This is a genomic window from Amycolatopsis sp. NPDC004378 (assembly GCF_053602455.1).
In genome coordinates, this window is the sequence record NZ_JBSGDR010000032.1 from 25,598 (window position 1) to 81,042 (window position 55,445).

Sequence of the window (55,445 nt, forward strand, 5' to 3'; positions counted from 1 at the left end):
GTGGGAAGGTGCGTTGCAGGTCGGCGATCTCGCGGGTGCGCGGGAGCACTACCGGCGCGCGGCCGGGCGGACGGCGAGTCTGCCCGAGCGGCGGTATCTGGAGGAGCGGGCGGACCGGTTGGGTTGAGTGGGGCTTGTGGCCGGGGTGGGAAGGTGCGTTGCAGGTCGGCGATCTCGCGGGTGCGCGGGAGCACTACCGGCGCGCGGCCGGGCGGACGGCGAGTCTGCCCGAGCGGCGGTATCTGGAGGAGCGGGCGGACCGGTTGGGCTGACGACTGCGAGCCGGAGGGCGGAAGGCCCTCCGGCTCGTCAGGTGATCGTCCTCAGTGGACGGCGACGTCGTTCTTCGCCTCGGGGGCCGAGGTCAGGCGGAACAGGCGGGTGAACAGTTCGAGGTCGCGCACGTCGCCCTCGATGGAGACCGAGCCGTTCTCCAACGCCTGGGCCGGGGTGACGTGACCGCCGATGACGTCCAGCAGGGCCGAACCCTGGCTGGACCGGATGATCAGGTCGGCGTCCGGGTAGCGGCCTTCGGAGACCTTCAGGTCGCCGTCGTCGACCATCGCGTGGAGGATCATCGTGTTGTGGTAGTGGATCGCGAACGTGATCTGGACGCCGGCCGCCGCTTCCGCCTGGAACGTCGTGTACAGCGACAGGATCGCCGCGTCCAGGGTGAAGATGTCGTCCGGGCCCGGGTGGCTCAGCGACCGCGCGCCCCACAGGCCGAGGTCCAGCAGGATCTGGTCGAGCTCGCTGCCGTACTGGGTGAGCTCGTAGACCAGGCCGGCGTCGAGGTCGGGGCGGATCCGGCGGCGGATCACGCCGGACTCCTCCAGCTCGTTGAGCCGCGCCGAAAGGATGCTCGGCGGAATCTTCGGCAGGCCGGTCCGGAGCTCGTTGTAGCGCTTCGGGCCGAGCACCAGGTCGCGCACGATGAGCAGGGCCCAGCGTTCACCGACGAGCTCCATGGCGCGGGCCAGTCCGCAGTACTGTCCGTAGGTGCGGTTGCGTGCGGTCATTGATCCTCACTTCGTTCCGTGCGGGGTGGGTCGGTGGCGCGGTGGCTCAGAAGTGGTCGCCCTCCGAGATCAGGTCGTGGTGCAGCAGCTGCAGCTCGTCGCACGGCTCGACGCCGAGCTCCTCGCTGAGCCGCTTGCGGAGGGTGCGGTAGACGGCCATCGCGTCGGACCGGCGGCCGCTGCGGCCCAGCGCCCGCATCAGCTGCCCGTGCAACGCCTCGTCGAGCGGGTTGCCCGCGGTCAGCGAGCGCAGTTCCCCGATCAGCTCGCGGTGGTTGCCGCTGGTGATCTCGGCCTCGATGAGCATGTGCAGCGCGTTGCGCCGCTGTTCCAGCAGCTCCACCGTGTACGGGAGCAGAATGGGTCCACAGTGGACGTTGGCCAGCGGCGGCCCGGTCCACAGGTCCAGCGCCGCGCGGAACCGCAGGGCCGCGGCCGCGTGCTGGTCCTGGCGCAGCAGGTCCTGCGCCTCCTGCTGCAGCTGCCCGAACCGGTGGACGTCGACCTGGCTCGGGTCGATCCGGAAGACGTACCCGGGTGCCTTGGTGGTCAGCAGGTCCTCGGCCCCGTCGGCCAGGCTGTTCTGCTCGAAGCACCGGCGCAGGTGGTAGACGTAGGTGTGCAGCGTGGTCCGCACCGTCCGGGGTGGACCGCTCGGCCACAGCTCCTGCGTGATCGAGTCGACGTGCACCATCTTGCCCGGGCGCGTGACGAGCAGGGCCAGCAGTTGCAGGAGCTTCGGAGCGGTCGGGGTGTGGTCGACGCCGTCGCGCAGCACGCCGAGCGTGCCGAGAACCGTGAACTGGACGACACTTTCGGGTGGTCGGACGGGCCGTTGGGACACGTCGACCAGCCCGTCCGATAGCCTCTTCTCGGAGTACATGTCGCGCGCCTCCAGGTGTTCTGCCGCGATGTCTCTAGCTCCCCAGTACGCCTCGCCGAGCCGGGCACGGCCGACCGCGGGCTGTCCATCGTCGAATGTGACAGAGCGGCGCCACCCCAGCCAGTGAGCGGTCCACCAGACTCGAGATGTGTTTTCCCCGCCGGGCCCGTGCGTTCCGCACGTCTCGCTCGGGTGCTGCCCACCCGTCACAGCCGGCGTGGGGCGGGCAAACCGCAGGTCCCGGACGACGTGGCGGCCGGGAATCGGGGAACCGCGGGCCCCGGGGCTCCTCGATCCGGCCTTTCTGCCAGCCGGGCCCGGTGTGCCGCGCACGACGCGGGTGTGCGTTCGTCACCCGGGAACCCTGCCGTCCGCACGGTCGTCGCTCCGGCGGTGCGCCGTGCTCGCCCGGCTCTCGATCGGGGGTCCACCGGCCCGCGAGGGGTGACGTCTTACCTGGCGAACAGGGAACTTGACGTCGGTAGGGAATTCGAGGTTGGACTGATGATCTTGCGATCGGTGGCGTCCGGGGGCGCCGACGGCGAAGACCCGTCCGCGGGTGCAGAGCGGTACAGGCAGGTCCAAGCGCCGGAACAGGCCGTCCAGCCCGCCGTCCTGCGCGCGATCGAAATGATCCTGGAGCGGTACTTCGAGCCGATCACGTTGTCGGCCCTGGCTTCCGAGGTGTTCGTGAGCCCGTTCCACTTCTCACGCATCTTCGCCAAGGCGACCGGTGTGACGCCGGGGCGCTTCCTCACCGCGGTGCGGCTGTTCGAGGCGAAGCGGTTGCTGCTGACCACTTCGCTGACCGTTTCGGACATCGTCTGCAGCGTCGGCTACAGCAGCGTCGGCACGTTCACGAGCCGGTTCGCCCGCGCGGTCGGGATGACCCCGACCGAGTACCGCGAACCGGAGGTGGGCGAGCTGCTCGTGGCGCACTCGGCGTACTTCCAGCGGCTGCCCGCGCTGCGGTCGCTGCGGGAGGCGGGCAGCACGTGCGCGTCCCTGCAAGGGGGCAACGAACGGCTGGGGGTGCGGCTGCGGTTCCCGAACGGCGCCGCGCCGGCCACCGTGCTCGTCGGCGTGTTCGCCGACGCCGTACCGCAGAGCGGCCCGGTGGCCTTCGGCGGGCTGGCCGACTCCGAGGCGGGCGCGCTGACGATCCACGGGGTGCCCGAGGGCACCTGGACGGTGATCGCGGTCGCCGACCACGGTGCGGGACGGCCGCCCGCGGGCGGGCCGGCCTTCACCATCGGCACGGCGACGACGACGGTCACCCCGTTCGAGCCGGCGGAGGTGTCGATCCGGCTGCGGCCGCCGGCGCTGACCGACCCGCCGATCGCGATCACCCTGGCGTCGCGGCAGACGCCGGGCAGCCAGCAGATGCTCGCCGCCTCGCGCGCGCACCTGCGCGCCGTGGCCTGAACCCGCGTCCCGAGAAGAGGAAACGAGCAATGGCGACATTCTTCGGCGTCCTGCGCAAGCGCGCGCTGGCGCCCTCCCTGGCTTCGGTGGGGTTCGAGGAGCGTGGCTTCCCGGTCACCCCCACCGCGGCGACGGCCCGGCTGGAGGCGGTGCCGCAGGCCGTGGTGTGCGGGTTCGAGTGGGCGATCGAGGGCGCTTCGCTGTGGGAGCTGGAACGGCGGCTCGCGCTCGTCGAACCGGAGCAGCGCGGGTTCGCGTACGAAGGCGCGACGATGGGGTACACGATCCTCGACGCGATGCCGGGCGGCGGCCGCGACCGCACGAAGGCACTGCTGGAGGGCCCGGGGGAGCCGCACATCTTCCTCACCTACATCGGGATCGGGTTCGCGATGGCCCGGCTGCCGCGTCCACTGTGGAAGAACATCCTGCCGTCGCTGGAGGGGGTGCACCACCACCCGGTCATGAGCTGGCTGGCGGTGGACGGCTTCGGGTTCGACCGGGCGTACTTCGACACCGGCAAGTGGGTCGGCGAACAGGCCGAGCCGGCACCGTACCCCTGGGCGGGGCGCCCGGACTACTTCTCGCGTGCCTTCGACCAAGGCGTCGGCCGCGCGCTGTGGTTCATCAACGGCGGCGTGCCCGAGGCCGCCGCGGCCGCGGCGGACGCCTTCGCCGAAAGCCGCCGCCCCGACCTCTGGAGCGGGATCGGGCTGGCGGCCACCTTCGCCGGCGGCGCGGACCGGGCCGGGCTGGAGACGCTGCGCCGGCTCGCCGGGCCGCACCACGCGGAACTGGCGCTGGGCGTGGTGTTCGCGATCAAGGCGCGCACCTACTCGACGTACGTGCCGGAGCACAGCCGCCTCGCCGCGGAGGTGCTCGCGGACCTCACGGTCGAGGCCGCCGAGACGATCGCCGACCGCACTGAGGTGCCCTTCGTCGACGAGGGGCCGCAACCGCCGTACGAGCTGTGGCGGGAGCGGATCCGGGCGGAGTTCCGCGCGGGCTCCCGAGAGCGCGCCGCCTGACGCCGCCGCTCGCGGGCAACCGTGGAGTAGACCGCTGACCAGCGGATAAGTGACCGTGGAGCGGAACGAGCTTTACCACATTTCCTTCTACCCGTAAGGGGGAGAGTGCGTTGGGCAATGGTTGGCGCACGCTCAGGCGTCGCATCCTGACACCGGACGTTTCGGAGACCTCGCTGGAGAAGCGGGGCTTCCACCGCAAGAGCCCAGCCGCTCAAGAACGACTCGAGACGATCGGGGAAAAGTTCCTCCTCGGGTACGCGCACGCGGTCGAAGCGCGGTCGGTGGAGCAGGCCGAGGAATGGCTCGAGCAGATTCCGACGCAGTTCCGCGGCTTTGCCTACGAAGGCGCGGGAATGGGGTACGGCGTCCTCGACGGGCTGCCGTTCGGCAAGAGCACGAACATCGCCGATTTCCTGGCCGGCCCCGGCGAGAAGCACGACTACATCATCTACGTCGGGGTCGGCTGGGCGATGTGCCGGCTGCCGCGGTTCGCCTGGCCGAAGGCGTCGGCGTTCGACCCGCTGCTGCGCTGGCTCGTGCTCGACGGCTACGGCTTCCACCAGGCGTACTTCAAGACCGCCAAGTACATCGGGCAGCAGTACCAGGAGCCGGGCTTCTCCTGGCCGGACCGGCGCTACGACGGGTACGCGCTGCGGGCCATCGACCAGGGCATCGGCCGCGCGCTGTGGTTCATCTGCGGCACCGACGTCTCCCTGGTGACCAAGACGATCGAGGAGTTCCCCGAGTCGCGCCACGGCGACCTGTACGCGGGGGTCGGGCTGGCCTCGACCTACGCGTGCGGCGTCACCGCCGACGAGCTGGCGGAACTGGTCGACCGGGCCGGGATCCACCACGGGCAGCTGGCGCAGGGGAGCGCCTTCGCCGCGGAGTGCCGGGTGCGCTCGGGCCTGATGATCCCGGAAACCGAGATGGCGGCCCAGGCGATCTGCGGCCTGTCCGCCGAGCGGGCCGCCGCGATCACGCAGGAGGTCCGCCCGGCCGTCGTCGTCGACGGCGACGACGTCCCGGCCTTCGAAACCTGGCGGCAGCGGATCGCCGAAGAAGTGCTGACCCACGGAGGTAAGAAGAAATGACCGCGACCTTCGGCTGGCTGCGCAAGCAGCTGGCGGGCATCGTGGCGCTGGTGCTGATCCTCGGCCTGTTCCTGGTCGCCCGGCTGCCCAGCGTCTCCGCCGCCGAACAGGACCAGATGGCGAACCAGTTCCACTTCACCCCGATGACGATCGCGCTGCCCGCGGCGAAGAAGTCGCAGTCGATCCGGACGGTGAACAAGGAGTACGAGCACATCGCCGCCTGGATCTCCTCGGTCGGCGCCGCGATCGCGATCAACGACATCAGCGGCAGCGGCAAGGCCAACGACATCTGCCTGGTAGACCCGCGCAGCGACCAGGTCGTCATCACGCCGGCGCCGGACTCGGGCCCGCGCTACGCGCCCTTCGCGCTCGACCCCGCGCCGACGCTGCCGACGTGGGACTACATGGCCCCGATGGGCTGCGTCCCCGGCGACTACAACGAAGACGGCCGCACCGACGTCCTCGTCTACTACTGGGGCCGGACTCCGGTGCTGTTCCTGCAGAAGGCGAACGCCACCAAGTTCGACGCGTCGGCGTTCCAGCCGACCGAGCTGGTGCCGGGCAACAACCGCGGCCCGGACGGCAAGTACACCGGTCCACTGTGGAACACCGACTCCGCCACGATCGGCGACTTCGACGGTGACGGGCACGTCGACATCTTCATCGGGAACTACTTCCCGGACAGCCGGGTGCTGGACCCGAACGCCGACGGCGGCATCACACTGAACCAGTCGATGTCGCACGCGACGAACTCGGGCGGCAAGTACATCTACCGCTGGACCGGCGCCACGTCCGGGGCGAACCCGACCGCGAAGTACGTCGACGCCTCCCAAGGCATCCCGGAGAGCGCGCGCCAGGGCTGGACACTGGCCTCCAGCGCGACCGACATCGACGGCGACAACCTGCCGGAGCTCTACATCGCCAACGACTTCGGGCACGACCACCTGCTGTACAACAAGTCCACGCCGGGCCACATCGAGCTCGCCGAGGTCACCGGGGTCCGCGGGATCGCCGACCCGAAGTCGAAGGTGCTCGGCCACGACTCCTTCAAGGGGATGGGCGTCGACTTCGGCGACCTGAACCACGACGGCCTGTACGACCTGTTCGTCAGCAACATCACGACCTCGTGGGGCATCGAGGAGTCGAACTTCCAGTTCATGAACACCTCGCGCAGCATCCAGGACCTGCGTAGCCAGCTGCAGAACGGCGTCGCCCCGTTCCACGACGAGAGCGGCCAGACCGGCACGGCGTGGTCCGGCTGGGGCTGGGACGTCAAGATCCAGGACTTCAACAACAGCGGGGAGAACCAGATCGCCCAGGCGACCGGGTTCGTCAAGGGCCAGGTCAACCGCTGGCCGAACCTGCAGGAGCTGGCCACGGCGAACGACGGCCTGCTGTCCAACCCGTTCTGGTGGCCCAACGCCCGCGCCGGTGACGACATCGGTGGCGACCAGACGTTCCACTTCTTCGTGAAGAGCCCGGACGGCCGCTACACCGACCTCGGCCCGCGGCTGGGCCTGGCGGTGCCGGTGCCGACCCGCGGCATCGGGGTCGGCGACACCAACGGCGACGGCCTGCCCGAGTTCGCGGTGGCGCGGCAGTGGGAAGCGCCGATCTTCTACCACAACGACAGCCCGAACCCGGGCAAGTACCTGCAGCTGAAGCTGACCACGGACGCCCCCGTCGCGCCCGGCCCGCTGCCCGCGGCCGGCAACCCGGCGATCGGTGCCCAGGTCACCGTCACGACCTCGGACGGCAAGAAGTACCTCGGCCGGGTCGACGGCAGCAGCGGCGAGGCCGGCCGGCGCAGCTTCGACGTCCAGATCGGCCTCGGGCACGACGTCACCGGACCGCTCGACGTGCACCTGCAGTGGCGCGACCGGACCGGGCAGCTGCGCACGCAGGACCTGAAGCTGCAACCCGGCTGCCACGCGTACCAGCTCGGCACCACGGCGATGGAAGAGATGTGACGGCATGAGCACCCCGACGCTGACCAAGGTGGACACCGCGCCACCGAAACGGACGAACAAGGTCGTCACCGCGCTCAAGCGGTTCGCGATGTCGATCACGATCTTCAACATCCTCGGCTACACGATCCTCGGCTTCGAGCAGCCGTACCTGTACCCGTTCGTCGCGCTGGCGACCGCGTACACCACGGAGATCCTGCTCGAGATCATCAACGCCAAGGTGACCAAGCGGGAAGTCCGGTTCAAGGGCAACGGCTTCAAGGGGCTCATGGAGTTCCTGCTGCCGGCGCACATCACCGGTCTCGCGCTGAACATGCTGACCTACGTCAACGACCAGATCCTCGTGATGGTCTTCGGGGTCGTCGTGGCCGTCGGCGCGAAGTGGGTGCTGCAGGCGCCGGTGTACGGCCGGATGCGGCACTACATGAACCCGTCGAACTTCGGCATCACGATCATCCTGCTGGTGTTCCCGTGGGCCAGCATCGCCCCGCCGTACCACTTCAGCGAGCAGATCGCGACCTGGGGCGGCTGGCTGATCGTCGCGATCATCCTGGTCTCGGGCACCGTGCTCAACGCGCTGCTGACCAACCGGATGTTCTTGATCGCGGGCTGGCTGAGCTTCTTCGTCATCCAGGCCTTCGTCCGCGGCTGGCTGTTCGGCACGTCGATCCCCGGCGCGCTGGCGATGGGCACCGGGATCGCGTTCGTGCTCTACACCAACTACATGGTGACCGACCCGGGCACGTCGCCGTCGAAGAAGGGCTCGCAGTTCGCCTTCGGCGCGGGCGTGGCGCTCGCGTACGGCTTCTTCACCGCCGTGCACGTCTCCTACGGCCTGTTCCTGGCCACCGCGACCGTGTGCCTGATCCGCGGGATGTTCCTGTGGGGCCTGCACTTCTCGAACAAGGCGCGGATCCGGTTCGAGGCCGACCAGGCCGCGCAGAAGGCGAAGCTCGAGCTCGCGCCGCCCGCTCCCGAAGCGGACGACGAGAAGCCGGGAGCCGTCGCGGCATGACCGGTCCTTCGGACGACGCCCGGGCGGCGCGCACCGCGCCGCCCGGGCCGCCGCGCCGGGCGACGTTCCGGTTGCTGAAGCAGCTCTTCACCGACCGGCTCGCGCTCATGGGCGACAACGCCGACACCTACGGCGACGTCGTCCGCATCGCCATCGGCCCCAAGGCGATGTACCTGGTGAACCACCCCGACCTGGCCAAGCACGTCCTCGCGGACAACGCGGCCAACTACCACAAGGGCATCGGCCTGCAGGAGGCGCGCCGCGCCCTCGGCGACGGCCTGCTCACCAGCGACGGCGAGATCTGGAAGAAACAGCGCCGGACCATCCAGCCGGTGTTCCAGCCCAAGCGGATCTCACGGCAGGCCGCCGTCGTGGCGTCCGAAGTGGACGGACTGATCCGGCGGCTGGCCGCGCACGACGGCCCGGTCGAGATCCTGCACGAAATGACCGGCCTGACGCTGGGCGTGCTCGGCAAGACGCTGCTGGACGCCGAGCTCGGCGGCTACGAGACGCTGGGCCACTCGTTCGAGGCCGTGCAGGACCAGGCCATGTTCGAGGCGGTCACGCTGAGCATGGTCCCGCAGTGGGTGCCGCTGAAGAAGCAGGTGCAGTTCCGGACCGCGCGCGACGACCTGCGCCGGATCGCCGACGAGCTCGTCGAGCAGCGGCTGGCGAACCCGGTGGAGAACGGCGAAGACGTGCTGTCGCGGTTGATCGCGTCCGGGTCCGAGCAGGGTGCGACGCGCGAGCGCATGCGCGACGAGCTGATCACCCTGCTGCTGGCCGGGCACGAAACGACGGCGAGCACGCTCGGCTGGGCGTTCCACCTGATCGACGAGCACCCCGAGGTCGCCGAGCGGCTGCACGCCGAGGCCGTCGAGGTGCTCGGCGACCGGCTGCCCGAGCACGAAGACCTGCGCCGCCTGACCTACACCGTGGCGGTGGTCGAAGAGGTCATGCGGCTCTACCCGCCCGTGTGGCTGCTGCCGCGGATCGCCCAGGCCGACGACGAGATCGGCGGGTACCACGTGCCGGCCGGGTCGGACGTCGTCGTGGTGCCCTACACGCTGCACCGGCACCCGGAGTTCTGGGCCGACGCCGAGCGCTTCGACCCGGGCCGGTTCACCGCGGACGAGCGGCCGCCGCGCTACGCCTACATCCCGTTCGGCGCCGGGCCGAGGTTCTGCATCGGCAACAGCCTCGGGGTGATGGAGGCCGTGTTCGTGCTCGCGATGGCCGCGCGGGACCTGGAGCTGCGCAAGGTGCCGGGCAAGGTCGTCGAACCCGAGGCGATGCTCTCGCTGCGGGTGCGCGGCGGGCTGCCGATGACCGTGCACCCGCGGGCCGCCGAGACCCGCCGGGCCGCTTGATCCACACTGATGAGGAGGTAGGCCGGTGCAACCCGAGGCCACCGAAGAAGAACGCGTCAAGAACATGACTCTCGAGGCCTACGCCGACACGATCGTGCCGGGGGAGAAGCGGTTCCCGGAGGACCGGGCGATCGCCGGGGCCGCGCCCGGTCCCGGCTCGGTCGTCGCGGGCGCGCTCGAGCTGCTCAACTTCGACGCGACCGGCGTCACGGCCGGCCTGCCCTACCTCGCGCAGTCGCTCAACGACCACGCGAAGTCCTACGCGGGCGAGGTGGATCTGGAGCTCGACCACGACGTCCCGCCGTTCGTCGCGCTGCCCTACGAACACCGCCGCGAGCTGGTGCGGCGGCTGACCACGCCGGGGCACCCGGAGAAGGACGGCTGGGTCAGCCTGGCCCTGTTCTGCAACATGGCCTACGACAGCGCCGCGCACAAGCACACCGCCGAAGCCATCCGCGAAGGGCACCCCGGCCTGCTGGCGCTGGGCTACCGGCCCCCGGACGCGGACGGGTTCTGGCGGTTCCCGAAGTACGGCTACGGCCGCAAGCTGGCCGAACTCCACCCCGACACCACGCCCTCCGGGAGCCCCGCATGAGCGCCATCGACAAGACCGACGTCGTCATCGTCGGCAGCGGCTTCGGCGGCTCCATCCCCGCGTACCACCTCGCCGCCGGCGGGGCCAAGGTCACGGTGCTGGAGCGCGGCCCGTGGCTGGCCGCGGCCGACTTCGAGCACGACTACCTGCTCGGCTCGTCCTACACCCGGGCGTTCGACTTCGTCGTCGGCGACGGGATGAGCGTGCTCGGCGGCAACTGCGTCGGCGGCGGCAGCGTGGTGTACTTCGCCGCGATGCCGCGGGCGCCGAAGTTCGTCTTCGAGCGGCACGGCAGCATCGGGCGCCGGATGTGGCCTTCGGTCATCACGCGCGACTCGCTCGAGCCGTGGTACGACCGGGTCGACGAGTCGATCCCGGTGTCCAAACAGGACTGGAACGACGTCTCCTACGCCGGCGGGCTGTGGGCCGCGGCCTGCAACCACTCGGGCCGCACGGCCAACCCGGCACCGGTCGCGGTCGACAACGACACCTGCGTCAACTGCAACTTCATGATGGCCGGCTGCAAGTTCGACGCCAAGCGGTCGATGCTGACCAACTACCTGCCCGCGGCGCTCTCGCACGGCGCGGAAATCCGGCCGCTGCACGAGGTCCAGCGCCTCGAGCGCACCGAGGACGACGGCTACCGCGTCCACTACGACCTGATCGACGAAGAGGACTACCGGGTCCACACCGGCAGTGGCGTGATCGAGGCGAAGATCGTCATCATCGCCGCCGGCGCGGGTGCGACCCCGGTGATCCTGCAGCGTTCGGAGGCCGCGCTCGGCGCGATGCCGCACGGCGTCGGCCGGTACTTCTCCGGCAACGGCGAGCGGCTCAACACCGCGATCATCGACGAGGACCGCGTGCGCGAGGTGCTCGGACTGTCCCGTGAGGACGGTCCGGTGTACTCGGCCAACCACATCGGCAAGGGCCCGACCGTGGCGAACTGGGACAAGCTCGACGGGTCGCTGCCGGAGTACGAGCGGTACTCGCTGGAGCAGCTGTACTTCCCGCCGGGCCTGGGCACCATCCTCGCCCAGGTGCCCGGCGGCGAGGAGCCGCGCTGGTACGGGGCGCAGAAGAAGGAGATCCTCAACCAGTGGGCCAACTGGCTGACGATCTTCCTGATGACCGAGGACGACAACGAAGGCGTCTTCGGCACCCCGCCGCCCACCGGCAACGCCTACCGGATCTCGCAGCAGATGCTCGGCCGCGGCCCGCTGCGCTACGACCCGACGCCGAACACCCGGCGCGGGTGGGCGCTCGCGGACGCCGACTGCAAGGAGATCATCGAGAAAGACGGCATCGGCAAGGTCGCGCCGTGGACCAACGACGTCGTCGGGGCCTACACCGTGCACCCGCTGGCGTCCTGCCGGATCGGGGACGACCCGGCGACGTCCGCCCTGCACCCGAACCACGAGCTGCGCAACCACCCCGGCATCTTCGTCACCGACAGCGCGTCGGTGCCGGGCGCGCTCACGGTGAACCCGGCGATGACCATCGCCGCGCTCGCCGAGCGTTCGGTGCCGAGCATCGTCCGGGCCGCGCAGGCGCGGGGGGTCGACGTCAAGTACGGCGCACCGGCCCCCGACGGGTCGATCACCGGCCGGCGCGCGGTGTCCAAACTGGACCTCGTCGCCGGCAACTGATGCACGGGTACACCGAACTCGCGCTCCTGGGGATCTGGGAGCGCGAGTTCGCCGGTTCTCGAGGAGGAACGATGGCGCCGGGACTGGTGCGGTTCGCGTTGCGGCGGACCGTGAAGGACGTCAAGCACGTCGAGGCCGTGGGGCCGCGGCGGGCGCGGGGCCTGGTGCGGGAGGTGTACCGGCAGGTCGAACGGGACTTCGGGATGCTGGCGCCGCCGATCGCGCTGCACTCGCCGTCGCCGCCGGTGCTGGCGGCCGCGTGGCTCCTGCTGCGCGAGTCACTGGTCGCGGCGGGCGTCTCGGGCCGCGCGGACCGGGAGGTGGTCGCGGCCGCGGTTTCCGCCGGCAACGCCTGCCCGTACTGCGTCGAGGTGCACGCGATGGCGGTGGGCTCCCTGGGCGACCCGGGCACGGCGGCCGCGCTGGAAGCGGGCACCCCGGACGAGATCACCGACCCCGGCGCCCGCGAGCTCGCGGAGTGGGCGCGGGGCGCGGGCCCGCTGCCGCCGGGTGTCCCGGCCGGGGCGGCCGCCGAGTTCGCCGCCGTGGCCACGGCCTTCCACTACCTCAACCGGATGGTCGCGGTGTTCCTCGGCGATTCGCCGCTGCCCGACCGGGTGCCGGCGTCCGCGCGCGGGAAGGCGAAGGCGGTGCTCGGCCGCTTCCTGCGGCCGGGCCAGGCCCCGCCGGCCGGGCGGGCGCTGGCGTTCCTGCCCGCCACCGGCGCCGACGGCCCGGACTGGGCCGAGCCGGGCAGCACGCTCGCCGACGCCTTCTCGCGGGCCCGCGTGGCCGTCGAAGACGCCGGGGCGCGGGTGCTGCCGCCGCGGGTGCGTGACCTCGTGCGGCGCGAGCTGAAGGCGTGGGACGGCCGCCCGCCCGGCCTCGGCCGGTCGTGGGCCGACGGCCCGGTCGCCGAGCTGCCGCCCGCGGAGCGCCCGGCCGCCCGGCTGGCCCTGCTGGTGGCCAAGGCCGCGTACCAGGTCGACGACCTCGTCGTCACCGCCGTCCGCGGCGACCGCGCCGACGACCGGGGGCTGATCGAGCTCGTCTCGTGGGCCGCTCACGCCGCCGCCGAGGAGCTCGGCAGCCGCCTTTCCCTGCGCCCACGAGGAGAAGACGCGTCACGCGGGCGCGGGTGATGATTCGAAGAGGAGCTGATCGACCGGCCGGATTCCCTCGATCTCTCCCCGGCGGCCGCCGCACCGTGGCCCACCCACCCCCGCCACGAGCACGGCGGCCGCCGAAACCGACGTCCCCAGAACGAGCAGGGAAAGGACAACCGGTGACTGACACGACGGCCGTGATCGCCGACCTGACGACCGAGGCCGAGAGCGTGGACGCGCTCGTCGCCGGCCTTTCCGAAACCGAATGGGACACCCCGACGCCGGCGCCCGGCTGGACCGTGCGCCACCAGGTCGGGCACCTCGCCTTCATCTTCCGCATCGCGGGCCTCGCCGCGGCGCAGCCCGAGGCCTTCGTCGCCATGACGAAGGCGATCGGCGGCGACCTCGACGCCGCCGTCAACGGCGCGCTCCAGGAGTACCTGGGCGGTCCGGCGGAGGTCCTGCTGAGCCGCTGGCGCGCCGAGCGCGACCAGGGCATCAAGGCGCTCGCCGCGGTCCCCGGCACCGATGTCGTGCCGTGGCTGGTCAACCCGCTGCCGCCGTACGTGCTGGCCTGCGCGGGCATGATGGAGGTCTTCGCGCACGGCCAGGACATCGCCGACGCCCTCGGCGTCCGGCCGGTGCGCACCGACCGCCTCGCCCACCTCGTCGGGTTCGCCGTGCGCGTGCGCGACTTCGGGTACCAGGCGCGCGGGCTGACGCCGCCCGAAGAGGATTTCCGATTCGAGATCACGACGCCGTCCGGGCGGCAGCTGAGCTTCGGGCCCGAGGACTCGCCGGAGCGGATCACCGGCGGTGCCGAGGACTTCTGCCTGCTGGTCACCCGGCGGCGCCACCCCGACGACCTCGGCGTGCGCGCCGAGGGCGGGCTGGCCCGGCAGTGGCTGGAGGTGGCCCAGGCGTACCGGGGCCCGGCCGGTGACGGCCGCCGCCCGGGTCAGTTCCCGGCCTGATCCGTCCACTGTGGATGGCCGGGGAAAGTGCGGCGGATTTGTTCGCCGTTGCGCTTCCCGCGGCCGGGGCAGGGAGAAAGAAGAAGCCGGGAGTGCGGAAGCCCATGCTGAGCGGGCTGGGGTGACCACGGGAGAGATCCCGGCGGGAACGACGAACGACCTCGGCGGCGGGTGCGGACCCGTGCGCCGGACAGAACCGGGAACCGTCGCCCTCGCGACGGACGGGCTCGAGAGCTATTTGGGAGTGCGGTGGCATGAGCGGTGAGCGGATAGCGATCGTCGGGATCGGACTGCGGTATCCGGACGCCCGTTCGCTGGACGAGCTCTGGGAGAACGTGCTGGCCGGCCGCCGCGCGTTCCGACGGCTGCCCGACGAACGGATGAACCGGGCGGACTACTATTCCCCGGACCCGGCGGCACCGGACCGGTTCTACGCGCAGAAGGCCGCGGTGCTCCGCGACTTCGAGTTCGACCGGGTCGCGTACAAGGTCGCCGGCAGCACCTTCCGGGCCACGGACACCACGCACTGGCTGGCGCTGGACGTCGCCGCCCAGGCGCTGGCCGACGCCGGGTTCCCCGAGGGCGACGGCGCGCCGAGGGAGGCCACCGGCGTCGTCATCGGCAACAGCCTCACCGGCGAGTTCTCGCGGGCGAACATCATGCGGCTGCGCTGGCCGTACGTCCGCCGGACCGTCGCCGCGGCGCTCGGCGAGCGCGGCTGGGGCGACGAGGAGACGGCGTCCTTCCTGCGGGAGCTCGAGGTCCAGTACAAGGAGCCGTTCCCGGAGATCAACGAGGACACCCTCGCCGGCGGCCTGGCGAACACCATCGCCGGGCGCGTCTGCAACCACTTCGACTTCGCCGGCGGCGGCTTCACGGTCGACGGAGCCTGCTCGTCCTCGCTGCTTTCCGTGGTGAGCGCCGCGAACTCGCTGGCGCAGGGCGACCTCGACGTCGCCATCGCCGGCGGCGTCGACCTCTCGATCGACCCCTTCGAGGTGATCGGCTTCGCCAAGACCGGCGCCCTCGCCAAGCGCGAGATGAAGGTCTACGACGCCGACTCCAACGGCTTCTGGCCGGGCGAAGGCTCGGGCATGCTCGTCCTGATGCGCGAAAGCGACGCGATCGAGCAGGGCAAGCGCATCTACGCCTCGATCGGCGGCTGGGGCGTGTCCTCGGACGGCAAGGGCGGCATCACCCGGCCGGAGGCGGCCGGGCACCGGCTGGCCCTCAAGCGCGCCTACGACCGCGCCGGCTACGGCGTCGAGACCGTGTCCTACTTCGAGGGCCACGGCACCGGCACCGCGCTCGGCGACGCCACCGAGATCGAGGCCCTGTCCACCGCCCGCCACGACGCCGACCCGCTGGCCGCGCCGGCCGCGCTGTCGACCATCAAGGGCAACATCGGGCACACCAAGGCCGCGGCGGGCGTCGCCGGGTTGATCAAGGCGACGCTCGCCGTGTACCACCAGGTGATCCCGCCCGCGACCGGCCACTTCGAGCCGCACGAGAAGCTCACCGGTGACTCCGCGCGGATGTACGTGCCGCGCGAGGCGCAGCTGTGGCCGGCCGACGCCCCGGTCCGCGCCGGTGTCTCGGCGATGGGCTTCGGCGGGATCAACTCGCACGTCACGGTCACCGAGGCGCCCAACGCCGCGCGCAAGACCGAACTCGACGAGCGGACGCGGGCGCTGGTCTCCGGCCGCCAGGACGCCGAGCTGCTGCTGCTCGACGCCGACGACGTCGAGGGGCTGCGGGCCCGGATCACCGGCCTGCTGGAGTTCGTGCCGAAGCTGTCGATGGCCGAGCTCACCGACCTCGCCGGGCAACTGGCGGGCGAGCTCGCCCACCGGCCCGCGCGCGCCGCGGTCGTCGCGACCGGCCCGGAGGAGGCGGAGCGCAAGCTGACCCGCCTGCTCGAGCTGCTGGGCACCGACGGGTCCGTGTTCGCCGCCACCGACGGCATCTTCGCCGGCCACCGCGTCACCGAACCGCGCATCGGCTTCCTGTTCCCGGGCCAGGGTTCGGGGCGCGCGGCCGACGGCGTGCTGCGCCGCCGGTTCACCGGCGCCGACGACGTCTTCCGCGCCGCGGGCCTGCCCACCGGCGCCGACCACGTCGCCACCGAGGTCGCCCAGCCGCGGATCGTCGCCGGCTCGCTGGCCGCGCTGCGGGTGCTCCGCTCGCTCGGCATCGAGGCGCAGACGGCCGCCGGGCACAGCCTCGGCGAGCTGACCGCCCTGCACTGGGGCGGTGCCCTGGACGAGCGCGCGGTGCTGCAGCTGGCCAAGGTCCGCGGCAAGGTGATGGCCGCGACCACCGCGGACGAAGGCGCCATGGCGGGCATCGCCGCGTCGCCGAGCCGCGCGGAGGAGCTCGGCCTGGGCTCCGACGTCGTCATCGCGGGCTACAACGCCCCCGAGCAGACGGTGATCTCCGGCCCGGCCGCGGCCGTGGACCGGGTGATCGCCCGCGCCCACGCCGCCGGCGTCACCGCGACCCGGCTCAAGGTGTCGCACGCGTTCCACTCGCCGCTGGTCGAGCCGGCCGCGACGGCGATGACCGCGCCCCTGGCGGAGATCCCGTTCGCCCGCCTGGAGCACGCCGTCGTCTCCACGGTCACCGGTGACGTCCTGCACGCGGCGGAGAACCTGCCCGAGCTGCTGCGCGACCAGATCGTGCTCCCGGTGCGCTTCCGCGAGGCGGCCGCCAAGGTGGCCGAGCGCAGCGACCTGGTGATCGAGGTCGGCCCCGGCCGGGTGCTCTCGGGCCTGTTCGAGGAGATCGCCCCCCGCACGCCGGTGCTGGCCGTCGACACCGACAGCACGACGCTGAGCGCGGTGCTCCGGGTGGCGGGCGCGGCGTTCGCGGCCGGTGCCCAGCTGACGACCGGCCCGCTGTTCGAGGGCCGCGCGGTGCGCGGCCTGCCCGAGGACGGCGTATTCAACTTCCTCGCCAGCCCCTGCGAGGCGGCGCCGGAGATCGACAGCGAGCTCGCCGCGGAACTGGCGGCCGAGAAGGAGCAGGCGGCGTCGGAAGCCACGGTCGAGGTCGCCGGCGGCGCCAACGCGACGCTCGACCTGCTGCGCAAGCTCGCCGCCGAGCGCGTCGAGCTGCCGCTGGAGACCGTCACCGCGGACACCCACCCGCTCGACGACCTGCACCTGTCGTCCATCACGGTCGGCCAGCTGGTCAACGACGTCACCCGGGCACTGGGCCGGCCCGCACTGGAGGGCATGCCGAACTTCGCGACGGTCTGCCTCGGTGAGCTCGCCGAGATGATCGACGAGCTGGCCCAGACCGCGAAGCCGGCCGACACCGGCGGCGGCGAGGTCCCGGGGGCCGGCCCGTGGGTCCGGCCGTTCGCGGTCGAGTACGTGCCGGCCCCGCGGCCGGCGGCCGACCTGACGCCGGGCCTCGGCCAGGCGCGCTGGGAGGTCTTCTCGACGCCCGGTCACCCGCTGGCCGCGCCGCTGCGCGCGGCGCTGGCCCGCGCGGGTGCCGGCGACGGCGTGCTGCTCTGCCTGCCCGCCGACTGCGACGCGAGCCACGCCGGGCTGTTCCTCGAGGCCGGCCGCGCCGTCATGGCCGCGCCCAACGGCACGCGCTTCGTCGTCGTGCAGCACGGTCTCGGCGCCTCCGGGCTCGCGAAGACCCTGCGGCTCGAGGACCCGTCGGCCCGCACCACGATCGTCGACCTGGCCGACCCGGCCCCGGCCGACCCGGCCGCGGTCACCGAAGCGGTCAAGATCGTCGTCGCCGAGGTCGCCGGGACCACGGACTTCGCCGAAGTCCGCTACGGCGCCGACGGCGGCCGGACGGTGCCGCGCCTGGTCGCGGTCGCCCCGGCGCCCACCGGCCCGATCCCCGAGTCCCTCGACACGGGCGACGTCCTGCTCGTCACCGGTGGCGGCAAGGGCATCACCGCGGAAAGCGCGCTGGCGCTGGCCAAGGACTCCGGCGCGAAGCTCGCCCTGCTCGGCCGGAGCGACCCGGCCGACGACAGCGAGCTGGCCGAGAACCTCGGCCGGATGAAGGCCGCGGGCATCGACTACCGCTACGAGCGCGCCGACGTCACCTCGGGCACGCAGGTGGGCGACGCGATCGCCCGGATGCAGGCCGAGCTCGGCCCGGTCACCGCGGTGCTGCACGGCGCGGGGCGCAACGAGCCCGCCGCGTTGTTCAGCCTCACCGAGGACACCTTCCGCAAGACGCTCGCCCCGAAGATCGGCGGCCTCAACGCGGTGCTGGACGCGGTCGACAAGAGCAAGATCAAGCTGCTGGTCACCTTCGGCAGCATCATCGGCCGGGCCGGCCTGCGCGGCGAGGCGCACTACGCCACGGCCAACGACTGGATGACCGAGCTGACCCTGCGCTTCGGCCGCGAGTACCCGCAGGCACGGGCGGTCGCGCTGGAGTGGTCGGTCTGGTCCGGCACCGGCATGGGCGAGAAGCTCGGCGTGGTCAGCGCCCTCAAGCGCGACGGCATCACGCCGATCCCGACCGAGGACGGCATCGCCATCCTCAAGCAGGCGCTGGCCGACCCGGCGGTGCCGCCGGTGCTGGTCGTCTGCGGGCGCACCGGCGGGCTGGCCACGCTGCCGATCCAGCGCAAGGAGCTGCCGCTGACCCGGTTCGTCGACCGCGCGGTCGTGCACTACCCGGGGGTCGAGCTGATCACCGAGGCGGACCTGTCCGCCGGCTCGGACCCGTACCTGGCCGACCACCTGCTCGACGGGCAGCTGCTGTTCCCGGCGGTGCTCGGGATGGAGGCGATGACCCAGGTCGCCGCCGCCACCCTCGACCGGACCGGCGCGCCGGTGCTCTCGGACGTCGAGTTCCTGCGCCCGATCATCGTCTCGCCGGGCGGGTCCACCACGATCCGGCTGGCCGCCGTCGCCCGCGACGCCGACACCGTCGACGTGGTGCTGCGCAGCGACGAAACCGGGTTCAGCGCCGACCACTTCAAGGCCAGCCTGAGCTTCGCGCGGCCGGCCGAGATCGGCCCGAAGCAGGTCCGCGACACGGACGTGCCGTCGGTGCCGGTGGAACCGCTGTCCGAGCTCTACGGCACGGTTCTGTTCCAGGGCAAGCGTTTCCAGCGGGTCGTGGGCTACCGGCGGGCGAGCGCCCGGCACGCGGTGGCCGAGATCGCGACCACGGCCGACCACGACTGGTTCGCCCCGTTCCTGCCGCAGCAGCGGCTGCTGGCCGACCCCGGCACGCGGGACGCGATGATGCACGCGATCCAGTGCTGCGTGCCCGACGCGACGCTGCTGCCGCAGGGCATCGAGAAGCTGCACCTGGCCGAGCCCGGCGCCCAGCACCCGGAGTACGTGCTGCTGGACGCGAAGGAACGGCTCCAGGACGGCGACAGCTACGTCTACGACCTCGACGTCCGCAACCCGGACGGCGAGCTGGTGGAGCGCTGGGAAGGCCTGATGCTGCGGGCGGTCCGCAAGACCGACGGGGCCGGGCCGTGGGTGCCCTCGATGCTCAGCTCCTACCTGGAGCGGGCGTGCGAGCGGATGCTCGGCGGCACGCGGTCGGTGGTGCTGGAGCCCGACCCCGCCGGGGCCGAGGCGGGCGGCATCGCCGAACGCCGCGCGCAGACCGTGCTGGCCGCGAGCCGGGCGTTCGACAAGCCGGTCGAGATCCGCTACCGCCCGGACGGCAAGCCGGAGGTCGACGGCGGCGGCGCGATCACGGCGTCGCACAGCTCCCGGCTGACCCTCGTCGTGGCCGGCACCGGACAGGTGACCTGCGACGTCGAGACGGTGCTCGAGCGGACCGAGGAGGACTGGGCCGGGCTGCTCGGCGAGGAGCTGCTCTCGGTCGGCCGGTTGCTGGCCGCCGACGCGGGCGAGCCGGTCGCCGTGGCCAACACCCGGGTGTGGAGCGCCCTGGAATGCGTCCGCAAGACGGGCGCCATGACCGAGTCCCTGACCGTGCGCCGCGTCGAGGCCGACGGCTGGGCCCTGCTGGCCTGCGGGCCGGCGCGGATCGCGACCTGGGCCACGACCGTCAACGACCGGACCGAGCCGGTGGTCTTCGCGGTGCTGCAGGCAGAGGAGAACTGAGCATGTCCGACTACTACGAGATCCGCCACACGGTCGGTTTCGAAGAGACGAACCTGGTGGGCAACGTCTACTACGTGAACTACGTGCGCTGGCAGGGCCGGTGCCGCGAGATGTTCCTGAAGGAGAAGGCCCCGGCGGTGCTCGAGGAGGTCCGCGACGACCTCAAGCTCTTCACCCTCAAGGTGGAGTGCGAGTTCTTCGCCGAGATCACCGCGTTCGACGAGCTGTCCATCCGGCTGCGGCTGGAGGAGCTCACCTCGACGCAGGTCCAGTTCGCCTTCGACTACGTGCACCTGCACCCGGACGGCGAGCGGCTGGTCGCCCGCGGCCGGCAGCGGATCGCCTGCATGCGCGGCCCGAACACGGCCACCGTGCCGTCGCGGGTGCCGGAGCAGCTGCGCGAAGCGCTGGCGCCGTACACGACCACCTCGGTGAACGGCAGGGGAGCGTGACGTGGCCGACGCCGGGGAAACCACCGAACGGGCGGTCCTGAAGCGCCTGCCCACCGCGTCGGGGCGGCGGCACCTGTCCACCCAGACCGGGCTGCGCGAGGTGATGGCGCAGTTCGCGACCGGGGTCACGGTGCTCACCGCGGCCGGCGAGCAGGGCCACGGCATGACGGCCAACGCGTTCTCGTCGGTCTCGCTCGAGCCGCCGATGGTGCTGTGCTGCGTGTCCCGGGCCGCCCGGATGCACGCCGCCATCACCAGCGCCGGGTCGTACGCCGTGAACATCCTCGCGGCCGACCAGCAGGACCTGTCGAAGTACTTCGCCGACTGGCGCCGGCCCGCCGGGATGGCCCAGTTCGACTCCGTGGGCTGGGCCCCGGGCGCGAAGACCGGGGCGCCGCTGCTGACCGGCGCGCTGGCGTGGCTCGAGTGCGAGCTCGCCGAGGCCTACGAAGGCGGTGACCACACGATCTTCCTCGGTCGCGTGGTCACGTCCAGCCGCGGCACCGGCGACAACTCGCTCGTGTTCTACGGCGGCGGCTACCACGAAGTCGACGGTCGCGCCCGCGCGGCCTGACCACCCGACCAGGCAAGGGGGAGAGCGATGCTCGTCGCGGTGACCGGGGGCACCGGGTTCCTCGGTGCGCACACCGTGCAGGCGCTGCTGCGGCACGGCCACCGGGTCCGGCTGCTGGCCCGGCGGCCGGACCGGGTGGCGGCCGCGCTGGGCCCGCTCGGGGTGGCGCCGGACGCGGTCGGCGTCGTCGCGGGCGACGTCACCGACCCGGCCGCGGCCGGGCGGCTCGTGTCCGGTGTGGACGGTCTGCTGCACGCGGCGGGCGTCTACACCTTCGACCCCCGCCGCCGCGCCGAACTGCGGCGGGTGAACGAGCACGGCACCGAAGTCGTGCTCGCGGCGGCCCGCGACGCCGGGACCGGCCGGATCGTGCACGTGTCGACGGTGGGGACGCTGTACCCGGCCGCGACCGCCACCATCGGGCCGGACTCGCCGCCCGGCGCGTCGCGTGAGCCCTACCTGGCCTCGAAAACGGCCGCCGAACGGATCGCCCGCCGGTACGGCGCGGTGCTCACCCGGCCCCCGGGGCTGCTGGGCCCGCACGACCCGCACCTGGGCGACCAGAACGCCCGGCTGCGGGACCTGCTGCGCGGGCTGATGCCGCTGTGGCCGGCGGGCGGGCTGCCGCTCGGCGACGTCCGCGACAACGCGGAACTGCACGCGCGGCTGTTCGACGGTCCGGCCGCGCCCGGCCCGGGCTTCTTCGGCCCCGGCACGTTCGTGTCCACTCGCGACTACCTGGCCACCGTGCGCGCGGTGACCGGCCGCCGGCTCCCCGCGGCGTTCCTCCCGGCCCGCGCGCTGACCTTCGCCGGCCGCGCCGCCGACGTCCTCCAGCACTGCTGGCCGGGGCGCCTCCCGGTCCAGTACGGCGCGATCCACGTCTGCGCGGTCGCCGTGCCCGTCGCGGCGGGCGTCCCGGCCGCGGGCGTGCCCGCGCGGCCGCTGGCGGACACGGTCGCGGACACCGTGCGCTGGCTGGCCGAGACCGGCCGGCTCCCCGCGAGCCGCGCCCGGCGAGCCGTTCTCACGACAGCCCCACCAGCCGGCCCCGCCGGGTCCGGCGCGACCGGAAAGGCACTGCCATGACCGCGCACGAGGAGACCGACGACACCACGCGCCCGGTCCGGGCCGTCCCGGACCCGATCGCCGCGGCACCCGAGCCGGTGCCGGCGATCACCCGGCCGATGCCCCGGCTGGGCCGCGGGATCGTGTGGAGCACCATCGTCGCCGAGATCGAGCAGGAGAACCTCGAGCGTCTCGGCCGGCTGCGGGACGCCGCGTGAGCGGTCCGTCCGACGCCGGCGCCCAGCCGCTCGACGACGCCGAAGTGGTGCCCCTGCCCGACGGTGAACGCCGCGGGCAGGGGCACCACCGGCGGTCGGTGCCCACCGGCGACGCCCAGGTCATCTCCCTGCACCCGGCCACCGAGCCGGAGCCGGGGATGCCGTTGCTGCGCAAGCGCCGCGACGAGCTGGCGGCGCACGTGGCCGAGGGCCGGATGGACGCCGTGCGGCGGCAGCACTCCCTCGGCAAGTTCACCGCGCGCGAGCGGCTCGCGCTGCTGCTCGACGACGACTCCTTCACCGAGATCGAGCCCTACCGGCGGCACCAGGCCCGCGGGCTCGGGCTCGAGGAGAACCGCCCCTACACCGACGGTGTGGTGGCGGGTTCCGGCACGATCGACGGGCGCCGGGTGTTCGTCTACGCCCAGGACTTCACCGTGTTCGGCGGGTCGCTGGGCGAGGCGCACGCGGCGAAGATCCACAAGGTGCTGGACCTGGCGGTGGCCACCGGGTCCCCGGTGATCGCCCTCAACGACAGCGGCGGCGCGCGCATCCAGGAAGGCGTGATGGCGCTCAACGGCTACGGCGGCATCTTCCGCCGCCAGGTCGAAGCGTCCGGGGTGATCCCGCAGATCAGCGTCATCCTGGGGCCGTGCGCCGGCGGTGCGGCGTATTCGCCGGCCCTGGCCGACTTCACGTTCATGGTGCGCGACACCGGCTGGATGTTCCTGACCGGCCCGGACGTCGTCGAGGCGGTGACCGGGCGGCGGGTGAGCCACGACGAGCTGGGCGGCGCGGACACCCACGGCCGCCACTCCGGCGTCGCCACGGTGGTGCACGACGACGAGGAGAGCTGCCTCGCCGACGTCCGGTACCTAGTGTCGCTGCTGCCGCGCAACTACCTCGAGCAGCCCCCGGCGACGCGCGAGACCGGGGCGACGGCGGACTGGCGGCCGCGGCTGGCCGAGCTCGTCCCGGCGGAGCCCAACCGGCCCTACGACATGCGGGACGTGTTCACGGAGATCGCCGACGACGGCGAGTTCTTCGCCCTGCACGAAGCCTGGGCGCCGAACGTGCTGTGCGCGCTGGCCCGGGTCGACGGCCGCGTGGTCGGGCTCGTCGGCAACCAGCCGTGCGTGCTGGCCGGCGTGCTGGACGGGCCGGCGTCCCAGAAGGCGGCGCGGTTCGTCCGGTTCTGCGACGCGTTCGGCATCCCGCTGGTGACGCTCGTCGACGTGCCGGGGTTCCTGCCGGGCGTGGACGAGGAGCGCAGCGGGATCATCCGCCAGGGCGCGCAGCTGCTGCACGCCTACTGCGAAGCGACGGTGCCCCGGATCCAGGTCATCCTGCGCAAGGCCTACGGCGGCGCGTACATCGTGATGGACTCCCGGTCCATCGGCTGCGACCTTTCGCTGGCCTGGCCGACGAACCAGATCGCGGTGATGGGCGCCGAAGGGGCGGTGAACGTGCTGTTCCGCCGCGAGCTGGCGGCGGCCCCGGACCCGGCGGCGTTGCGCGCCCGGCTGGTCGCCGAGTACGTGGCGGAGTACCTGAACCCCCAGTACGCGGCGGAGCGCGGCCTGGTCGACGACGTGATCGACCCCGCGGACACCCGTGCGGCGATCGCCCGCGGGCTGGCCATGCTGCAGGACAAGCGCAAGCCCGGCCCCCAGCGCAAGCACGGCAACCACCCCGTCTGAGGAACCGGGAGGACCCGATGGCCGCACCCGAACCCGCCCACCCCCACCTGAGGGTGGTCCGAGGCTGGCCGGACGACGCCGAGCTGGCTGCGGTGGTCACGGCGTTGCTGGCCGTCTCCGCCGCGGCGGGTCCGGCGTCGCCGGCGCCGGACCGCTCGGCGTGGGCCGCCCCGGCGGCGCGCCGGGACGCCCCGCGGACGGCGGGCCCGGACGCCTGGCGGCTGTCCGGTCTGCCGCTCTGACGTCGCGCAACGCAAAGCCGTGAAGGCCTCAAGGGGCCTTCACGGCTTTTTGCGCGCTGTTCGTCAGGCGGCTTCGCCCAGCTCGAAGGCGTCGTAGGCGTCGAACTCCTCGCTGTCCCAGGCCGGGAGCCGGCGGCCGTCCACCGGACGGGTCCTCTCGCTCACCCGATCGGTCCGGATCGGGGCGGGGCCGGCGAATCCGGGCGTGGCTTCGGTGAAGATCTCCTGAGAGCGCTCGGTCATCGTGCACCTCGGTGGTCGTGGCGGGCTCCTGCCCGTCCAGTGCACCGCGGTGGGTCGCCGTCGTGCGTCTCGCCCGCTGCGGACCGGGTGCTTCGATCGGGCCGTCAGCCGGGCGCGACGGGACCTCGACCGCCCGGGCGCACCATGGACAGCGGGCACGAGCGAGACGGAGGTAGCGCGATGACCGTTCCCATCACCCGGAATGACCGCGAGCTGATCGTAGAGGCGCTGGGCGTCCCCGCACCCCGCACCGCTCCCGAGGCGGTGCCCGCCGCGCCGGCCGAGGCGCCCGCCCAGCGCGAGTACCTCACCGAAACGATCGTCCTGGGCTACAACTGATTCCGGCCGTGAGGCCGCAAGATCCGAGATGCCACGACGGGCCGCGAACAGCCAGACTGGAAGCTGTTTCGCTCTCGGTTCGTCGCGCTCGGTAGGGAGGCCAGCGGATGGCTATGCACCTCCGGCTCGCGGAAGGTGTCGAGCTGCTCGACGAATGGGCCGAGTCCGCGACCCAAGCCGAGCGGAATGTTCTTTACGAGGCCTTGTTCGCCATCGGCGACGGTTCCGTATTCCTCATTTACGACGTTTTCGGCGACCCTGATGACATTTCCAATTTCATCGTCATGGTGAAAGCCGACCTGATGGTGAAGATCAACGTCCAGCGGGCCGAATCGTCGTTCGACGTCCTCTACGTCGGCACCCTCGCCGACGACGCGACGGCGAACGCGGCCGAGATCGCGGCCGAGCTCGCCGCCGACGCCGTGGTCGAAGCCGACGTCGAAGAGGCCTGACTCCGCCGCGTCGCGCAGTCCCCGTTGCCCCGAACGGCGGAATTCGCCGTGCGCGTGCGGCCGTGCCCGCGTGTACGTATGGCCGCTGAGATGTGCATTCGTCATCTTGACAGTCTCTCCGGCCGTGTGGAATTCTCTGGCGTGTTCGCAGTTCATGGGGGCTCTCGGGGGTAAATAAAGGAGGCTGCGCGATGTCGTCACCGGAATTCGCGGGATTGGATGTTTCCGGCCGGGTGCGGGCCCGGGACATCCAGATGGCGGGGGTCGCCGACGTCCGGCGCCGCGTGCTGATGATCTCCGGCGCGATCGACACGTCCGACCACGACGTCTCGGTCACGGTCAACCTGCCGGAGCCGGGGCGCTGGCAGATCATCAAGTCCGAAACGAACCTGACCGACCAGACCTGGGTCGCGATGCAGGTCGTGATGGACGACGAGTCGACCTTCGTCAACGACCCGGAAACCCTCGTCATGTCCCGGCAGTTCTCGAAGTCGTTCATGACGCCCGACCAGCGGCGGCTGACCTTCTACGGCGGCGAGGTCCGCCCGGGCGAGGCCGTGCTCAAGGTGTACGAGATGGAGACGAGCGCGCGCAAGCCGGCGTACTCCTACTCGCGGTACAGCCCGATCGCGACCGACAGCATGGAGCAGTCCCAGCAGACGCTGGAGGAGCTCGTCCAGAACGGGATGGCGCGGCGGCCGATGGTCGAGCTCATCGTCCCGGTCACCGTGATCGGCTGACCCGGTGGCGACCGGACGCCGGGGGACCCGGTGACCACCTTCGTCCCGGGGCCGCACCTGCTGGAGTCGCCCCGGGGCCGGGACTGGCCGCGGCTGCCCGCCGCGCCCGCGCCGGGGCGGGACCCGGTGCCGCCGTCGCGGGCCGACGTCGTCGTCGTGGGCGCGGGCCCGGCCGGGCTGGCCGTGGCGTCGGCCCTGTGGCACCACGGCGTGCACGACGTCGTCGTGCTCGACCGCGCCGGCGTGCCGTGCCGCCGCTTCTTCGACCGGATCGACCTGCTCGGCCAGCGCGTGCTGCGCTCGCCGTACGAGCACCACCCCGGCGTCGAGGGCTACCGCGACTGCGAGCTGCTGGACTTCGCCCGGCTGCACTGGTCGCGGCTGACGCCCGTCGAGCGCCGGGAGGTCCGGATGGCGCAGGCCGGGCACCGCTCGGTCGTGCCGGTGGACGTCTTCGAGGCCTACTGCGACCACCTCGTCGCCACCCACGACGTGGGCGGGCGGACCTGGCGGGCCACGGTCCGCGACGTCCTGCCGGGGACGTCCGAGGTCACCGTGCGGACCGACCGGGGCAGCGTCACCGCGCGGCGCGTCGTCCTGTGCCCCGGTGAGGAGCGCCGCGAGGCGCCGCGCGAGTGGTGGGGCGGCGGCGCCGCGCCCCCGGGGGTGGCGTACTGGGACGAGCGGCTGCCGTCGGCGGGCGAGCGCCAGGTGGTCGTGGGCGCGGGGCTGACCTCGGCACACCTGATCTCGAACGCCCTGGCGGCCGGCCGAGAGGTGCACTGGGTGATCCGGGAGCCGGGCGAGCGCTACCAGTGCGCGGACGTCAACTCGAAGTTCTTCCGGCCCGAGGGCCGGGCCCGGATCGGCCACGTCGGCTGGGACGACCGCCTGGGGCTGCTGGCGCAGTTCCGGCGGGCGTCGATCATGTTCGAGTTCCGGCCGCTGCTGGAGCGCGCCGAAGCCGAGGGCCGCCTGGTGGTGCACCGCGGCGAGGCGGTCACCGGGGTGGGCGCCGCGACCGGGGGCACGGCCGTGGTGCGGCTGGCCGGCGGGCAGCGGGTGGGCGGCGACTGCGTGGTGCTCGCGCTGGGCACGACGCCGGAGACCGGCCGTGGGCTGCTGCCCGAGGAGGTCGTCGGCGAACGCGACGGCTGGCCGTCGCTCGACGAGCGCACGCTCGCCTACACCCACGCGCCGCGGGTGTCGGTGGTCGGCGCGGCCGCGGGCATGGTGCTCGGCCCGGCGTCCCGCAACATCGACGGCCACCGCGTCGCCACCGCCCGCGTCGCCGACGCGATCGCCCGGGGGGTGCGCGGCGGGACGCTCGCCACCGCGCCGGTCCGGGCCGAGGTGGGTGCGGGTGTCTGAGCAGGAGCCGTACGACTCGCGCTTCACCCTGCCGGACGTCGACGCCTGGCCCGAGACCGAGGTCGGGGTGATCCTGCTGGGCCTGGAGCCGGCCCGGCTGGTCGCCGGGCTCGGGTTCGCCACCCTCGCGGACGACCCGGCGCTGGTCACCCAGGCCGTCGACCAGGCCCGGCACGGCGTCTTCGCCGCCGATCTGGCCGGCCTGACCGAGGCGGGCCTGGCCCGGTGGCGGACGCTGCGGCCGGCGCTCGAGGCCGTGCCGGGGCGCCCGGCCGCGGGCGCGTTGCGGCAGGAGTGGGCGAACTCGGCCGACCTCGTGGCGGTCGCGGTGCCGGGCACCGGGCCCGCCGCGCTGGCGTACCTGACGGCCTGCTGGATCCGCCGCGACGAAATCGACCGGCTCGCCGACCGAAAGGAACCCGATGTCCTACCTGAAGTCGCTCCCGGCTGAAACGACGCTGCTCCAGGTGTTCCAGGCCTATCCCGAACCGGCGCGGCACCTGCTCGCCTTCCACGAAACGCTGTTGCGCGGCGAATCGCCGTTCACCGTGGGGGAGCGGGAAATGATCGCCGCCTACGTTTCGGGCGTGAACAGCTGCGACTACTGCCACGGCATCCACACCGTGACGGCCGAGGCGTTCGGCGTGCCGGCAGGCGTGCTGACAGCGGCGGTGGCGGACCTGGAAACGGCGCCCGTGGACGACAAGCTGAAGCCGGTGCTGGCCTACGTGGGCAAGCTGACGCGCTCGCCGTCGAGGATGACCGACGCCGACGCCGAGGCGGTGTTCGCGGCGGGCTGGGACGAGCGGGCGCTGCACGACGCCGTGCTCGTCTGCGCGTTGTTCAACTTCATGAACCGGATGGTCGAAGGCCTCGGGATCGAGGCCGACGCGGCGTACACGGCGACCTCCGGCGAGCGGCTGGCCGAAGGCGGCTACGCCGGGCTTTCGGGTCACCTGGCCGGCTGAGGGAGGCCACCGCCCGGGCGGTGGCCTCCCTCTACTCAGGCCGCTTCGCGCCGCACAGCGTCCTCTGTGGACAGCCGGTGGCCCAGCCAGTCTTCGTGGTCGAGCAACCGGAGCCGTTCGTCTTCGGTGCGGGCCACCCGGCCCATCGACAGCCGCAGCAGCGGCGGCGCCATCACCGACGTGACGATCGCGACCAGGACCACCATCGTGTAGGTGGCCGTGGTGAGCACGCCGAGCCGCAGGCCGGTCAGCGCCACGATCACCTCGATCACCCCGCGGGAGTTCATCCCCGCGCCGAGCGCCAGCCCTTCCCAGCGGCTGAGCCTGCTGACCCGCGCGCCGGTGTAGGCACCGACGAACTTGCCGACGATGGCCAGCGCCAGCAAGGCGATCGCGGCCAGCGCGGTCGTCGGGTGCCACAGGGCGGTCAGGTCCATCCGGAGCCCGGCCGTGGCCAGGAACAGCGGCGCCAGCACGGAAAGCACCACCGTGCGCAGCGGCGCGAGCTTCGGTTGCGCCGACCGCGACTGCGTGATCAGGATGCCGCCGACGAACGCGCCGAACACCGGCTCCATGCCGAGGCTCTGCGTGGCCGCGCCGAACGCGAGCAGGATGATCACCGCCATGGCGACCGCCGGCCCCGGCTCCGGCCGGCGGGCCGCCAGGTCCATCAGCTTCCGCACCACCACGCGGCCCACGGTCCCGGCCAGCGCGACGAAGCCGAGCAGGTAGCCGACGGACAGCGAGACGACGCCGGCGGTGACCCCGACGGTCGCCGCCGCCGAGACGACCGACAGCAGCAGCCAGCCGACCGCGTCGTCGACCATGCCGGCCGCCAGGGTCAGCTGGCCGATGGTGCGGTGCAGCAGGCGCATGTCGGTGAGCGTCTTGGCGATCACCGGGATCGCCGTGACGCACATCGCGACGCCGATGAACAACGCGAACACCCAGCGGCTGGAGTGACCGCCGCCGAGCAGCGAACCGGGCAGCACGAACCCGAGCGCGATGCCCAGCCCCAGCGGCAGCAGCAGGCCGAAGAGGGAGACCGTCACGGCGACCCGGCCCTGGCGGCGCAGGATGCGCGTGTCGAGGTGGGTGCCGGTGATGCCGACCAGCAGCAGCACGGCGAACTGGCCGACGGCGTCGATCAGGTGGATCTGCTCGGGCGGCTGCGCGGGCAGCAGCCAGTTCGAGATGCCCGGCGCGAGGTGGCCGAGCAGGGTCGGGCCCAGCAGCATGCCGGTGACGAGCTCGCCGACGACGGACGGCAGCCCGAAGCGCTCGCCGAGGCGGCCGAGCAGCTTGGCCAGCGTCAGCAGGACCAGCAGGCCCAGCAGGAACAACAGCAACGGGTGTGGCGCGATCGGCGCCACGGGTGCGGCAAGGTGCATAGCGGACCTCCACGAGTGCTCGTGCGAGAAATTGTTCCGGCGGTCCGGGAGCGCGGGCGTCTCGAACCATGCGGATCTCACGACCCGGTCCTGTGATGTTCCGGAAACGTGCGGGTCACCTCCGGGGTGCCCTACGATTCGCCACGGGGGTCCGCATTCTGTTTTCCGAATCGCACCGAATGAGGGGAGTTTCACCATGCGCACGACAATCCGAAGAATCGCCGCCGTCGCGGCGGTGGCGGCCGGGCTGGTGACGGCGGTCGCGCCCGCCGCGTCCGCCGCCGCCCCGGTCCGCCTGTTCGCGGCGCCGACCTTCGCCCTGTCCGCCAACGCCACCATCGCGGCCGTGGTCACCGGCCTGCCCGCGAACGGCACGTTCTGGGTCGGCGAATGCGGCTGGGTGCCGACCGGCTGCGCCGGCAACCCGGCGACGGCGACGCGCACGGCACCGCGGTCACCACGATCGTGGCGCAGAAAAAGTACGTCGGCAATATCGGCGACGGGGTCGACGTGACGGTCGACTGCGCGGCCGTGCAGTGCACCCTGGGGGTCTACGACGTTTCCGTGACGGCGCTCGACCGCGTCGACATCCGTTTCCGCTGACACCCGGAAAGGCCGCCGCCGGAAATTCCGGCGGCGGCCTTTTTCACGTCGTTCAGGAGGCGAGGATCGCCGCGGCCCGGCCGTCGTCGCCGCCGTCGTGCGCGGACAGCAGGTCGGCGAACCGGTCCGCGGGCAGGATCCGGACGCCGAGCTCGGCCGCCTTGTCCGCCTTGCTCCCGGACCCCTCGCCGACGACGACCAAGTCCGTCTTCGCCGACACCGACCCGGACGCGGTGCCGCCGAGCCGTTCGACGGCCTGGTTGCCCTCGTCGCGGTTCTTCAGCCCCGGGACCGCCCCGGTGACCACGACCCGCATCGGCGAACCGTCGGCCTTGCGCAGCGGGAGCACGGTGGCCGCGGCCGGCGGCGCGGCGTCCGGCTCGGTCATGGTGAGCCCGCGGGCTTCGAGCTTCGCGATGACGCCGGCCAGCTCGGCCAGCTCGCCCGCGATCGTCTCGGCGCGTTCGAGGCCGACGCCTTCGACCTCCTGCAGCTGGTCGGGCGTGGCCGCGAGCAGCGCGTCCATCGAGCCGAAGTGCCGGGCCAGCCGCCGGGACACCGCGCGCCCGGCCATCCGGATGCCGAGCCCGGTCAGCAGGCTCGACAGCGGCCGCCGCTTGGTGCCCTCGATCGCCGCGACCAGCTTGCCGCCGGAGATCTCGCCGAGGCCGTCGAGCGCCGCGAGCTTCGGCACGTCGAGGTCGTACAGGTCGGCCGGGTCGGCGACCAGGCCTTCGGCCACCAGCAGGTCGATGATCTTGCCGCCGAGGCCCTCGATGTCCATCGCCTCGCGCGTGGCGTAGTGGGCCAGGATCTTCCGGGCGCCGCACGCCCGGCCGCCGGTGCAGCGCCAGCGCGTCTGCGAGCGGTCGATCTCCGAGCCGCAGTCCGGGCAGACCTCGGGCGGGGTGAACGGCTTGGCGTTCTTCGGCCGTTCGTCGAGCTTCGCGCCGGTGATCTCGGGGATCACGTCGCCCGCCCGGCGGACGAACACGGTGTCGCCGACGCGGACGTTGCGCCGCTCGAGGTCGTCGAAGTTGTGCAGGGTCGCGGAAACGACCTTCACGCCGTCGATGAACACCGGCTCGAGCGTGGCGACCGGGGTGATCACACCGGTCCGGCCGACCTGGACGTCGATCGCCAGCAGCCGCGTGCTGCGGGTGTCGGCGGGGAACTTCACGGCCACGCCCCAGCGCGGCGCCTTCGTCGACGCCCCGGCGCCGGCCCGGTCTTCGGGGCGGTCGGCCTTGATGACCGCGCCGTCGACGCCGAAGCCGAGGGAGCCGCGCAGGTCCCGGATCTCGGCGACGGCCGCTTCGATCTCTTCGGCACCCCGGCAGACCTTCAGCGCCGGTTTGCAGCCGGACGTCGTCGCGACGCCGAGCTTTTCCAGCTCCGCCATGGCTTCCGAGTGCGTGCCGTCGTCGGCGAGGCCCTGCACGGCGTAGGCGACGAAGGACAGCGGCGCGGAATAGGCGCGGTCGACCGCGCGCAGCGTGCCGGCCGCCGCGCTGCGCGGGTGCGCGAACGCGGGCTCGCCGTGCCCGGTGCGGAGCTCGTTGGCGGTGCGGAAGTCTTCGTCGGTCATGAACACTTCGCCGCGGACTTCGAGTGACCGTCGCGCGGAAAGCTTGGCGGGCAGGCCTTTCGCCAGGATCGCGCGGGTCGTGACGTCCTCGCCCATCGTGCCGGTGCCCCGCGTGAGGACCAGCGTGAGCCGGCCGCGGGAGTAGCGCGCGGCCACCGCGAGGCCGTCCAGCTTCGGCTCCACGGTGTAGGCCGTCACCGGGTGGTCGAGCACGCGCTCGAGACGCGCGGACCACTTCCGCAGCGACTCGGTGTCGAAGACGTTGTCCAGGCCCAGCATCGGTGTGCTGTGCGGGATTTCGGTGCCCGGCGCCACCCCCGCGCCGACGGCTTCGGTCGGGGTGTCGGCGGGCTTCCACGCCGGGTGCGCGGCCTCGGTCGCGATCGCGCGGGCCAGCAGGGCGTCGTAGGTGTCGTCGTCCATGCGGACGTCCGGGCCGGCGTAGTAGGCGGCCGCGGCGGCGCGGATCTCGGCGAGCGCCTTTTCGTACTGCGCGACGGACGGGAACGGCTTCGCCTTCGCCGGGTCGGCGGGCGCCGGAAGTTCCGTGGTCATCGGGATTCCTCGCTCCTCGGCCGTCGGACGGGCCCACCGGGGACGCTAGTCCCGGCGCCCTCGCCTGCCATCTCCCAAAATGCCGTGAAGGCCGCCTCGAGGGACTCCGAGTCCCTCGAGGCGGCCTTCACCGGTGTTTTCAGCCCTTGACCGGGCTGCTCTGGTGCGAGAACAGGCTCAGGTCGCCTTCGCCGTTGCGGACGACGACCCAGACGGCCCGGATCTGGTTCTCCGGCGCGATCTCGGACTCACCGGGGCGGATGATCCCACCCTCGGTGATCGCGATCGCGATGCCCGGCTCGAGGAACTTGACCTCCAGCGGCCAGCCGTAGACGTGTGCGCCCTTCAGCGGACCCGAGAACCCGGCACGCATGTAGTCGCGGATTTCGTCGCGGCTGGTGAGCTGGTTGTCCTGCAGCAGCAGGCTGCCCTCGGCGGTGAAGACGTCCGCGAACTTGTCCGCGTCGTTCAGCAGCCAGGCGTCCTGGATGCGCTGCGGGACGGTGAGGACGGCCTTTTCGTCCGCGCTGGTGAATTCGCGGTAGAAAGAGGTGTCCTCCTCGACGCCGTGCGCGGCGAGGATCGCGGTGGCGTCGCCCCACGAAGTGGTCGGCACAATGATCTCCCGGATCGGTTCGGTTACCAGCGGAGGGTGGCGCCGGCGCCACGCGGGCTGTTCTGGTAGACGGCCAGCTGCCATTCGTTGTCGCGCTTGACGACGACCCAGGTCGAGCGGACCGCGAGCTCTTCGTCGATTTCGGTCTCGCCCGGGGCGAGGATGCCGCCGTGCGTGCGGATCAGCGCGACGGTGTCCGAAACGAACCGGAGGTTGACCGGCTTGCCCGTGACGCCGGTGCCCTTGAACGGGCCGGCGTACGCGGCGGCCATGAACGCGCCGATCTCGTCGCGGCCCTTCTTCAGCACGTCACCGGGGAGGATGAGGATGCCGTCCTCGGTGAATGCCTTGGCGACGCCGTAGCCGTCGTTCTTGCTCCAGGCGGCGATCAGGCGCAGCGGGACGTCGAGGGCTTCCTTTTCCTTTTCGGCGGTGAAGGGCCCGTAGTAGTCGTCCAGCCTGGCCTGCTCGTCAGAAGTGGGTGCGGACACTGTTGCTTCTCCTTCGATCGGTCGGCCAACCAACGGCGGGGATACGATCGGCCCAGACGGAGTTCATGGTCACACGGGCCCCGGCGCGAAAACCTCTCCTGAGTTGCCGGTCTTTCCCGCAGGGGAGGAGATGCCGGGACACCCCGGTTCCCGGAATCCTGGCCACGGAGATTCGAGCCACATCGTCAGCCAAGGAGAGCCGGATGTCCGAGAAGGCTTCGTCCCTCGTCGCGGGGGCCAAACAGTGGGCCACCTACTACGGGAAGTTCACCCAGGGCGAGGAAAGCGCCGCCGTGACCGCGCAACTGCGCGCCCGCGCCGCGTGGGACGCGAACGACGCCGGCGCGTTCGCGGAGTCGTTCGCCGAGAACGGCAGCATCCTCGTCGACGACGAGCAGATCAACGGCCGGGACGCGATCCGGGCGTTCTTCAGCGACGCCTTCGGCGCGACGCTGTCGGGCACCAAGCTCGTCACCGAGCCGATCGACGTCAAGGTGCTCGAGCCGGGCGTCGCGGTGGTCATCACCGACGGCGGCGTGCTCTACGAGGGCGAGACGGCGGTGCCGGTCGAGCGCACGGTCCGCGGCACCTGGGTGGTCGCCCAGACCGACGGCGAGTGGCGGCTGGTGTCGCAGCAGACCAGCCCGGTCAAGAGCTGAGGGGGCCGGCATGACCGAACGCACGGGTGTCGTGACGTTCCGCGGGAACCCGGTGACCCTGCTCGGCCCGGAGATCGCCGTCGGCGACCGGGCACCGGACTTCACCGCGCTGGGCACCGACCTGGCCCCGGTCCGGTTCGCGGAGCTGGGCGGGACGCGGGTGATCTCGGTCGTCCCGTCGCTGGAGACGCCGGTCTGCGACCTGCAGACGCGCCGGTTCAACGAAAGCGTGTCCCAGCTCGGCGACGCGTCGGTGCTGACGGTCTCGGTGGACCTCCCGTTCGCCCAGGCCCGTTGGTGCGGCGCGGCGGGCGTCTCGGGCGTCCGCACCCTGTCCGACCACCGCGACCTGTCGTTCGGCCTGGCGTACGGCGTGGTGATCAAGGAGTTCCGGCTGCTGTCCCGCGCGGTGTTCGTGGTGGACGCGGCCGGCACGGTGGTCCACGCAGAGTACGTCCCGGAAGTCGGCCAGGAGCCGAACTTCGACGCCGCGATCGTGGCGGCCCAGGGAGCCGAGACCGCGCGCCGTTCCGACGGCCGCGCCGCCTGACTGTCCTTTCGGGACGGTCGCCCGCGAAGGCCGCCGTCCGGGTCCCCTGCACCCGGGCGGCGGCCTTCGCTTTTGCCGTGCCCGGGACCACCCACAAAGCGTGAAGGCCACCTTGGGGACCCAAGGTGGCCTTCACGACGTCGAGAACTCAAGCAGCCCGCGGCAAGGCGTCGATCTCCGCCAGGCGGACCTTCAGGGCCTTCTTGTCCGCCTTGCCGACCGCCGTGTGCGGGAAGGCGGCCAGCACCTCGAGCCGCTCCGGGATCTTGAAGGCCGCCAGGCCGCGCTCGGTCAGGAACCGGGTTATCTCCGCCAGGGACAGGGAACACCCGCCGTGGAAGCGGACGAACACGCAGACCCGCTCGCCGTACAACGGGTCCGGGGCCGGCACCGCCGCCACCTCGGCCACCTCCGGCAGCTCCTGGATCAGCGTTTCGACCTCGCCCGCCGAGATCTTCTCGCCGCCGCGGTTGATCAGGTCCTTGACGCGGCCGCACACCACCGCGTAGCCCTCCGGGGTGATGCGGACCAGGTCGCCCGTGCGGAACCAGCCGTCTTCGGTGAACGACAGCTTGTTCTGCTCCGGAACGCCGTAGTAGCCGCGCGGGGTTCCGGGGCCGCGGGTCAGCAGCTCGCCCTCGCCGCCCGGGGGCACCGGCAGGCCGTCCTCGTCGACGACCAGCAGCTCGTCGAACGCGCTCATCGGCGGCCCCTGCGTGCCGAACGCCAGCTCGTCGGGCGCGTCCGGGGGCGTGTAGCAGACCAGCCCTTCGGCCATGCCGTAGACCTGCTGCAGCCGGCAGCCGAGCGCCCGCGCCATCCGCTCCGCGATCTCCGGCGCCAGCATCGACCCGCCGACGTGCACGTACCGCAGGCTCGCCAGGTCCGGTTTCGCCGTCGCCGCCGCGTCGACCCACTTCAGGACGACCGCGGGCACCGCCGACGTCACCGTCACCCGCTCGGCTTCGATCGCCGCGAACACCGGCTCCGGCCGCGGCGACGCCGAGAACACCACCCGGCCGCCCGCGTGCAGCGCGCCGAAGATGCCGGGGCTGGCCAGCGGGAAGTTGTGCCCGGCCGGCAGCACCGCCAGGTACACCGTGTCCTCGTCGAAGGCGCACGCCCGGGCGCAGTGGGTGATGTTGAACAGGTAGTCGTCGTGCGTGCGGCTGATCACCTTCGGCACGCCCGTGGTGCCACCCGAGAGCAGGAACACGGCGATGTCCGACGGCGCGGGCCCGTGCGCGTCCAGCCACGCCCGCCGCCCGGCGACGTCGCCGTCCGGGTCCATCAGGGCCCGGACGTCGACGGCGCCGGGAACGACCGCGTCGCCGACCACGAGCACGGAGGCCGGATCCGGCAGGGCCGCCGTCACGCGGAACGCGAGCTCCTGGTGGTCGAAGCCGCGCCAGGTGTCCGGCACGACCAGGCCCTTCGCCCGCACGTGCGCGCCGATGGCCGTCAGCTCGTGGTCGCGGTGGGGCGGCAGCATCATCGTCGGGACGACGCCCAGCCGCAGCAGCGCGGCCGTCACGACGGCGAACTCCCAGGTGTTCGGCAGCTGCACCAGCACGGTGTCGCCGCGCGAAAGCCCCTGTTCGCCCAGCCGCACGGCGAGGGCGTCCGCGCGGACGGCGAGGTCGCGGTAGGTCAGCCGGGTGCCGCCGTCGACGACGGCGACCCGGTCACCGCGGGTCTCCGCCCACTCCCACAGGTACGACCCCATCGTCCGGCCCGGCCAGACCCCGGCCGCGCGGTAGGCGTGGGCCAGGTCCGCGGGCCAGGGCACGAAACCGTCGAAACTCATTCAGGCTCCCCCGTCTCCTCGGCCATCCGCTCGGTGAGCAGCGCGGTGACCGCTTCGATCGTCGGGCGGTCCCAGAACAGCGTCGCGGGCAGCGCGAACCGGAAGCGCCGCTCGAGGCCGCGCCGGATCCGCACGGTCATCACCGAGTCCAGGCCCATCTCGATCAGCGGCCGCCGGGAGTCCACTTCGGACGCCGCGAGGCCGGTCTCGGCCGCGACGTGCTTGCGGATCTCCTCGGTGACCGCGGCCGACAGCTCGGCGCCGGTGAGCCCGGCCCACGGCACGTCGACCAGGTCCGCGGCGACGGCGCCGGCCGCGGCTTCTTCGGGCAGTTCCGAGAGCAGGGCCAGCTTCCGCACGCCGGGCTCGGCGGGCAGGGTCCGCAGCATGACCGCGTACCCGAGGTCGTGCCGGGCCGCGAGGTCCCACGCCCCGAACGCCTCGGTGACGCTGATGTCGGCCGTGCCGCGGGCGGCGAGCTCGGCGTCGATCACCGCGGTGGAGGTCGACATGCCCAGGCCGCGCCACGACGTCCACGCGTAGCTGGCGGCACCCTGGTCGCCCGCCGTGCGGCGGTGGGCGGCCAGTGCGTCGAGGAACGCGTTGCCGGCCGCGTAGCTGGTCTGCCCGGGCAGGCCGAGCAGCTGCCCGCACGAGGAGAACAGCACGAAGAAGTCGAGCGAGCCCGGCGGGAACAGGTGGTGCAGGTTCAGCGCGCCCTCGACCTTCGGCCGCATGACGCGGCGCAGCGAGGCTTCGTCGAGCTTGCCGAGGGTGCGGTCGTCGAGCACGCCCGCGGCGTGCACCACGCCGCGGAAGGGCGGCAGGCCGAGCGCGTCCGGTGAAAGCTTCGCCGCGACCTCGTCGGCGTCGGCGACGTCCACGGCGACCGGGACGACGGTGACGCCGAGGCGTTCCAGCGCGATCACCGACTCGACGGCGTCGATCTCGGCCTCGTCGGTCAGCTCCGCCCACCGGCTGCGCGGCGGCAGCCCGCGCCGGCCGGCGAGCACGATGCGCCGGGCACCGCGGTCGGCCAGCCAGTGCGCGACCTCCAGGCCCAGCACGCCGAGGCCGCCGGTGACCAGGTAGGTCGCGTGCGGCCGGGCGGCAAGCCGCGGCCGGGCCGGGTCGCCCTCGAGCCGGTGCAGGCGCCCGACCGAGGCCTCGCCGTCGCGGACGACGACCACGTCCTCGCCGCGGATGGTCCGCAGCACCTCGACCAGGCCGGCGATGTCCGCTTCGGACTGTCCGATGTCGACAGTGCCGCCCCAGAGGTCGGGGTGCTCCCCGCCGATGACCCGGCCGACGCCCCACAGCGGGCCGTGGCCGAGCGCGGCCGCCTCGGCGCTTTCGCGGACGCCTTCGGTGAGGCACCAGACCCGGGCGGTCTTCGCCTGCCCGGTGGCGGCGACGCGCTGCGCGGTGCGGGCGAGCAGCCACGAGCCCTCCGCCGCGGCGTCGCCGGTCGCCCCGGCGGCGGGCACGACGAGCAGCGTGTGGTCCGGGCCGAGCACCCCTTCGGGCAGGCCCTCGGGCGTGGCCGCGACCAGGTGCGCGACACCCAGGGCGTCGAGCCCGGTGGTGACCCGCCGCAGCACCGGCGAGTCCGGCCCGACGAGCACGAGGCTCCCGGACGGCCCGCCGGCGACGCCTTCGGCCGGGCGCCAGGCCAGCTCGTGCACGACCTGGCGCGGGCTGGTGACCGCGCCGGCTTCGCTGTCCAGCACGCCGTACTTGAGCCGCGTCAGCCGGCCGACGACGGTGCCGTCGAGGTCGGCGATTTCGACGTCCACGGTGTCGTCGGCGACCACGCGCACGGTCACGGTCGCCCGCGACGGCGACTGCTCGGCGAGGGTGACCCGGTGGATGTGCGCGGGCATCCGCAGGATCGGCGGCCCGCCGAAGGCGACCGACGCCGCCGACAGCGCGCCGTCGAGCAGCGGTGCCCAGGTGGTGGGCAGTTCGTCGGAGCCCGGGTCGGTGTCGACCGTGACGACGAGCGTGCCCTCGCCGCGCCGGATCTCCCGGACCGCCCACGGGAAGCCCATCGCGGCGACGCCGAGGGTGGCGAGCCGGTCGATGACGTACCCGGTCGGCAGGTCCTCGCTGGTCCGCGCTTCCGAGCGCTGGCCGCGGATCGAGCCGCCGAACGCGGTGACCGCCGCCGTGGTGTGGGTGACCCAGCCCTTGTCGTCGCCGTCCTCGGCGCTGACGTCCTCGATGATCCGCGAAGACAGCCGGAAAGCGCCGTCCTGCAACACGATCTGGAGGTGCCGCGGGCGCGTGACGCTCACCGGGACGCGCAGGGCGACGTCGGAGAGCTCGTGCCAGGCGCCCTTCGCCGAGGCCGCGGCGGTCAGGAAGCTGTTGAGCAGCACCGCGGCGGGGATGATCTCGACCTTCCGCACCGGGTGGTCGCCCGGGTACGGCCGCGAGTCGTGGTCGAGGTAGGTCAGCCAGGCCTGGGCCGGGTTCGCGCCGTGCACGTTGATCCGGCCGCCGAGCAGCGTGTGGCTGTCGAGGTCGTGCTGCTGGGTGAGGAACGAGCGGCCGACCGAGTCGTCGACCCAGTGCTCCTTGCGCTGCCACGCCGTGGTCGGCAGGTCCACCAGGGAGCCCTCCGGCCAGTGCGCCGCCCAGTCGACGTCGGCGCCGCCGCAGTACAGCACGCCGAGGTTGGCCAGCAGGGTTTCCCGCTCGGGCCGGTTGCGCCGCAGGGAGTGCGTGACGACGGCGTCGGTGACGCCCAGCTCGTCGAGGGTTTCGTTGATCGAGTGCTCGACCACCGGGTGCGGCGAGACCTCGACGAACAGCCGGTAGCCGTCGGCCGCCGCGGCCGCGACGGCTTCGGCGAACCGCACCGTGCCGCGCAGGTTCGTGGCCCAGTAGGCGCCGTCGCGCGGGGCTTCCGACCGCGGGTCGGCCAGCGCGGTGCTGTACACCGGGATCTCGGCCGGGGTGGGCGGCAGGTCCGCGGCGGCCGCGGCCAGCGATTCCAGCAGCGGGTCCATGTGCGGGCTGTGGAAGGCGACGTCGGAGTCGACCTTGCGCACGGCCAGGCCCTCGGCGGCGAACAGCTCGCTCGTCTCCTGCACGGCTTCGACGTCGCCGGAGAACACGGTCGAGCCGGTGGCGGCGGCGACCGCGACGGCGACGTCGGTGCGGCCGGCGAGCCGGCGCCGCGCCTCCTCGGGCGGCAGGTTCACCATCGCCATCGCGCCCTGGCCCGCCACCCGCCGCAGCAGCACGGACCGGCGGCAGACCAGCCGGGCGCCCCGCTCGAGGGTGAGCATGCCGGACGTGACGGCCGCGGCGATCTCGCCGACCGAGTGCCCGATGACGGCGTCGGGGTGGACCCCGCGGTCGCGCCACAGTGCGGCCAGCGCGACCTGGACGGCGAAGATCATCGGCTGGATGACGTCGACGGGCTGCGGCTCGTCCGAGCCGATGGTCGCACGCGGCGAGACCCCCATCTCGGCCAGGAAGACGGGCTCGATCGCGTCGATCACGGCCGCGAAGGCGGGTTCGGTGGCCAGCAGCTCGCGGGCCATCCCGGTCCACTGCGAGCCGTGCCCGGAGAAGACCCAGACGAGCTCCTGGCGCGAGGTCTCCGGCAGGGCGCGCCCGGAGACACCGCCGGTGCCCGAAGCGGCGAACTCGGCGAGCTTCGCGCCGAGCGCCGCGGTGCTTTCGGCGGAAACCGCGGCCCGGAACGGCAGGTGCTGGCGCCGCCGGGCCAGCGTGTGCCCGATGTCGGCGAGCTCGGTGCCGGGGTGGCGGGACAGCCAGTTCGCCAGCCGTCCGGCGTACTTCGCGACGGCCGCCTCGGTCGCGCCGGACAGCGGCAGGACGTTCGGCCGGCCGCCCGCCGCCGCGGTGGTGGTCGTCTCGGCGTCGGACTCCGGGGCCGCCTCGAGGATGACGTGCGCGATCGTGCCGCCGTAGCCGTACCCGGAAACCCCGGCGCGGCGCGGCGCGCTGCTCTGCGGCCACGGCGTGTTCTCGGTGACCACGCGCAGACCCGAAGTGTCCCAAGGGATCTTGGGGTTCGGCGTGGTGAAGTTCAGGCTGGCGGGGATCTCGCCGTGCTGCAGGGCCAGCACGGTCTTGATCACCCCGGCGACGCCGGCGCCCGCTTCCAGGTGCCCGACGTTCGGCTTCACCGAGCCGATCAGGCAGGGCGCGCCGGTCGGGCGCCCGGCGCCGAACACGGCCGTCATCGCGCCCGCTTCGAGCGGGTCGCCGACGCTGGTGCCCGTGCCGTGGGCCTCGACGTAGCCGACGGTCGCCGGGTCGATGCCGGACGCCTGGTAGGCGCGGCGCATCAGGTGGGCCTGCGCCTCGCCGTTGGGCGCCATGATGCCGTTGGTCTTGCCGTCCTGCTGCACCGCGCTGCCGCGGATCACCGCGAGCACGCGGTCGCCGTCGCGACGGGCGTCCTTGAGCAGCTTGAGCACGACGATGCCGCCGCCCTCGCCGCGGCCGTAGCCGTCGGCCGAGGCGTCGAAGGACTTGCTGCGCCCGTCGCGCGAGGTGGCGCCGGCGGCGTCGAGCACGACCGACAGCCCGGGCCCGGCCATCACGAGGATGCCGCCGGCGAGCGCGACCGGGCACTCGCCGGAGCGCAGCGCCTGGGCCGCCAGGTGGATCGAGACCAGCGACGACGAGCACGCGGTGTCCACCACCATGCTCGGCCCGCGCAGGTCGAGCGAATAGGACACCCGGTTCGCCACCGCGCAGAAGGAGCTGCCGATCCCGGTCCACGCCTCGATCCGCGGCAGGTCCTCCAGCAGCCGCCGCCCGTAGTCGTCGGCGCCGACGCCCATGAAGACCCCGGCGTCCGTGCCGCCGAGCGACCGCGGCGGGATCCCGGCGTGCTCCAGCGCCTCCCACGCCAGCTCCAGGGTGATCCGCTGCTGCGGGTCCATCAGGGCGGCTTCGCGCGGGGTGACGTCGAAGAAGTCCGCGTCGAACTCCTTGACGTTGTCGAGGAACGCGCCGCGTTTGGTCACGTCCCGCACGACCGCGGCGTGTTCGCGGCTCTGGCCGGCGTGCCACTCCCAGCGATCCGCGGGCAGCTCGCCGACGGTGTCGCCACCGTCGCGCAGGAGCGCCCAGAAGGACTCTGGTGACTCGATTCCCGCGGCGAAACGGCAAGCCATCCCGATGATGGCGACGGGTTCGGGGAAGTTCATCGGCCTTCTTTCGATCGTCGGGCGACCGGCGGGCGCCGGGCAAGGACACCGAAGATCCGGGCGAGCCGGTTCCGGCCCGCCCGGATCGGGGGAACCGGGCTACTTGTGGCCCACCACCAGGGCGTGGCTGAAGCCGAGGTCGGCGAACCGCTCGACCCGCGAGAACCCGGCGTCGCGCACGGACTTCTCCATGTCGGCCGCCGACCAGGTCATGCCCTCGCCCGAAGCGAGCGCGAGGAAGTACGGCGAGACGAGCCCGCCGGACAGCGAGCCGGTGCCCTCGTCGTTGGAGACGAAGTTGTAGACCAGCACCGTGCCGCCCTCGGGCAGCGCGTCGTAGCACTTGCGGAGCATTTCGGTGTTCCGCTCCAGCGACCAGATCTCGTAGATGTGGAAGTACAGGATCGCGTCCGCGCCCTCGGGCAGCCGGTCGGTGAGCATGTCGCCCGGGTGGAAGTGCACGCGCTTGCGCACCGACGGGTCCTCGATCTTGTCGGCCGCGAGCCGCGTGACGCTCTCCTGGTCGAACACGGTCATCTCGAGCTCGGGGTAGCGCTCGGCCAGCTTGACCGAGTTGGTGCCGTCGCCGCCGCCGATGTCGATCGCGTGCTTGATCCCGCTGAAGTCGTAGTACTCCAGGAACTGCGCGAACGCGCGGTTCGAGGCGTCGCCCATGTTGTCGTAGAAGACCTTCTGCAGGTCCGGCGTCGCGGTGAGCTTCGAGTACAGCGTGTCGCCGGGGCCCTCGAGGTGGCGCAGGCCGACGTTGGTGCTCTGCCGCATCGACTCGGCGAAGTCGACCAGGGTCTTGTTGATGATCTTGTCCTGGATGTCGATGAGCGGGCCGAGGAACCGCTCGCCGTCCTTCAGCAGCTTCCGGCGCACGATCGGGGCGTTGACGAACTTGCCGTCCTTCTTCTCGACGAGCAGCAGCGACGCCAGGCCGAGCAGCAGGACGCGCGCCGGGTACTCCTCGACGCCGAGCGCCGCCGCGGTCTCGGTGACGTCCAGACCGCCGCTGTCCTCGAGCTTCTGGAACAGGTCGAACTCGAGACCCGTGCGCAGCAGTTCGAACGCGGTGTGGCCGTGGATGAGGATCCGGAGGTAGTCCGCATCCGAGATCGGGACGCTCGTCGCCATGGCTTGTGCTCCTTCGCAGGGGATGGGTCGGCCGCCCGGCTCGCCCGCATACGAGGATGATCGGGGCGAAAACCCGGCGGCGCCTCCATTTCTGCGGTGCGGCCCGGGTGGACCGGGGGGAGCGCACGACGGGAGACGCGGGTCCCGCGCGAGGGCGCCGTGGCGGGCCGGGTCCGTCCTGCGTAGATTCGGGGCCGTGACGGACGGCCGGTGTCCCAGCTGCGGCAAGCCACTCCCCGCGCGGGCGGGTGGCCGCGGGCGCGTGTCCAAGTACTGCTCGCCCGCCTGCCGGCAGAAGGCCTACCGCGAGCGGCAGCAGCCCGCCGGCGCCGCCGTGCCGGACCTGATCGCCGACATCGAGCAGCGGGTGCGCCGGCTGGCGCCGCAGCTGCCCGAGGTGTTCTACACCGACGTCACCGACCTGGCCTCGACCGTGGGCCGGCTCCGGCGCATCGCCCAGCTCGCCCGCGACGCCGCCGTGACCGAAAACGTCACGCCGCCCCGCGTGACGGAGAACCCGCCGGAAAGCGTCACGGCCGCGGCCGTGACGGAAGAGAACGGCGCGGAAAACGTCACGGGCGACCCCGTGACGGAACCCGGGGCCGGCGAGAACGACGAGGTCACCGCCGCCGTGCGGGCCGGGGACGAATGGGACTTCGCCGGGCTCGTCGAGCCGTACCGGCACGAGCTGCAGGTGCACTGCTACCGGATGGTCGGCTCCTACGACGACGCCGAGGACATGGTCCAGGAGACCTTCCTGCGGGCCTGGAACCGCCGGGAGGCCTTCGAAGGCCGGTCGACCTTCCGCGCCTGGCTGTACCGCATCGCCACCAACGCCTGCCTCGACTTCCTGCGCCGCAACCAGCGCCGTCCGCAGCGGTACGAGCCGGTGCCGGGGATGGACAACGGCGCCGCCGAGCCCCCCGCGCGGGTGACCTGGCTGCAGCCCTACCCGGACGCGATGCTCGAGGACGTCGCGTCCACCGACGTCGAGCCGGAGCGCGCCGCGGTCTCCCGGGAGACGATGGAGCTGGTCTTCCTGGCCGCGATCCAGCACCTGCCGCCGCGCCAGCGGGCCGTGCTGATCCTGCGTGACGTGCTCGGCTGGCCCGCCGCCGACACCGCCGAGCAGCTGGACATGAGCGTCGCGTCGGTCAACAGCGCCCTGCAGCGGGCCCGGCCCGCCCTGCGCCGCCACCTGCCCGAACGGCGCAGCGACTGGACCGTGCCGGCCCGCCCGACGGCCGAAGAGCGCGAGATCCTGCAGCGCTACATGGACGCGGCCGACCAGGCCGACGCCGCGGTCGTCGCCGAGCTGCTCAGCGAGGACGTCGTGCTGACGATGCCGCCGAACCCGTTCTGGTTCGTCGGCCGCGACGCGATGATGGCGTTCATCAAACCCTCGATCGACCCGGCGTCGCCGCACTTCCAGGGCACGTGGAAGCACCTGCCGACCTTCGCGAACCGCCTGCCGGCCGCGGCGGGCTACCTGCGGCGGCCGGGCACCACCGTGTACCGGGCGCAGGTGCTCGACGTCCTGCGCATCGAAGCCGGGCGGATCGTCGAGATCACCTCCTTCGAACCCCACCTCTTCCCGGCCTTCGGCCTGCCGCTCACCCTTTAGCCCGATCCGGGCGATGAGTTCTCCGGCGGTCGTGCGTCTCAATGTCCGACAAACGCGGGCACACAGCACGCGAAGAGACGCGAAGGAGAGAGCGATGTCGCTCGAGAAGAAGAACGCGATCGTCTACGGCGCCGGCGGTTCGATCGGCGCGGCGGTGGCCAAGGCGTTCGCCGCCGACGGCGCGCACGTGTTCCTCGTGGGCCGCACCCTCGAGCCGCTGCAGGCCGTGGCCGACGAGATCGAGGCCGCGGGCGGGTCGGCGTCGGTGGACGTCCTCGACGCGCTCGACGAGTCGGCCGTCGAGGAGCACGCCAAGACCGTGGTGGTCGAGGGCGGCAGCCTGGACGTCTCGATCAACCTGATCACCCGCGGTGACGTGCAGGGCGTCCCGCTGGTCGACATGAAGACGGCGGACTTCACCAGCCCGATCATCACCGGCGTCACCACGAACTTCATCACCATGCGCGCCGCCGCCCGGCACATGGTCGAGCAGGGGTCCGGCGTGATCCTCGCGCTGGACAGCGGGTCCGCGCACGGCAGCCCGATGATGGGCGGCACCGGGTCGGCCGACGGCGCGATCGACACCCTCGTCCGGAACCTGGCCGCCGAGATCGGCCCGAGCGGCGTGCGCGTCGCCGGCATCTGGACGGCGGGCCTGCCGGAGACGCTGTCGCCGGAGAAGCTGGCCGCGTTCAGCGGCGCGCCGAAGATGGACGACGCGGCGTTCCAGGGCCTGCTGCAGCACCTGGACGGCATGCGCATGACCAAGAAGTCGCCCACGCTCGCCCAGGTCGCGCAGACCGCGGCGTTCCTCGCCTCCCCGGAGGCCGGGGCCATCACGGGCACCTTCGTGAACGTCACCAGCGGCATCTTCCCGAGCTGAGTTCCGCCGTTCAGCGGTACTGAATAACCCGTTGGGCCGAACTTCGGTACGGCCGAACGCAGTCGGTGAGCGCACTTCGGAAGATGCGGCCCGCCTCGCGAAGGCACAACGATGTGCTCGGATTGTCGACCCGTTTCCGCCGTTCGGGGGCGGCCCGGGTCGGCGCGATGGCTGGGGGGCCAGGCCACGTCCGTGTGCACCGGGCACACGTCGAACAGGAAAGGAAAGCTGATGTCCCTGGAGAACAAGAACGCCATCGTCTACGGGGCCGGCGGTTCGATCGGCCGCGAGGTGGCCAAGGCGTTCGCCGCGGCGGGCGCACGCGTCTACTGCGCGGGGCGCACCCGCAAGAACCTCACGCCGGTGGTCAAGGAGATCACGAACGCCGGCGGCTGGGCGAAGGCCAACGTGGTCAACGCCCTCAACGAGGCCGCGGTCGAGCGGCACGCCAAGGCGGTGGTGGCCGAGAGCGGCAGCCTGGACATCTCGATCAACCTGATCACCCGCGGCGACGTGCAGGGCACGCCCCTGGTCGAGATGATCGCCGAAGACGTGACCGGACCGGTGCTCACCGGGCTGACCACGAACTTCCTGACCGCGCGGGCGGCCGCGCGGCACATGGTGGAGCAGGGGTCGGGTGTGATCCTCGGCCTGAACAGCGGGTCGGCCAACGGCAGCCCGATGATGGGCGGCACGGGCCCGGCCGACGCGGCACTGGACACGCTGTTCCGCAACCTCGCGAACGAGATCGGTCCCGCGGGCGTCCGCGTGCTCGGCATCTGGACGGCGGGCCTGCCGGAGACGCTGTCGCCGGAGAAGCTGGCGGCGTTCAGCGGCGCGCCGAAGATGGACGACGAGGCGTTCGCCGGGCTGCTTCAGCACCTGGACGGGATGCGGATGACGAAGAAGTCCCCGACGCTGGCCGAGGTGGCGGCGACGGCGACGTTCCTCGCCTCCGACCGGGCCGGCGCCATCACGGGCACGTTCGTGAACGTCACGAGCGGCACCTTCCCGAGCTGACCCGGGTTCCGGGCGGAAGGGGATCCTCGCGACCGCGGGGATCCCCTTCGGCGTTCCCGGACCCGGCGGATTTCTTCGAACGTTCCCCCGCTCGCCCGCGGGGCAAACCATGAGACGTCCACCGCCCGACCCGGGTGTGAGGCTGGCAGCAGGCCGCTCCGCAGCACGTCGAAAGGCACTGCGCGACGGCCCTCCACGTACCTCTCACGCCAAGGAGGCCGGCAGATGGCCGGACAGGTCGGAAGCGTCGCCGTCGTCCTCGGTGGCAGCATGGCCGGTAGCCTGGCGGCCCGGGTGCTGTCCGAGTCCTACGAGAACGTCCTGGTCCTCGACCGCGACACCGTCCTCGGGGTGACGAAGCCGCGCAAGGGCACGCCGCACACCCGGCACGCGCACGGGCTGCACGCCCGGGGCCAGCGGATCCTCGAGGACTTCTTCCCCGGGTTCACCGAGGACCTGCGCGCCACCGGCGCGCCGGTCGGCGACCTGGGCGAGATGCGCTGGTACTTCAACGGCCTGCGCCTGCCCTACACCCACACCGGTCTCGTCTCCGTGACGCCGACGCGCCCGGTGCTGGAGAACCACGTCCGCACCCGCGTCGACGCGCTGCCGAACGTGACCTACCTGGAGCGCCACGACATCCTGGGCCTGGTGTCCACTTCGGACAACGAGCGCGTCATCGGCGTGCGCGTCCGCGACGACGCCGGCGTCGAGAAGGTGCTGCGCGCCGACCTCGTGCTCGACGCCACCGGCCGCGGCTCGCGGACGCCCGCCTGGCTGGAGCAGCTCGGCTACGCGCGGCCCACCGAAGACCGCGTCAAGATCGGCCTGGCCTACACCACCCGGTTCTACCGCCGCCCGCCCGGCTCGTTCACCGACACCTGGTCGATCAACCCGGTCGCGTCGCCGGCGCACCCGCGCGGCGCCTTCTTCGGACTGTCCGATGAGGACACCTGCATCGTCTCCCTCACCGGGATCCTCGGCGACCACCCGCCGACCGACCACGACGGCTTCGTCGAGTTCGCGAAGTCGCTGCCGGTGCCGGACGTCTACGACGGCATCAAGGACGCCGAGCCGCTCGACGACGCGACCTCGTTCGGCTTCCCGGCCAGCGTCCGCCGCCGCTACGAGCACCTCGACCGCTTCCCGGCCGGCCTGCTCGTGCTCGGCGACGCGATCTGCAGCTTCAACCCGGTCTACGGCCAGGGCATGAGCGTCGCGGCGTGGGAGGCCTTCACCCTCCGCGAGCACCTGCGCGGCGGCGAAGTCGACCAGTACGCCTACTTCCGCGACATCGGCCAGGTCGTCGACGCGCCGTGGGCGGTCTCCGCGAGCGGTGACCTCGCCTTCCCCGGCGTCGAAGGCGAGCGCACTCCGGAGATCGAGCAGGGCAACGCCTTCATGGGCCTGCTGCAGTACGCGGCGTCGAAGGACCAGGAGATCGTCAAGGCGTTCATGCGCGTGGCCGGGCTCATCGACCCGCCGACCGCGCTGATGGACGAGGCGCTGGTCCAGCGCGTCCTCTCGCACCAGCCCGCCGAAGGCCAGGCCGCCTGATTCTCCTTGCCCGGCAAGAACAACCCCCGCAAACGCGGAGACGTGGGTCACCCGCGCCCGTGGTTAGCGTCGGAACCGGCGCTGCAGGATTCGAGGAATTGGAGTGTGATCATGTCCCGGTCCGTTCATGAGGCGTTCTCCGCGCAGGCCGCGCGAACCCCCGACGCGGTGGCGGTCTCCGGCTCGGACCGGACGCTGACGTACCGGGAGCTCGACGAGCGCGCCAACCGGCTCGCCCACCGGCTCGCCGGGCTGGGTGCCGGCCCGGACGTCCCGGTCGCCGTGCTGCTCGAGCGCAGCACCGACGTCGTCGTCACGTTCCTGGCCGCGCTCAAGGCCGGCTCGTTCTACCAGCCGATCCACTCGGCCTACCCGGCCGACCGGCGCCAGTGGATCGTCGACCACTCGAAGACGACCATCCTGGTCACCGACGAAGCCTCGAAGGGCCTGGGCATCCCGTCGGTCGCCGACGTCGTGCTGGCGTCGGAGGACCTCGCGGACCAGCCGGTGACGGCCCCCGCGGTGGCGCTGGACGAGAACGCCCCGGCCTACGTCATGTACACCTCGGGCTCCACGGGCGAGCCGAAGGGCGTGGCCGTGCGCCACACCGACGCCCTCGCGCTGGCCCTGGACTCCACCTGGGACACCGGCCACCACGAGCGGGTCCTGCTCATCGCGCCGCACGCCTTCAACGTGTCCACCTACGAGATCTGGGTGCCGTTGCTGCACGGCGGCACCGTGGTCGTCGCGCCCGAGGGCAAGCTCGACATCCCGACGCTGGGCACGCTGCTGGCCGAGAACCGGATCACCGGCGTGCACCTGACGGCGGGGCTGTTCCGCGTCGTGGCCGAGGAGGCCCCGGAGAGCCTGGCGGGCGTCCGCGAGGTCCTCACCGGTGGCGACGTGATCGCGCCGACCGCGGTCGCCCGCGTGCTGGAGGTCAACCCGGGCCTGACCGTGCGGGCGATGTACGGCGCGACCGAGGGCACCGTCTTCAGCACCACCTCCGCGATCACCGCGCCCTACACCCCGGGCCCGGTGGTCCCGGTCGGGCGCGCGATGGACGGTGTCGAGCTGCACGTCCTGGACGAGCGGCTCGACCCGGTGCCCGACGGCACCGTCGGCGAGCTGTACTTCGGCGGCGTCGGGGTCGCCCTCGGCTACGCCGGCCGCCCGGACCTGACCGGCGAGCGCTTCGTCGCCAGCCCGTTCGGCGAGCCGGGTTCCCGGATGTACCGCACCGGCGACCTCGTGCGCCGCACCCCGGCCGGGGAGATCGAGTTCGTCAGCCGCGCCACCGACCAGGTGAAGATCCTCGGCTTCCGGGTCGAGCTCGCCGAGATCGAGGCCGCGATCGCCGGGCACCCCGGCCTCGCCGACGTCGCCGTCGTCGCCCGCGAGGTCAAGGCCGGCGACGTCCGCCTGGTCGCCTACCTGGTCGCCGAGTCCGGCGAGCCGGACACCGGCGCGATCCGCGAGCGCGTCCGCGCCCGCCTGCCGGAGTACATGCTGCCCGCCGCGTTCGTCGTCGTCGAGCGGCTGCCGCTGACGGCGAACGGCAAGCTCGACCGGGCCGCGCTGCCGCAGCCGGAGTTCGAGACCACGGGCGCCTCCCGCGCGCCGAGCGGCCCCAAGGAAGAGGCGCTCTGCCGCGCGTTCTCCGAGGTGCTCGGCATCGAAGAGGTCGGCGTCGACGACAGCTTCTTCGACCTGGGCGGCCACTCGCTGCTGGCGATGCGCCTGCTCAACCGGATCCGCGCCGAGCTGGGCGTGGAACTGAAGATCAACACGCTCTTCGACACTCCGACCGTGGCCGGCCTGGCCCAGGTGCTCTGAGGGAGAAACCGAGATGACGAACCCCTTCGACGACCCGGACAAGAACTACACCGTCCTGGTGAACGCCGCGGGCGAGCACTCCCTGTGGGTCTCGGGCATCCCGGTGCCCGCCGGCTGGGAGGTCGCGCACGGTCCGCGCGGGCGCACGTCCTGCCTGGACTACATCGCCGAGAACTGGCGCGACCTGCGGCCGAACCCGGCCGCCCGCCGCGCCGCCTGACTCCCGGACGCCGCCCACCGCGCTCATCCCGGCACAGAGGAAAGAAGGTTCCCCATGGCCACCCCGAATCCGTCGGCCCTCGACGGTCTCGAGCTGGACTACGTCCGTTTCTACGTCGGCAGCCTCGACACGGCACGGGACTGGCTGGTGCGCGGGTACGGCCTCGGCGAGCGGCCGCTGGGTGACTCCGGCCCGGACTGGGCCACCGTGCGCTCGATCGAGATCGGGGCCAACGACGTCCGGTTCATCTTCAGCGAACCGCTCGTCGAAGACCACCCCGGCACCGCCTACGTCGACCACCACGGCGACGGCGTCTCGGACATCGCCCTGCGCGTCACCGACGCCAAGGCGGCGTTCGAGGCGGCCGTCGCCCGCGGGGCGCGCCCGGTCGCCGGGCCCTCTCGCGCCGGCAACGTCGTCACGGCCAGCATCATGGGCTTCGGCGACACCCTGCACACCTTCGTCGAATACCCGGACGGCGTCCCCGCGCCGATCGCGGTCAACGCCGAGGAACCCGGTGCGCTGCTGGAGATCGACCACTTCGCGGTGTGCGTGGAGAACGGGCACCTCGACGCCACGGTCGACTTCTACCGGGACGTGCTGGGCTTCGAGCTGATCTTCGCCGAGACGATCGCGGTCGGCGCCCAGGCGATGACCACCAAGGTCGTGCAGAGCAAGTCCGGCACCGTCACCTTCACGCTGATCGAGCCGGACACGTCCAAGGAGCCGGGCCACATCGACGACTTCCTCAAGGACCACGGCGGCGCGGGCGTGCAGCACATCGCCTTCACCACCAACGGGATCATCGAGGCGGTCGACGTCCTGCGCGACCGGGGCGTCGAGTTCATGGGCACCCCCGCCTCCTACTACGCGGACCTGCTGCAGCGCGTGGTGCCGGAGCAGTACTCGGTGGCGAACCTGCGCGAGCAGCAGGTGCTCGTCGACGAGGACCACGACGGCCAGCTGTACCAGATCTTCGCCGCCTCGGTGCACCCGCGGAACACGATCTTCCTCGAGCTGATCGAACGGCTCGGCGCGCGGGGCTTCGGCAGCGGCAACATCACCGCGCTGTACCAGGCCGCCGAGCGCCAGCGCGACCACCACTGAAGCCCGGGCAGGGAAAGGGAACCCCGATGAGCGTCTCCGACACGGCCGGCCGCTACCCGCTGTCGGCCAACCTCGGTCTGCTGTGCATCTTCGACAAGGGCGAGACGGACGGCGCGTTCGGGCCCCGGCACCTGGTGATCCACGGCTGGCGGGTGCGCGGCGAGCTGGACCTCGGCGCGCTGCGCGGCGCGCTGGACGACGTCGTCGAGCGGCACGAGATCCTCCGCACGGAGATCGTCCGCGAAGGCGGCGAGCAGTTCCAGCGCGTCCACCCGCCGTGCTCGCCGGAGCTCGTCCTGCACGACCTGACCGACGACGGCCGCCCGCGCGACGAGCAGGTCGACGAGTTCGTCAACTCCGTCGAGGCGGGCCGGCTGGGCGCCGACGAGCTGCCGCACCTGCGGGCCGAGCTGGGCCGCTTCGACGACCGGGACGGCGTGCTGGTGCTCATCGTGCACCACACCGCCGGCGACGGCTGGTCGCTGCACGTCCTGATCCACGAGCTGGCCGTCAGCTACGCGCGGCGCCGCGGGTTCGACCTGCCGGCCCTGGGGAAGCCGCTGCAGTACGGGGAGTTCTCCGTCTGGCAGATCGACGACCTCGCCAGCGAGCAGTCCGAGGCGTCGCGCGGGTACTGGGGCGGCAAGCTGCGCGGCGGCCGCATGCTCGACATCAAGGCCGACCGCACGCTCGCCCCGGACACCCCGGCCGTCTACGCCGTGGAGCGGTTCCTGCTCGACGCCGAGCTGGCCCGGGCCACCACGCAGCTCGCGCGCGGCATGCACTGCTCGCCGTTCATGGTGCTGCTGGCCGCGTACAACGCCCTGCTGGCGCGGATGTCGGGGGCCACCGACCTGGTGGTGCCGATCATCACCTCCGGCCGCGCCGACCAGGCGCACTACGAGACGATCGGCCCGTTCTTCAACCTGGTCCCGCTGCGGACCGACATCGACGGCTGCCGCACCTTCTCCGAGCTGGTGCTGCGGATCCGGGCCACCTGCCTGGAGGCCTACGCGCACGAGCTGCCCTTCAGCGAGGTCGTCGCGCAGGCGCCGGAGATCAACAAGACCTACGAGCGGGACGACAACGCCGTCTGCGCCATCCAGGTGCTGCAGTTCCCGGGCATGACCGAGGCCGAGACCGTCGGCGACGTCGAGTACGCCGAGGTCCGCAAGCGCACCAAGTCGTGCCAGGACACGTCGGACATCCCGAACGGCGTGCTGTGGGCGCTCGACATCCTCGCCGACGGCGAGATCGCCGGTACCGCGCGCTACAACACCGAGCAGTTCGACCGGGAGACGATGGTCCGGATGATCGAGGACTACCGCGGCATCCTCGCCTCCGGCCTGGCCGACCCCAACCGTCCACTGTGGGCACTCTGACGTACACCGGCAGCAGCGGCGATCTCGAGGAGGAAGGGCGCACATGAGCGCAAGCGATGAGGCATACGACGTCGTGGTCATCGGCGGGGGACCCGGTGGCGCGGCGACGGCCGGGCTGCTGGCCGGCATGGGCCACCGGGTGCTGGTGCTGGAGCGCGAGAAGTTCCCGCGCTACCACATCGGCGAGTCCCTGATCACCGGTGCCCTGCCCACGTTGGACGACCTGGGCCTGCTCAAGCGCCTGGACGACATGGGCTTCACCAAGAAGTACGGCGGCACGCTGCTGTGGGGCAAGAACCAGGGCACCTGGGGCTTCCGGTTCACCGAGTCGGCGCTCTACGACTACGCCTACCAGGTCCGCCGCGCCGACTTCGACGCGCTGGTGCTGGGCCGGGCGCGCGAGCTGGGCGCGAAGGTGCTCGAAGAGGTCACCGTCCGCGAGCCGATCTTCGACGGCGAGCGCATGGTCGGCGTCACGTACGCGGAGAAGGGCAGCAAGGAGACGACCGAGGCGCGCGCGAAGTTCGTCATCGACGCCTCGGGCCAGAACCACGTGCTGGCCAAGCACTTCGACACCGTCGTCTGGCACGACGACCTGCGCAACATCGCCACCTGGACGTACTGGCAGGGCTGCAACCGCTACAGCGGCACCAAGGCCGGCGACATCATCTCGGAGAACCGCCCCACCGGCTGGTTCTGGTTCATCCCGCTCCACGACGGCACGGTCAGCGTCGGGTACGTGACGCCGCTGGAGGAGTACCAGAAGTCCGGCAAGTCGCTGGAGGAGCTGTACTTCGAGGAGCTCGGCAAGACCGAAGAGGTCAGCACCCTGGTCAAGGGCGCGACGCGGGCGAGCGGGTTCCGCAACATCCGCGACTGGTCCTACACCGCCGAGCGGTTCCACGGCCCCGGCTGGGCGCTGGTCGGCGACGCGGCCGCGTTCGTCGACCCGCTGCTGTCCACCGGTGTCACGCTGGCGCTGCGCGGGGCGCGGGCCCTGGCGGACGCGCTCGACGGCGTCCTGCAGGACCCGTCGAGCGAGAACGAGCTGCTCGGGCTGTACGAGGAGAGCTACCGGACCTTCCTCGACTCCGTGCTGGACTTCGTGCGGTTCTTCTACGACCGCACGAAGAACAAGGAGGACTACTGGGACAAGGCCCAGGAGCAGATCGACCCGAACAAGCTGCGGCCGCGTGAGACGGACTTCGCGACCATGCTCTCGGGCCTGACCGGGATCAACGACATCTTCCAGCAGCGCCGGCGCGCGGCGTAGCGGCTTAGGAGAGCACGAAATGACCGAACACGAGATCCTCGCGCCGCGGGGGAGAGGTCTCACCTACCGCGGCGTGGCCTACGACTGCGGGTCAAACCACGAGACCGGCCAGGGCCACAACTCGCGCATGGTGTGGAACGACGACATCATGCGCACCGAGATCGACTCGATCGCCGACGGCCTCAAGGCCAACTCGGTGACGATCTACGGCACCCTCTTCGACCGCCTCGAGGCCACGACGGCGCACGCGGTCGAGCGCGGCCTGCACGTGTGGCTGCAGCCTCGGTTGATGGACGGCGAGCAGCCGGACGTGCTGGAGCACATCGCCGAGACCGCGCGCCTCGGCGAGAAGTTCCGCAAGCAGGGCGCGGACATCCACGTCAGCGTCGGGTGCACGCACGCGATCCAGACCATGGGGATCATGCCGGGCGAGTTCTACCACAACCGGATGGGCAACGCCTTCCCCGACTCCGACCACCACTTCCTGCGCCCGGTCGGCCCGATCGACCACGACGACGTCGAGCGGAAGCTCAACGCGTTCCTGGGCAAGGCGGTCGAGGTCGCGCGGGCGAACTTCACCGGCGGCATCACCTACTCGGCCGGCTCGTTCGAGCGGGTCGACTGGACGCCGTTCGACTACATCGGCATCACGGACTACTACCACGCGAAGCCGAGCCGCGAGGCGTACATCGCCGAGCTCGACGCGTACCGGAAGTGGAACAAGCCGATCATGATCGCCGAGTACGGCACGTTCACCTACGCCGGCGCGTCGGCGAAGGGCCTGCTGGGCTTCGACATCGTGGACCGCACGGTCGAGCCGCCGCGGGTCTTCGACGGCTTCGTGCGCGACGAGCAGGCCCAGGCCGACTTCCACCTGGACCGCCTGCGCCTGTACGACGAGTTCGGGATCTACAGCGTCGCGGTGACGGAGTTCGTCCACCCGACCCACCCGCACTCCGACGACCCGCAGTGGGACCTCGACACGGCGAGCATGACGATCACGAAGTCCATCCGCGACGACTACTTCGACCACTTCTCGACCTACCGGATCGAGCCGAAGGAGTCGTACAAGGCGATCGCCCGCTACTACGCGGCGGTCACCGAGCGCGAACGCCGCGCGGCAGCCTGACCTGGGGGCCTCCCGAGCCGCCTCGCACCGACGGGTGCGAGGCGGCTTTTCCGTGTCGCCCCTCCAATCACGCGTGATGCCTCTCCAATCACGCGTGATGCCTCTCCAATCACGGGTGATGCCTCTCCAATCACGCGTGATGCCCGCTCAATCACGCGTGATGCCTCTCCAATCACGTGGAGTTGCCCCGTGGGGCCGGACACCTTGATTCCAGACAGTGGTCTGGAGGGAGGATGTCCTGGTGTCT

46 protein-coding genes are annotated in these 55,445 nt (G+C 72.2%); 36 read left to right on the top strand and 10 right to left on the bottom strand.

Translation table 11 applies throughout. From position 1 onward, the window contains the following. Window positions 1-323: 323 nt before the first annotated feature. Both ACWEN0_RS45550 and ACWEN0_RS45555 read right to left on the bottom strand, forming a co-directional pair. Window positions 324-1,019 carry a winged helix-turn-helix transcriptional regulator gene (locus ACWEN0_RS45550; RefSeq protein WP_451987630.1) on the bottom strand — a complete coding sequence of 232 codons (696 nt, stop codon included), beginning with the start codon at window positions 1,017-1,019 and terminating at the stop codon, window positions 324-326. A 46-nt stretch (window positions 1,020-1,065) separates the two neighbouring features. After that, window positions 1,066-1,902: an AfsR/SARP family transcriptional regulator gene (locus ACWEN0_RS45555; protein ID WP_451987632.1), complete on the bottom strand. Its 837-nt coding sequence runs from the start codon at window positions 1,900-1,902 to the stop codon at window positions 1,066-1,068. Between the two features lie 504 nt (window positions 1,903-2,406). On the opposite strand from ACWEN0_RS45555, the gene ACWEN0_RS45560 reads away from it, so the two are divergent. The 17 genes from ACWEN0_RS45560 to ACWEN0_RS45640 all read left to right on the top strand — a co-directional run bounded on the left by ACWEN0_RS45560 (window position 2,407) and on the right by ACWEN0_RS45640 (window position 24,456). Next, window positions 2,407-3,327, top strand: a complete 921-nt coding sequence (locus tag ACWEN0_RS45560; protein WP_451987634.1) for a helix-turn-helix transcriptional regulator — start codon at window positions 2,407-2,409, stop codon at window positions 3,325-3,327. Between the two features lie 29 nt (window positions 3,328-3,356). Continuing rightward, complete coding sequence (locus ACWEN0_RS45565; RefSeq protein ID WP_451987636.1) at window positions 3,357-4,352, top strand: DUF1702 family protein; 996 nt, start codon at window positions 3,357-3,359, stop codon at window positions 4,350-4,352. 110 nt (window positions 4,353-4,462) lie between these two features. Next, window positions 4,463-5,446, top strand: coding sequence for a DUF1702 family protein (locus ACWEN0_RS45570; RefSeq protein ID WP_451987638.1), 984 nt, complete (start codon window positions 4,463-4,465; stop codon window positions 5,444-5,446). Next, on the top strand, window positions 5,443-7,416 hold the full coding sequence (locus tag ACWEN0_RS45575) for a CRTAC1 family protein (protein WP_451987640.1): 1,974 nt from the start codon (window positions 5,443-5,445) through the stop codon (window positions 7,414-7,416). Before ACWEN0_RS45570 ends, ACWEN0_RS45575 begins: the two co-directional genes overlap by 4 nt. A 4-nt stretch (window positions 7,417-7,420) precedes the next feature. Beyond that, window positions 7,421-8,428: an enediyne biosynthesis protein gene (locus tag ACWEN0_RS45580; protein WP_451987642.1), complete on the top strand. Its 1,008-nt coding sequence runs from the start codon at window positions 7,421-7,423 to the stop codon at window positions 8,426-8,428. After that, window positions 8,425-9,798 (top strand): cytochrome P450, encoded by a 1,374-nt coding sequence (locus ACWEN0_RS45585; RefSeq protein ID WP_451987644.1) that lies wholly within the window; start codon window positions 8,425-8,427, stop codon window positions 9,796-9,798. Before ACWEN0_RS45580 ends, ACWEN0_RS45585 begins: the two co-directional genes overlap by 4 nt. A 25-nt stretch (window positions 9,799-9,823) precedes the next feature. Continuing rightward, a complete protein-coding gene (locus ACWEN0_RS45590; RefSeq protein ID WP_451987646.1) occupies window positions 9,824-10,393 on the top strand; it encodes a DUF5987 family protein in 570 nt (189 codons plus the stop codon). Then, complete coding sequence (locus ACWEN0_RS45595; RefSeq protein WP_451987648.1) at window positions 10,390-12,042, top strand: GMC family oxidoreductase N-terminal domain-containing protein; 1,653 nt, start codon at window positions 10,390-10,392, stop codon at window positions 12,040-12,042. The genes ACWEN0_RS45590 and ACWEN0_RS45595 overlap by 4 nt, the downstream gene beginning before the upstream one ends. Before the next feature lie 71 nt (window positions 12,043-12,113). Further along, complete coding sequence (locus ACWEN0_RS45600) at window positions 12,114-13,184, top strand: carboxymuconolactone decarboxylase family protein (RefSeq protein WP_451987650.1); 1,071 nt, start codon at window positions 12,114-12,116, stop codon at window positions 13,182-13,184. 143 nt (window positions 13,185-13,327) lie between these two features. Beyond that, window positions 13,328-14,122: a TIGR03084 family metal-binding protein gene (locus tag ACWEN0_RS45605; protein ID WP_451987652.1), complete on the top strand. Its 795-nt coding sequence runs from the start codon at window positions 13,328-13,330 to the stop codon at window positions 14,120-14,122. A gap of 254 nt (window positions 14,123-14,376) precedes the next feature. Then, entirely contained in the window at window positions 14,377-20,202 is a 5,826-nt protein-coding gene (locus ACWEN0_RS45610; protein WP_451987654.1) for a type I polyketide synthase, read from the top strand. Window positions 20,203-20,204: 2 nt separating this feature from the next. Beyond that, entirely contained in the window at window positions 20,205-20,654 is a 450-nt protein-coding gene (locus ACWEN0_RS45615; RefSeq protein WP_451987656.1) for an acyl-CoA thioesterase, read from the top strand. Window position 20,655: 1 nt separating this feature from the next. Beyond that, on the top strand, window positions 20,656-21,228 hold the full coding sequence (locus ACWEN0_RS45620) for a flavin reductase family protein (RefSeq protein ID WP_451987658.1): 573 nt from the start codon (window positions 20,656-20,658) through the stop codon (window positions 21,226-21,228). Window positions 21,229-21,255: 27 nt separating this feature from the next. Continuing rightward, window positions 21,256-22,317, top strand: coding sequence for an NAD-dependent epimerase/dehydratase family protein (locus ACWEN0_RS45625; protein ID WP_451987660.1), 1,062 nt, complete (start codon window positions 21,256-21,258; stop codon window positions 22,315-22,317). Continuing rightward, window positions 22,314-22,514: a DUF6222 family protein gene (locus ACWEN0_RS45630; protein WP_451987662.1), complete on the top strand. Its 201-nt coding sequence runs from the start codon at window positions 22,314-22,316 to the stop codon at window positions 22,512-22,514. Before ACWEN0_RS45625 ends, ACWEN0_RS45630 begins: the two co-directional genes overlap by 4 nt. A gap of 158 nt (window positions 22,515-22,672) precedes the next feature. Beyond that, the gene (locus ACWEN0_RS45635; RefSeq protein ID WP_451987718.1) at window positions 22,673-24,214 is read left to right on the top strand and encodes an acyl-CoA carboxylase subunit beta; all 1,542 of its coding nucleotides are present in this window, start codon (window positions 22,673-22,675) and stop codon (window positions 24,212-24,214) included. A 17-nt stretch (window positions 24,215-24,231) separates the two neighbouring features. After that, window positions 24,232-24,456 (top strand): acyl-CoA carboxylase epsilon subunit, encoded by a 225-nt coding sequence (locus ACWEN0_RS45640; protein ID WP_451987664.1) that lies wholly within the window; start codon window positions 24,232-24,234, stop codon window positions 24,454-24,456. 63 nt (window positions 24,457-24,519) lie between these two features. On the opposite strand, the gene ACWEN0_RS45645 is transcribed toward ACWEN0_RS45640, so the two are convergent. Next, a complete protein-coding gene (locus ACWEN0_RS45645; RefSeq protein ID WP_451987666.1) occupies window positions 24,520-24,699 on the bottom strand; it encodes a hypothetical protein in 180 nt (59 codons plus the stop codon). A gap of 180 nt (window positions 24,700-24,879) precedes the next feature. Between ACWEN0_RS45645 and ACWEN0_RS45650 the strand changes: the two genes are divergently transcribed. From ACWEN0_RS45650 to ACWEN0_RS45675, 6 genes are all read left to right on the top strand, one after another. After that, on the top strand, window positions 24,880-25,038 hold the full coding sequence (locus ACWEN0_RS45650; protein ID WP_451987668.1) for a hypothetical protein: 159 nt from the start codon (window positions 24,880-24,882) through the stop codon (window positions 25,036-25,038). A 107-nt stretch (window positions 25,039-25,145) separates the two neighbouring features. Further along, window positions 25,146-25,490 carry a DUF6235 family protein gene (locus ACWEN0_RS45655; RefSeq protein ID WP_451987670.1) on the top strand — a complete coding sequence of 115 codons (345 nt, stop codon included), beginning with the start codon at window positions 25,146-25,148 and terminating at the stop codon, window positions 25,488-25,490. Between the two features lie 254 nt (window positions 25,491-25,744). Continuing rightward, complete coding sequence (locus ACWEN0_RS45660) at window positions 25,745-26,230, top strand: DUF6423 family protein (protein ID WP_352252739.1); 486 nt, start codon at window positions 25,745-25,747, stop codon at window positions 26,228-26,230. Between the two features lie 30 nt (window positions 26,231-26,260). After that, window positions 26,261-27,601, top strand: coding sequence for an FAD-dependent oxidoreductase (locus tag ACWEN0_RS45665; protein ID WP_451987672.1), 1,341 nt, complete (start codon window positions 26,261-26,263; stop codon window positions 27,599-27,601). Continuing rightward, window positions 27,594-28,052, top strand: a complete 459-nt coding sequence (locus ACWEN0_RS45670; RefSeq protein WP_451987674.1) for a DUF6187 family protein — start codon at window positions 27,594-27,596, stop codon at window positions 28,050-28,052. Before ACWEN0_RS45665 ends, ACWEN0_RS45670 begins: the two co-directional genes overlap by 8 nt. Then, window positions 28,024-28,569, top strand: a complete 546-nt coding sequence (locus tag ACWEN0_RS45675) for a carboxymuconolactone decarboxylase family protein (RefSeq protein WP_451987676.1) — start codon at window positions 28,024-28,026, stop codon at window positions 28,567-28,569. Before ACWEN0_RS45670 ends, ACWEN0_RS45675 begins: the two co-directional genes overlap by 29 nt. 35 nt (window positions 28,570-28,604) lie before the next feature. Here ACWEN0_RS45675 and ACWEN0_RS45680 read toward each other — a convergent pair whose 3' ends face one another. Next, window positions 28,605-29,960 carry a cation:proton antiporter gene (locus ACWEN0_RS45680; protein WP_451987678.1) on the bottom strand — a complete coding sequence of 452 codons (1,356 nt, stop codon included), beginning with the start codon at window positions 29,958-29,960 and terminating at the stop codon, window positions 28,605-28,607. 196 nt (window positions 29,961-30,156) lie between these two features. Here ACWEN0_RS45680 and ACWEN0_RS45685 point away from each other — a divergent pair, with 196 nt between their 5' ends. Further along, window positions 30,157-30,474, top strand: a complete 318-nt coding sequence (locus ACWEN0_RS45685) for a hypothetical protein (protein WP_451987680.1) — start codon at window positions 30,157-30,159, stop codon at window positions 30,472-30,474. A 141-nt stretch (window positions 30,475-30,615) separates the two neighbouring features. Here ACWEN0_RS45685 and ligA read toward each other — a convergent pair whose 3' ends face one another. From ligA to ACWEN0_RS45700, 3 genes are all read right to left on the bottom strand, one after another. Continuing rightward, window positions 30,616-32,706 carry an NAD-dependent DNA ligase LigA gene (ligA, locus tag ACWEN0_RS45690; RefSeq protein ID WP_451987682.1) on the bottom strand — a complete coding sequence of 697 codons (2,091 nt, stop codon included), beginning with the start codon at window positions 32,704-32,706 and terminating at the stop codon, window positions 30,616-30,618. Window positions 32,707-32,845: 139 nt separating this feature from the next. Beyond that, entirely contained in the window at window positions 32,846-33,322 is a 477-nt protein-coding gene (locus tag ACWEN0_RS45695) for an SgcJ/EcaC family oxidoreductase (RefSeq protein WP_451987684.1), read from the bottom strand. 23 nt (window positions 33,323-33,345) lie between these two features. Further along, window positions 33,346-33,813, bottom strand: a complete 468-nt coding sequence (locus tag ACWEN0_RS45700) for an SgcJ/EcaC family oxidoreductase (RefSeq protein ID WP_451987686.1) — start codon at window positions 33,811-33,813, stop codon at window positions 33,346-33,348. Window positions 33,814-34,016: 203 nt separating this feature from the next. Between ACWEN0_RS45700 and ACWEN0_RS45705 the strand changes: the two genes are divergently transcribed. Continuing rightward, entirely contained in the window at window positions 34,017-34,472 is a 456-nt protein-coding gene (locus tag ACWEN0_RS45705; protein WP_451987688.1) for an SgcJ/EcaC family oxidoreductase, read from the top strand. A 10-nt stretch (window positions 34,473-34,482) separates the two neighbouring features. Beyond that, window positions 34,483-35,022, top strand: a complete 540-nt coding sequence (gene tpx, locus ACWEN0_RS45710; RefSeq protein ID WP_451987690.1) for a thiol peroxidase — start codon at window positions 34,483-34,485, stop codon at window positions 35,020-35,022. Between the two features lie 148 nt (window positions 35,023-35,170). Here tpx and ACWEN0_RS45715 read toward each other — a convergent pair whose 3' ends face one another. The 3 genes from ACWEN0_RS45715 to ACWEN0_RS45725 all read right to left on the bottom strand — a co-directional run bounded on the left by ACWEN0_RS45715 (window position 35,171) and on the right by ACWEN0_RS45725 (window position 43,167). Next, window positions 35,171-36,829, bottom strand: a complete 1,659-nt coding sequence (locus ACWEN0_RS45715) for a (2,3-dihydroxybenzoyl)adenylate synthase (protein ID WP_451987692.1) — start codon at window positions 36,827-36,829, stop codon at window positions 35,171-35,173. Beyond that, window positions 36,826-42,027 carry a type I polyketide synthase gene (locus ACWEN0_RS45720; RefSeq protein ID WP_451987694.1) on the bottom strand — a complete coding sequence of 1,734 codons (5,202 nt, stop codon included), beginning with the start codon at window positions 42,025-42,027 and terminating at the stop codon, window positions 36,826-36,828. The genes ACWEN0_RS45715 and ACWEN0_RS45720 overlap by 4 nt, the downstream gene beginning before the upstream one ends. Before the next feature lie 99 nt (window positions 42,028-42,126). Further along, window positions 42,127-43,167 carry a methyltransferase gene (locus tag ACWEN0_RS45725; RefSeq protein WP_451987696.1) on the bottom strand — a complete coding sequence of 347 codons (1,041 nt, stop codon included), beginning with the start codon at window positions 43,165-43,167 and terminating at the stop codon, window positions 42,127-42,129. 196 nt (window positions 43,168-43,363) lie between these two features. Between ACWEN0_RS45725 and ACWEN0_RS45730 the strand changes: the two genes are divergently transcribed. The 10 genes from ACWEN0_RS45730 to ACWEN0_RS45775 all read left to right on the top strand — a co-directional run bounded on the left by ACWEN0_RS45730 (window position 43,364) and on the right by ACWEN0_RS45775 (window position 55,198). Next, on the top strand, window positions 43,364-44,791 hold the full coding sequence (locus ACWEN0_RS45730) for an RNA polymerase subunit sigma-70 (RefSeq protein ID WP_451987698.1): 1,428 nt from the start codon (window positions 43,364-43,366) through the stop codon (window positions 44,789-44,791). 94 nt (window positions 44,792-44,885) lie between these two features. Further along, window positions 44,886-45,674, top strand: coding sequence for an SDR family NAD(P)-dependent oxidoreductase (locus ACWEN0_RS45735; RefSeq protein WP_451987700.1), 789 nt, complete (start codon window positions 44,886-44,888; stop codon window positions 45,672-45,674). 231 nt (window positions 45,675-45,905) lie between these two features. Further along, entirely contained in the window at window positions 45,906-46,694 is a 789-nt protein-coding gene (locus ACWEN0_RS45740; RefSeq protein ID WP_451987702.1) for an SDR family NAD(P)-dependent oxidoreductase, read from the top strand. Window positions 46,695-46,919: 225 nt separating this feature from the next. After that, window positions 46,920-48,251: an FAD-dependent oxidoreductase gene (locus tag ACWEN0_RS45745; RefSeq protein ID WP_451987704.1), complete on the top strand. Its 1,332-nt coding sequence runs from the start codon at window positions 46,920-46,922 to the stop codon at window positions 48,249-48,251. Window positions 48,252-48,362: 111 nt separating this feature from the next. Further along, on the top strand, window positions 48,363-50,087 hold the full coding sequence (locus ACWEN0_RS45750; RefSeq protein WP_451987706.1) for an amino acid adenylation domain-containing protein: 1,725 nt from the start codon (window positions 48,363-48,365) through the stop codon (window positions 50,085-50,087). A 13-nt stretch (window positions 50,088-50,100) separates the two neighbouring features. Next, window positions 50,101-50,307 (top strand): MbtH family protein, encoded by a 207-nt coding sequence (locus tag ACWEN0_RS45755; protein ID WP_451987708.1) that lies wholly within the window; start codon window positions 50,101-50,103, stop codon window positions 50,305-50,307. Between the two features lie 54 nt (window positions 50,308-50,361). Then, window positions 50,362-51,414 carry a 4-hydroxyphenylpyruvate dioxygenase gene (gene hppD / locus ACWEN0_RS45760; protein WP_451987710.1) on the top strand — a complete coding sequence of 351 codons (1,053 nt, stop codon included), beginning with the start codon at window positions 50,362-50,364 and terminating at the stop codon, window positions 51,412-51,414. A gap of 26 nt (window positions 51,415-51,440) precedes the next feature. Then, window positions 51,441-52,796, top strand: a complete 1,356-nt coding sequence (locus ACWEN0_RS45765; protein WP_451987712.1) for a condensation domain-containing protein — start codon at window positions 51,441-51,443, stop codon at window positions 52,794-52,796. Between the two features lie 43 nt (window positions 52,797-52,839). Continuing rightward, window positions 52,840-54,069, top strand: coding sequence for an NAD(P)/FAD-dependent oxidoreductase (locus ACWEN0_RS45770; protein WP_451987714.1), 1,230 nt, complete (start codon window positions 52,840-52,842; stop codon window positions 54,067-54,069). 19 nt (window positions 54,070-54,088) lie between these two features. Further along, the gene (locus tag ACWEN0_RS45775; protein ID WP_451987716.1) at window positions 54,089-55,198 is read left to right on the top strand and encodes a hypothetical protein; all 1,110 of its coding nucleotides are present in this window, start codon (window positions 54,089-54,091) and stop codon (window positions 55,196-55,198) included. The last annotated feature ends 247 nt before the right edge of the window (window positions 55,199-55,445 follow it).

What these genes read in the sequence shown, in the direction of transcription:
- ACWEN0_RS45550 (WP_451987630.1), bottom strand. Translation starts at nt 1,019, where the DNA reads ATGACCGCACGCAACCGCACCTACGGACAGTACTGCGGACTGGCCCGC.
- ACWEN0_RS45555 (WP_451987632.1), bottom strand. Translation starts at nt 1,902, where the DNA reads ATGTACTCCGAGAAGAGGCTATCGGACGGGCTGGTCGACGTGTCCCAA.
- ACWEN0_RS45560 (WP_451987634.1), top strand. Translation starts at nt 2,407, where the DNA reads ATGATCTTGCGATCGGTGGCGTCCGGGGGCGCCGACGGCGAAGACCCG.
- ACWEN0_RS45565 (WP_451987636.1), top strand. Translation starts at nt 3,357, where the DNA reads ATGGCGACATTCTTCGGCGTCCTGCGCAAGCGCGCGCTGGCGCCCTCC.
- ACWEN0_RS45575 (WP_451987640.1), top strand. Translation starts at nt 5,443, where the DNA reads ATGACCGCGACCTTCGGCTGGCTGCGCAAGCAGCTGGCGGGCATCGTG.
- ACWEN0_RS45580 (WP_451987642.1), top strand. Translation starts at nt 7,421, where the DNA reads ATGAGCACCCCGACGCTGACCAAGGTGGACACCGCGCCACCGAAACGG.
- ACWEN0_RS45585 (WP_451987644.1), top strand. Translation starts at nt 8,425, where the DNA reads ATGACCGGTCCTTCGGACGACGCCCGGGCGGCGCGCACCGCGCCGCCC.
- ACWEN0_RS45595 (WP_451987648.1), top strand. Translation starts at nt 10,390, where the DNA reads ATGAGCGCCATCGACAAGACCGACGTCGTCATCGTCGGCAGCGGCTTC.
- ACWEN0_RS45600 (WP_451987650.1), top strand. Translation starts at nt 12,114, where the DNA reads ATGGCGCCGGGACTGGTGCGGTTCGCGTTGCGGCGGACCGTGAAGGAC.
- ACWEN0_RS45610 (WP_451987654.1), top strand. Translation starts at nt 14,377, where the DNA reads ATGAGCGGTGAGCGGATAGCGATCGTCGGGATCGGACTGCGGTATCCG.
- ACWEN0_RS45615 (WP_451987656.1), top strand. Translation starts at nt 20,205, where the DNA reads ATGTCCGACTACTACGAGATCCGCCACACGGTCGGTTTCGAAGAGACG.
- ACWEN0_RS45625 (WP_451987660.1), top strand. Translation starts at nt 21,256, where the DNA reads ATGCTCGTCGCGGTGACCGGGGGCACCGGGTTCCTCGGTGCGCACACC.
- ACWEN0_RS45630 (WP_451987662.1), top strand. Translation starts at nt 22,314, where the DNA reads ATGACCGCGCACGAGGAGACCGACGACACCACGCGCCCGGTCCGGGCC.
- ACWEN0_RS45635 (WP_451987718.1), top strand. Translation starts at nt 22,673, where the DNA reads ATGCCGTTGCTGCGCAAGCGCCGCGACGAGCTGGCGGCGCACGTGGCC.
- ACWEN0_RS45640 (WP_451987664.1), top strand. Translation starts at nt 24,232, where the DNA reads ATGGCCGCACCCGAACCCGCCCACCCCCACCTGAGGGTGGTCCGAGGC.
- ACWEN0_RS45645 (WP_451987666.1), bottom strand. Translation starts at nt 24,699, where the DNA reads ATGACCGAGCGCTCTCAGGAGATCTTCACCGAAGCCACGCCCGGATTC.
- ACWEN0_RS45650 (WP_451987668.1), top strand. Translation starts at nt 24,880, where the DNA reads ATGACCGTTCCCATCACCCGGAATGACCGCGAGCTGATCGTAGAGGCG.
- ACWEN0_RS45655 (WP_451987670.1), top strand. Translation starts at nt 25,146, where the DNA reads ATGGCTATGCACCTCCGGCTCGCGGAAGGTGTCGAGCTGCTCGACGAA.
- ACWEN0_RS45660 (WP_352252739.1), top strand. Translation starts at nt 25,745, where the DNA reads ATGGCGGGGGTCGCCGACGTCCGGCGCCGCGTGCTGATGATCTCCGGC.
- ACWEN0_RS45675 (WP_451987676.1), top strand. Translation starts at nt 28,024, where the DNA reads ATGTCCTACCTGAAGTCGCTCCCGGCTGAAACGACGCTGCTCCAGGTG.
- ACWEN0_RS45680 (WP_451987678.1), bottom strand. Translation starts at nt 29,960, where the DNA reads ATGCACCTTGCCGCACCCGTGGCGCCGATCGCGCCACACCCGTTGCTG.
- ACWEN0_RS45685 (WP_451987680.1), top strand. Translation starts at nt 30,157, where the DNA reads ATGCGCACGACAATCCGAAGAATCGCCGCCGTCGCGGCGGTGGCGGCC.
- ligA (WP_451987682.1), bottom strand. Translation starts at nt 32,706, where the DNA reads ATGACCACGGAACTTCCGGCGCCCGCCGACCCGGCGAAGGCGAAGCCG.
- ACWEN0_RS45705 (WP_451987688.1), top strand. Translation starts at nt 34,017, where the DNA reads ATGTCCGAGAAGGCTTCGTCCCTCGTCGCGGGGGCCAAACAGTGGGCC.
- tpx (WP_451987690.1), top strand. Translation starts at nt 34,483, where the DNA reads ATGACCGAACGCACGGGTGTCGTGACGTTCCGCGGGAACCCGGTGACC.
- ACWEN0_RS45715 (WP_451987692.1), bottom strand. Translation starts at nt 36,829, where the DNA reads ATGAGTTTCGACGGTTTCGTGCCCTGGCCCGCGGACCTGGCCCACGCC.
- ACWEN0_RS45720 (WP_451987694.1), bottom strand. Translation starts at nt 42,027, where the DNA reads ATGAACTTCCCCGAACCCGTCGCCATCATCGGGATGGCTTGCCGTTTC.
- ACWEN0_RS45725 (WP_451987696.1), bottom strand. Translation starts at nt 43,167, where the DNA reads ATGGCGACGAGCGTCCCGATCTCGGATGCGGACTACCTCCGGATCCTC.
- ACWEN0_RS45735 (WP_451987700.1), top strand. Translation starts at nt 44,886, where the DNA reads ATGTCGCTCGAGAAGAAGAACGCGATCGTCTACGGCGCCGGCGGTTCG.
- ACWEN0_RS45740 (WP_451987702.1), top strand. Translation starts at nt 45,906, where the DNA reads ATGTCCCTGGAGAACAAGAACGCCATCGTCTACGGGGCCGGCGGTTCG.
- ACWEN0_RS45745 (WP_451987704.1), top strand. Translation starts at nt 46,920, where the DNA reads ATGGCCGGACAGGTCGGAAGCGTCGCCGTCGTCCTCGGTGGCAGCATG.
- ACWEN0_RS45750 (WP_451987706.1), top strand. Translation starts at nt 48,363, where the DNA reads ATGTCCCGGTCCGTTCATGAGGCGTTCTCCGCGCAGGCCGCGCGAACC.
- ACWEN0_RS45755 (WP_451987708.1), top strand. Translation starts at nt 50,101, where the DNA reads ATGACGAACCCCTTCGACGACCCGGACAAGAACTACACCGTCCTGGTG.
- hppD (WP_451987710.1), top strand. Translation starts at nt 50,362, where the DNA reads ATGGCCACCCCGAATCCGTCGGCCCTCGACGGTCTCGAGCTGGACTAC.
- ACWEN0_RS45765 (WP_451987712.1), top strand. Translation starts at nt 51,441, where the DNA reads ATGAGCGTCTCCGACACGGCCGGCCGCTACCCGCTGTCGGCCAACCTC.
- ACWEN0_RS45770 (WP_451987714.1), top strand. Translation starts at nt 52,840, where the DNA reads ATGAGCGCAAGCGATGAGGCATACGACGTCGTGGTCATCGGCGGGGGA.
- ACWEN0_RS45775 (WP_451987716.1), top strand. Translation starts at nt 54,089, where the DNA reads ATGACCGAACACGAGATCCTCGCGCCGCGGGGGAGAGGTCTCACCTAC.